This is a genomic window from Pseudomonas sp. FDAARGOS_380, assembly GCF_002591235.1.
Classification (GTDB): Bacteria; Pseudomonadota; Gammaproteobacteria; order Pseudomonadales; family Pseudomonadaceae; genus Aquipseudomonas; species Aquipseudomonas salmasensis.
This window is the reverse complement of record NZ_CP023969.1, coordinates 57672-115342: the sequence shown is the minus strand read 5'-3', so window position 1 is coordinate 115342 and position 57671 is coordinate 57672. Positions and strand designations below refer to the sequence as shown.

General features: G+C 52.0%; 50 protein-coding genes and 1 pseudogene (2 of these 51 cut by a window edge). 21 read left to right on the top strand and 30 right to left on the bottom strand.

The genetic code is table 11. The annotated features are described in order from the left end of the window. The 4 genes from CRN80_RS00540 to CRN80_RS00525 all read right to left on the bottom strand — a co-directional run. Positions 1-151, bottom strand: the beginning of a protein-coding gene (locus tag CRN80_RS00540) for a histidine phosphatase family protein (protein WP_098949305.1). The gene continues 470 nt to the left of window position 1, outside the view; only the first 151 of its 621 coding nucleotides appear in the window; the start codon lies at positions 149-151; its stop codon lies beyond the left edge, outside the window. Between the two features lie 158 nt (positions 152-309). Then, entirely contained in the window at positions 310-795 is a 486-nt protein-coding gene (locus CRN80_RS00535) for a hypothetical protein (RefSeq protein WP_098949304.1), read from the bottom strand. Positions 796-829: 34 nt separating this feature from the next. Further along, a complete protein-coding gene (locus CRN80_RS00530) occupies positions 830-1942 on the bottom strand; it encodes an XRE family transcriptional regulator (protein ID WP_098949303.1) in 1113 nt (370 codons plus the stop codon). Beyond that, positions 1935-2555 carry a hypothetical protein gene (locus tag CRN80_RS00525; protein WP_010218781.1) on the bottom strand — a complete coding sequence of 207 codons (621 nt, stop codon included), beginning with the start codon at positions 2553-2555 and terminating at the stop codon, positions 1935-1937. The genes CRN80_RS00530 and CRN80_RS00525 overlap by 8 nt, the downstream gene beginning before the upstream one ends. Before the next feature lie 265 nt (positions 2556-2820). On the opposite strand from CRN80_RS00525, the gene CRN80_RS00520 reads away from it, so the two are divergent. The 3 genes from CRN80_RS00520 to CRN80_RS00510 all read left to right on the top strand — a co-directional run bounded on the left by CRN80_RS00520 (position 2821) and on the right by CRN80_RS00510 (position 5248). Next, the gene (locus CRN80_RS00520; protein ID WP_098949302.1) at positions 2821-3987 is read left to right on the top strand and encodes a restriction endonuclease; all 1167 of its coding nucleotides are present in this window, start codon (positions 2821-2823) and stop codon (positions 3985-3987) included. Positions 3988-4067: 80 nt separating this feature from the next. Further along, on the top strand, positions 4068-4538 hold the full coding sequence (locus tag CRN80_RS00515; RefSeq protein ID WP_010218777.1) for a RusA family crossover junction endodeoxyribonuclease: 471 nt from the start codon (positions 4068-4070) through the stop codon (positions 4536-4538). Then, a complete protein-coding gene (locus CRN80_RS00510) occupies positions 4538-5248 on the top strand; it encodes a hypothetical protein (RefSeq protein WP_098949301.1) in 711 nt (236 codons plus the stop codon). Before CRN80_RS00515 ends, CRN80_RS00510 begins: the two co-directional genes overlap by 1 nt. A gap of 278 nt (positions 5249-5526) precedes the next feature. On the opposite strand, the gene mauJ is transcribed toward CRN80_RS00510, so the two are convergent. From mauJ to CRN80_RS00495, 3 genes are all read right to left on the bottom strand, one after another. Beyond that, positions 5527-6852, bottom strand: a complete 1326-nt coding sequence (mauJ, locus tag CRN80_RS00505) for a methylamine utilization protein MauJ (RefSeq protein ID WP_178081009.1) — start codon at positions 6850-6852, stop codon at positions 5527-5529. An 86-nt stretch (positions 6853-6938) separates the two neighbouring features. Beyond that, complete coding sequence (locus CRN80_RS00500) at positions 6939-8663, bottom strand: hypothetical protein (protein WP_138183476.1); 1725 nt, start codon at positions 8661-8663, stop codon at positions 6939-6941. A 517-nt stretch (positions 8664-9180) separates the two neighbouring features. After that, the gene (locus tag CRN80_RS00495) at positions 9181-9891 is read right to left on the bottom strand and encodes a hypothetical protein (RefSeq protein ID WP_098949299.1); all 711 of its coding nucleotides are present in this window, start codon (positions 9889-9891) and stop codon (positions 9181-9183) included. A gap of 524 nt (positions 9892-10415) precedes the next feature. Here CRN80_RS00495 and CRN80_RS00485 point away from each other — a divergent pair. The 4 genes from CRN80_RS00485 (at position 10416) to CRN80_RS00470 (ending at position 13499) form a co-directional block, all read left to right on the top strand. Beyond that, on the top strand, positions 10416-10949 hold the full coding sequence (locus CRN80_RS00485) for a 3'-5' exoribonuclease (RefSeq protein WP_138183475.1): 534 nt from the start codon (positions 10416-10418) through the stop codon (positions 10947-10949). Continuing rightward, positions 10942-11343: a hypothetical protein gene (locus CRN80_RS00480; RefSeq protein WP_098949297.1), complete on the top strand. Its 402-nt coding sequence runs from the start codon at positions 10942-10944 to the stop codon at positions 11341-11343. The genes CRN80_RS00485 and CRN80_RS00480 overlap by 8 nt, the downstream gene beginning before the upstream one ends. 76 nt (positions 11344-11419) lie before the next feature. Next, positions 11420-11788, top strand: coding sequence for a histone-like nucleoid-structuring protein, MvaT/MvaU family (locus tag CRN80_RS00475; protein WP_098949296.1), 369 nt, complete (start codon positions 11420-11422; stop codon positions 11786-11788). Positions 11789-12074: 286 nt separating this feature from the next. Further along, a complete protein-coding gene (locus CRN80_RS00470) occupies positions 12075-13499 on the top strand; it encodes a protein kinase (RefSeq protein ID WP_178081008.1) in 1425 nt (474 codons plus the stop codon). Between the two features lie 238 nt (positions 13500-13737). Here CRN80_RS00470 and CRN80_RS00465 read toward each other — a convergent pair whose 3' ends face one another. From CRN80_RS00465 to CRN80_RS31165, 3 genes are all read right to left on the bottom strand, one after another. After that, positions 13738-14556 (bottom strand): hypothetical protein, encoded by an 819-nt coding sequence (locus CRN80_RS00465; RefSeq protein WP_098949294.1) that lies wholly within the window; start codon positions 14554-14556, stop codon positions 13738-13740. A gap of 24 nt (positions 14557-14580) precedes the next feature. Then, entirely contained in the window at positions 14581-14877 is a 297-nt protein-coding gene (locus CRN80_RS30290) for a hypothetical protein (RefSeq protein ID WP_138183474.1), read from the bottom strand. Positions 14878-15147: 270 nt separating this feature from the next. After that, positions 15148-15417 (bottom strand): hypothetical protein, encoded by a 270-nt coding sequence (locus CRN80_RS31165; RefSeq protein WP_178081007.1) that lies wholly within the window; start codon positions 15415-15417, stop codon positions 15148-15150. A gap of 362 nt (positions 15418-15779) precedes the next feature. Here CRN80_RS31165 and CRN80_RS00455 point away from each other — a divergent pair, with 362 nt between their 5' ends. Further along, positions 15780-15962 (top strand): hypothetical protein, encoded by a 183-nt coding sequence (locus tag CRN80_RS00455; protein ID WP_098949293.1) that lies wholly within the window; start codon positions 15780-15782, stop codon positions 15960-15962. Positions 15963-16227: 265 nt separating this feature from the next. Here CRN80_RS00455 and istB read toward each other — a convergent pair whose 3' ends face one another. Both istB and istA read right to left on the bottom strand, forming a co-directional pair. Next, positions 16228-17031 (bottom strand): IS21-like element ISPsy20 family helper ATPase IstB, encoded by an 804-nt coding sequence (gene istB / locus CRN80_RS00450; RefSeq protein WP_029241171.1) that lies wholly within the window; start codon positions 17029-17031, stop codon positions 16228-16230. Next, positions 17024-18523, bottom strand: a complete 1500-nt coding sequence (gene istA, locus CRN80_RS00445) for an IS21 family transposase (protein ID WP_138183595.1) — start codon at positions 18521-18523, stop codon at positions 17024-17026. The genes istB and istA overlap by 8 nt, the downstream gene beginning before the upstream one ends. A 214-nt stretch (positions 18524-18737) precedes the next feature. Between istA and CRN80_RS00440 the strand changes: the two genes are divergently transcribed. Next, the gene (locus CRN80_RS00440) at positions 18738-19106 is read left to right on the top strand and encodes a histone-like nucleoid-structuring protein, MvaT/MvaU family (protein WP_098949292.1); all 369 of its coding nucleotides are present in this window, start codon (positions 18738-18740) and stop codon (positions 19104-19106) included. Positions 19107-19234: 128 nt separating this feature from the next. Here CRN80_RS00440 and CRN80_RS00435 read toward each other — a convergent pair whose 3' ends face one another. The 4 genes from CRN80_RS00435 to CRN80_RS00420 all read right to left on the bottom strand — a co-directional run bounded on the left by CRN80_RS00435 (position 19235) and on the right by CRN80_RS00420 (position 25698). Then, positions 19235-19987: an HNH endonuclease gene (locus tag CRN80_RS00435; RefSeq protein ID WP_098949291.1), complete on the bottom strand. Its 753-nt coding sequence runs from the start codon at positions 19985-19987 to the stop codon at positions 19235-19237. A 13-nt stretch (positions 19988-20000) separates the two neighbouring features. Then, positions 20001-21398, bottom strand: coding sequence for an AAA family ATPase (locus tag CRN80_RS00430; protein ID WP_178081006.1), 1398 nt, complete (start codon positions 21396-21398; stop codon positions 20001-20003). A gap of 244 nt (positions 21399-21642) precedes the next feature. After that, positions 21643-22614, bottom strand: a complete 972-nt coding sequence (locus CRN80_RS00425; protein WP_256588633.1) for a hypothetical protein — start codon at positions 22612-22614, stop codon at positions 21643-21645. A gap of 117 nt (positions 22615-22731) precedes the next feature. Continuing rightward, the gene (locus CRN80_RS00420) at positions 22732-25698 is read right to left on the bottom strand and encodes a TrlF family AAA-like ATPase (protein ID WP_098949289.1); all 2967 of its coding nucleotides are present in this window, start codon (positions 25696-25698) and stop codon (positions 22732-22734) included. A 235-nt stretch (positions 25699-25933) separates the two neighbouring features. On the opposite strand from CRN80_RS00420, the gene CRN80_RS00415 reads away from it, so the two are divergent. After that, positions 25934-26635 carry a DUF3223 domain-containing protein gene (locus CRN80_RS00415; protein ID WP_098949288.1) on the top strand — a complete coding sequence of 234 codons (702 nt, stop codon included), beginning with the start codon at positions 25934-25936 and terminating at the stop codon, positions 26633-26635. Positions 26636-26682: 47 nt separating this feature from the next. Here the strand turns inward: CRN80_RS00415 and CRN80_RS00410 are convergent, their stop codons facing one another. Next, complete coding sequence (locus tag CRN80_RS00410) at positions 26683-27537, bottom strand: hypothetical protein (RefSeq protein ID WP_098949287.1); 855 nt, start codon at positions 27535-27537, stop codon at positions 26683-26685. 75 nt (positions 27538-27612) lie between these two features. Beyond that, positions 27613-28038 (bottom strand): hypothetical protein, encoded by a 426-nt coding sequence (locus tag CRN80_RS00405; protein WP_138183473.1) that lies wholly within the window; start codon positions 28036-28038, stop codon positions 27613-27615. 229 nt (positions 28039-28267) lie between these two features. Between CRN80_RS00405 and CRN80_RS31375 the strand changes: the two genes are divergently transcribed. From CRN80_RS31375 to CRN80_RS00390, 3 genes are all read left to right on the top strand, one after another. Next, entirely contained in the window at positions 28268-28486 is a 219-nt protein-coding gene (locus tag CRN80_RS31375) for a hypothetical protein (protein ID WP_098949285.1), read from the top strand. A 275-nt stretch (positions 28487-28761) separates the two neighbouring features. Continuing rightward, positions 28762-29355, top strand: a complete 594-nt coding sequence (locus CRN80_RS00395; RefSeq protein ID WP_098949284.1) for a hypothetical protein — start codon at positions 28762-28764, stop codon at positions 29353-29355. After that, complete coding sequence (locus tag CRN80_RS00390) at positions 29352-29918, top strand: hypothetical protein (protein WP_098949283.1); 567 nt, start codon at positions 29352-29354, stop codon at positions 29916-29918. Before CRN80_RS00395 ends, CRN80_RS00390 begins: the two co-directional genes overlap by 4 nt. A 189-nt stretch (positions 29919-30107) precedes the next feature. Here CRN80_RS00390 and CRN80_RS00385 read toward each other — a convergent pair whose 3' ends face one another. From CRN80_RS00385 to CRN80_RS00355, 7 genes are all read right to left on the bottom strand, one after another. Continuing rightward, positions 30108-30299: a hypothetical protein gene (locus tag CRN80_RS00385; protein WP_098949282.1), complete on the bottom strand. Its 192-nt coding sequence runs from the start codon at positions 30297-30299 to the stop codon at positions 30108-30110. A 226-nt stretch (positions 30300-30525) separates the two neighbouring features. Beyond that, on the bottom strand, positions 30526-31128 hold the full coding sequence (locus tag CRN80_RS00380) for a DUF262 domain-containing protein (RefSeq protein WP_098949281.1): 603 nt from the start codon (positions 31126-31128) through the stop codon (positions 30526-30528). Continuing rightward, positions 31125-31442 carry a hypothetical protein gene (locus CRN80_RS00375; protein ID WP_256588632.1) on the bottom strand — a complete coding sequence of 106 codons (318 nt, stop codon included), beginning with the start codon at positions 31440-31442 and terminating at the stop codon, positions 31125-31127. Before CRN80_RS00375 ends, CRN80_RS00380 begins: the two co-directional genes overlap by 4 nt. Positions 31443-32663: 1221 nt before the next feature. Further along, positions 32664-33965, bottom strand: coding sequence for a tyrosine-type recombinase/integrase (locus tag CRN80_RS00365; RefSeq protein ID WP_178081005.1), 1302 nt, complete (start codon positions 33963-33965; stop codon positions 32664-32666). A gap of 1 nt (position 33966) precedes the next feature. Then, complete coding sequence (locus CRN80_RS30285; protein WP_138183472.1) at positions 33967-34935, bottom strand: hypothetical protein; 969 nt, start codon at positions 34933-34935, stop codon at positions 33967-33969. A gap of 1 nt (position 34936) precedes the next feature. Then, complete coding sequence (locus CRN80_RS00360; RefSeq protein ID WP_098949279.1) at positions 34937-37015, bottom strand: tyrosine-type recombinase/integrase; 2079 nt, start codon at positions 37013-37015, stop codon at positions 34937-34939. Continuing rightward, positions 37008-39374, bottom strand: coding sequence for a hypothetical protein (locus CRN80_RS00355; protein ID WP_138183471.1), 2367 nt, complete (start codon positions 39372-39374; stop codon positions 37008-37010). Before CRN80_RS00355 ends, CRN80_RS00360 begins: the two co-directional genes overlap by 8 nt. 239 nt (positions 39375-39613) lie before the next feature. Between CRN80_RS00355 and CRN80_RS00350 the strand changes: the two are divergent. Beyond that, a pseudogene (locus CRN80_RS00350) lies at positions 39614-40420 on the top strand (Na+/H+ antiporter); the annotation flags it as partial. A gap of 6 nt (positions 40421-40426) precedes the next feature. On the opposite strand, the gene CRN80_RS00345 reads toward CRN80_RS00350, so the two are convergent. Further along, positions 40427-41749 carry a lytic murein transglycosylase gene (locus tag CRN80_RS00345; RefSeq protein ID WP_098949277.1) on the bottom strand — a complete coding sequence of 441 codons (1323 nt, stop codon included), beginning with the start codon at positions 41747-41749 and terminating at the stop codon, positions 40427-40429. Between the two features lie 213 nt (positions 41750-41962). Between CRN80_RS00345 and CRN80_RS00340 the strand changes: the two genes are divergently transcribed. Further along, complete coding sequence (locus tag CRN80_RS00340; protein ID WP_098949276.1) at positions 41963-42337, top strand: hypothetical protein; 375 nt, start codon at positions 41963-41965, stop codon at positions 42335-42337. 72 nt (positions 42338-42409) lie between these two features. Next, complete coding sequence (locus tag CRN80_RS00335) at positions 42410-43033, top strand: response regulator transcription factor (protein WP_098949275.1); 624 nt, start codon at positions 42410-42412, stop codon at positions 43031-43033. An 11-nt stretch (positions 43034-43044) separates the two neighbouring features. Here the strand turns inward: CRN80_RS00335 and CRN80_RS00330 are convergent, their stop codons facing one another. Continuing rightward, positions 43045-43731 (bottom strand): response regulator transcription factor, encoded by a 687-nt coding sequence (locus CRN80_RS00330; RefSeq protein WP_032893196.1) that lies wholly within the window; start codon positions 43729-43731, stop codon positions 43045-43047. 566 nt (positions 43732-44297) lie between these two features. Between CRN80_RS00330 and CRN80_RS00325 the strand changes: the two genes are divergently transcribed. Then, positions 44298-47738: a transporter substrate-binding domain-containing protein gene (locus tag CRN80_RS00325; protein ID WP_169918671.1), complete on the top strand. Its 3441-nt coding sequence runs from the start codon at positions 44298-44300 to the stop codon at positions 47736-47738. Between the two features lie 153 nt (positions 47739-47891). Here the strand turns inward: CRN80_RS00325 and CRN80_RS00320 are convergent, their stop codons facing one another. Continuing rightward, a complete protein-coding gene (locus CRN80_RS00320) occupies positions 47892-49145 on the bottom strand; it encodes a PrpF domain-containing protein (RefSeq protein WP_098949273.1) in 1254 nt (417 codons plus the stop codon). Between the two features lie 507 nt (positions 49146-49652). Here CRN80_RS00320 and CRN80_RS00315 point away from each other — a divergent pair. The 4 genes from CRN80_RS00315 (at position 49653) to CRN80_RS00300 (ending at position 54793) form a co-directional block, all read left to right on the top strand. Next, positions 49653-50171 carry a fimbrial protein gene (locus CRN80_RS00315; protein ID WP_098949272.1) on the top strand — a complete coding sequence of 173 codons (519 nt, stop codon included), beginning with the start codon at positions 49653-49655 and terminating at the stop codon, positions 50169-50171. Positions 50172-50274: 103 nt separating this feature from the next. Then, positions 50275-50955, top strand: coding sequence for a molecular chaperone (locus tag CRN80_RS00310; protein WP_032893191.1), 681 nt, complete (start codon positions 50275-50277; stop codon positions 50953-50955). Between the two features lie 49 nt (positions 50956-51004). Continuing rightward, on the top strand, positions 51005-53641 hold the full coding sequence (locus CRN80_RS00305) for a fimbria/pilus outer membrane usher protein (protein ID WP_256588631.1): 2637 nt from the start codon (positions 51005-51007) through the stop codon (positions 53639-53641). A 132-nt stretch (positions 53642-53773) separates the two neighbouring features. After that, positions 53774-54793, top strand: coding sequence for a fimbrial protein (locus tag CRN80_RS00300; protein ID WP_169918670.1), 1020 nt, complete (start codon positions 53774-53776; stop codon positions 54791-54793). A gap of 159 nt (positions 54794-54952) precedes the next feature. On the opposite strand, the gene dapC is transcribed toward CRN80_RS00300, so the two are convergent. Both dapC and CRN80_RS00290 read right to left on the bottom strand, forming a co-directional pair. Next, positions 54953-56152, bottom strand: coding sequence for a succinyldiaminopimelate transaminase (dapC, locus tag CRN80_RS00295; protein WP_078802626.1), 1200 nt, complete (start codon positions 56150-56152; stop codon positions 54953-54955). A gap of 162 nt (positions 56153-56314) precedes the next feature. Continuing rightward, positions 56315-57671: the 3' portion of a [protein-PII] uridylyltransferase gene (locus tag CRN80_RS00290; RefSeq protein WP_098949270.1), read on the bottom strand. 1346 nt of this gene lie beyond the right edge of the window; only the last 1357 of its 2703 coding nucleotides appear in the window; the start codon falls outside the window, past its right edge — the gene reads right to left on this strand; its stop codon occupies positions 56315-56317.

The window sequence follows — 57671 nt, the reverse complement described above, 5'->3', positions numbered from 1 at the left end:
TGATCAGATCTGGGGCTTGGCTGAATGACGAGGCCACTAGATGCGCTTGCTCGACACCCTTAGACGTGAGCGGGATGCTCGCGTGATCTAGGCTGGCTTCACCGGCGTTCGCGGCACTCTCTCCGTGTCGGATTAACCTGACATGCTTCATCGAATACTCCCACTGACTGGGACGCACAGCGTTCCATCCGTTACTGAAATTCAGGGCTGACGGTGAGCTATGGATTGGTGTTCCAACGATACCAGAACGCTCTGGCTATTAATGGAGCACGGGCACATCCGGAAGGACTGGCGCGCAAGGCCGCTATCCTAGCTGAAGGTTTGCGCACTTAGCCACGCTTCCACTTTTTGCCATCGGCCCACCTCGGAAAGCTTTGACCTTCCTGTATCTAGAATCTCACGCAGTCGCTGTTTTTCAGCTCTAGAGGAGAACCAATCATCAACCTCGACACTGCAGTGGATGGACTCACTCAATGCCCATCTAACGATCATGTCCGCAGCGGCTCGGTAGTGATCGGCCATGAACAGCTGCCGTCCTTCAACAGACCATCCTCGCTTTGCTAGCTCATCGGTCACGTCAATAATGCCCTGGTCGCCAAAGTAGCCAGTGGTTTCAGGATAATGGATACCTGCTAACGACACCTTGACCACGCCGGACTCCCGATCAAAATAGGAAAGGAAATGCCATCCACCGGTGGTGCTTCCAGGATGAGGGAAGTTGATGGCGGCTTTCCCTGTTATGTAGTTTTTTCGGGAGACGCGTTTGAGGTCAAAGTCGAAGAGTGGCTTGTTCATGGCAAGCTTGCCTCCACGGTTAGCTTTGTTAAGCCTAGCGTTGGCAGCTGTTCACTAACCGTAAAGGGGCGATAGGTACGTTCAACATGAACTGAATCTTCACCATCTCCGTGCTCAAGCCGGCAGCAGCGAGCACGCGATTCCACGTCGCGTAGTCCAGTAAGTCGATTGCGCGCTGAACGAGGAGGGGGGACTCCATCGGAATCAAATCGTCAAACTCTTCGCTTTTTGTAAACCCTTTACGCGCTAGGTAGGTAAAGCCACTCTTCGCTTGATCGGCAGTTAGCAGATCCAATGCACGAGCCCGATAGATTAATGCCTTGAAGCTCACCTTCCAGCGAAGCTTTAGCTCCTTGAGCGCTGGCCAGTTCAGGTACTTCCCTCTCATGGTCGGAAACTCCGCAGCGAAGCTTGCTCGTGGCATCAGGAGTGCGCTGGCGAACTGGTTGGCTTGTTCCTCAGTCTCACGGCACCCTGTCTCGATCCCTTGATGCATGACTAGATGGCCGAGCTCATGGGCCAGGTCAAACCGTTGCCTTCCAGGGTTGGCCTTGGATGTATTGCGAACGATTAAAGGACGTTTGTTAAACAGAGAAAAAGCATCAATTCGGTCATCAGCGTCTGCAAGGTTGACCACCAAAACGCCAATCTTCTCTGCGAGCTTTGTCACACTTGATAGCGGCCCTAAGCCTAATCCTTGTTCCCTGCGAAATCGCTCCGCTACCAACTCAATCTTCCCAGCACCGGTGACAGGTTCATCAAGGGCAGCGAAGTCCACGACAGGAAATGCGACCTCCTTGTCCAGCTCATCAACCAGCAACTCGAACATCTCAACTTGAGCGGCGATGGTTTTTTTGAGAGTAAGAGTCGAAGTTCGGACGCTCCGGAAATGGCATTGCTCTAGCTCGACGCCACTTTTTCGGGGGGCAAAGAAAAAGCTTTCCCCAACCTTCAGGACTTCGCAAAGCCGCTCCAGTTGATTAGGGGAGGGTATCGCGTTGACCTCAAGCTTGTGCGCGTACTGCCTGGTAACGCCAAGTAGCTCACCAATCTCAGCAAGGGATCGCCCCGCCGCGCACCTAGCGAGGCGGAGCTTGTCGGGCGAAAACTCATCACCCAAAGGCAGGAAGCCTGTTGTGTTATTCATCTTTCGAGTCGGTATCTTTCATTTCTGTCTGTGCGGCGTCTTTCTCGCGACGGATCGGCAGCGAGTCAACAATCTCAACGACTGGCGAAAGCGCGGTCGTGCGAACCGAGACCAAAGGCTCATAGTTGTGAACCCATTTGCAGATAACGTTCCGGTTCGTGTCGAAACCCAAGATCGAGACCGTCAGGGTCGGCCCATCAGGGTTACGATCACTATCTACGTATACCCGCCAAGTGAGGTTGCCATCGTTGGCTGGCCCGAGAAGGCTGTCGTGATATCGCTCGACTTGGTTTTTTTGTAAACGATGCCCTTTCTTGCGTAGGTCAGGGTCATCAGTTACGAACTGCATCAAAACCCCGTTGACGCTGACTGTGTAATCCAGTGTTTTGTTGACGAGTCGGAACCAAGGAAGGTCACCCTCACGTTGAAGACGTATGAAGCGACCATGGATGCGCCCATACGGAAAAACCCCTCGTGTCCAATTGGTGTCATCGTCTGTCGAAGTAGCCTCTAGTGCCTTATACGCAGCGTCCAAGAGGTTATTGAAAACGACATCGAGATGGGCTCGGCTGAGCTTCGGCTCAATCTCGCTTGGATGCTGGAATTCTGGCATTTGACTCTCCGAAAAGCGTGCAAATTCTAAGTAGTGTCAACTGGCATTTTTGTGCATTTTCTAGTGATTGTCAACCAGGTAGATGCAGGTGTTATTGTGATCACTGTGTCCGTGATTGGGCGCTTTTATCAGTACCGTCAGGACTTGATCAAGCACGGTTCTGTCACTCTGGATAGTCCCGATGGACGAGCTGATGGCACTGAGCTATGTTCTCTTGCAAGATAAGCGCGAGACCGCGCGATGACTCAAGAAAGGAATCGACGCGATGATTTACCAATGCAATGGATGCAGCAGAACTACCTTCGAGATCGCATGCCCGTGGTGCATGGGCTCTCAGGTTTCGCCTTCATCAGAGCTCACGTTGCGACACCTCACGCCACTGGATCCTTCGTTTTATCCCGACTTTCAATACAGATCCAAAGGCTTGATTCAAGACTTTTTCGGGAAGAAGAAGGAGCAAGCCCAGCTCAACGATCTTCTGAACAACGTATTGAGAAAATACTCGGAGCTAAAGCAGCCGTACTTCACGAACTTCATTCACACCACCCGGGAGCGCGCAGGTAGCAGCGATGACGCAGGGGTACCCGGCCCACGGTTGGATGGTGTGTACAGCGAGAGAGAGCTGTTCAGGGAAGTCTTGATTCGCAAAGGCTTTGACGAACTTGAAGGTCTTCCATCCCTATTGGACAAGCTGCTACAGACCACCGCCTTCAACTCTGTCTATCTGGGCTTCTCCACAGAATTGACCCGCCACATTCGGACTGATCTTACCGACACCTTACGTTCTTGGATTGAAGAGGCAGGAACGACCTTCAGGTCTGACTTGGCCTTGTTCTATTACTACCTGTGGGAAAATGACGTTGCTTTCCCCAATGTGCAATTCAATCCCCAGGCGGCGTCGACATCTGGTGTGCCACTCCTCCCGATACAGGTTTTCCGGAATGGCCTGAGCCTCTGCGAAGAGATTTATTTCGATATTCTCGTCGAGCGTCTGGGATCTCAGCTGGAGCATTTTAATCCGAATCAGTTCATCACCATGTACCTGGTGGATGCTATGGATGGGTTTCAGTTTGAAGCCTTCCTGGTTGAGATCTTCCAGACCATTGGCTATGACGTCAAAGAGACCAAGAAGACGGCTGATCAAGGCGCCGACCTTTTCGTTACCCGGTTCGGTAAAAACATGGTCATCCAGGCTAAGAACTACTCTGGCTCTGTGGGCAATGCTGCTGTGCAGCAAGCCATCTCTGCTAAAGCGTTCTACGGGTGCGACGAGGCTATGGTAGTCACGAACTCCTATTACACAAAGTCTGCAAAAGAATTGGCCGTTACGGCGGGCGTGCGGTTAATTGATCGTGATGGACTCCAGATGTATCTCGATGACTATAACCAGAAGCTGATTGAGATTTTTCAGGCAGAGGCCGACGAAGCTTGAAATTTTTGTAAGTTCAAATGAAGTCGATAGTGAAGCTCACTGCTAAGGCTCCTTCAACGTATGTATGACCGGAATAGATTATGACGATCCCGATTGAGTTTACGGTTTTAGGTAACCCGTCTTCTGTTAATTCGACCTCCAACAAGAAGAACATATGGAAGGCACTGGTTGAGAATGTGGCTCGAGGAGCTGTAGCGATCAAGTACCCTGGGATAATTCCCTACGAGGGAGCGGTAACCGTAAAGGTGTTTTATTTTCCAATAAGTCAGCAATATATAGATGTTGATAATGGTTTGAAGCACACCATTGATGGTTTCGCTCCACATATCCTTAAGAACGATAAGACAGTAGCTCGGATCATCACTGAACGCTTTGCTCCAATACCCAGCGCAAGCCTGGTCGTCCCTATCGGTTTCGCGTCTGAAATCGCAGGGGCGCTGATGATTGCTAATGGGGCGGGGCTTACGCCTTCAGGTTCCGCTCTGCCTAAGCAACATGCGACCGCCGTTAAAGTTGAAGCTTATGCCGATAATAATGGGAGTTTTTGGTAATGGAAGAGTATGAAAGGTACCAGCTTGATTTGATAGTAAGTGAATACAGAAGTAAGGGATATGTTATTGAGGTAGAGTCACAGCTTCCGGGGATTAGTTCGAGATTTGACGCCGTCGCTCGAAAAGAATCTGAAGGTAAGATGGTTTTGGTAGAACTCGTAAATCCAAATCTTTCGGAGGGTCAGATAGCTGTTCGGCGACGCGCAATCGCGGAGACGGCTTCACTGTTTCCAAATGCATTGGTTGATTTTCGCTACATTGATACTAAGAATTCTGCGTTTTTGGAGTTCAACAAGAGAGATGACGATTTTAGGTATCAGCAATTCACTGATCTATTAAAAGCTAGATTTCCTGTATTCAACAAAAAACCGAAGTATGCATCTAGACAGATGCTGAGCCTATGGGTGGGCTACGCTTGCCTTCTTAGGGGGTTCGGACGTTTCTGTAACCACCCCGACAGTGAAACTGCCTCAATTTTAGATCTATACAACAGTTTTCTGAGGAAGGGAGGATTAGTGCCAGCGGAGCTGACTGATGATGCGGTGAATCATGACCTGTTTCAGATGTATGAGGTGGTTGTAGCTGCAACGCAAGGTGCCATTGTAGATGTGGAGTATGTGAAACAACTTAGGGGACATTATCAATCCCTTCGGAAGCAAGCAAAAAATTATAGCAAGAATGGTATGCCAGGAGATAAAATGCGCTGGTAGTCATCATCATTTTCTTGAAGGCCTTCATTTATCCAGAATAAAGCAAGTGCGAATGATCAAGTGTAGGGCTCCAGAAGTTATGGTTGAGCAAGAGTAAATTAAATGAATGCAGGATGCCGCTTAGGTTGGCACCCGTTTAATCACTATACAGAGTTGAACTTGGCTAAGTTTAGCCGGGAGACATCGAATCCTCCGCGAGAATTACTATTCTCGGGGGGGATCTGCTGCAACTGGTGATTACATTTAGGGAGTCGAATAACTTCAACGCCTCCACGGAGTTAGTCCTCTTCAGGGGGGATTCTCTCCAAGGCGGCCTTGAGCTCGTCGATGATCTGCCGATGCCCAGACAAGTCTGGCATGGCATTCTCCAGTATGAAAGGCTCTGATTTACCTAAGCGCTGTTGCAGGTTTGAAGACCAGATTTCCACCGACGCATAACAGTACAAGGCGAATTTAAACTCCTGTAGAGAGAGCTCCGACGGGATGTCACTTCTGCTATCACGCCGTTCATTTAGTAAGCCACAACCCGCTAGAGGATCAATTAGCAAACGTTCGTTTCTGAAATCCATCCAAAAAATAAACGCCACTCGACCGTTGGCCGACTCCAGACGAACACCTACCTTCCCGTCATCCATGCCAGCGGATATAAGGCGCATATTTCCAAGGGGAGCGCATGACTTTCCTTTGCGTGCGAGTACGTAAAAGTCATCAGGAATTTCGCATTGCCGGTTCGGAGCGAGCTCACCCTGCTTCAGGCTGTCCAACTGCTCCTGGTCAAACAGAGCACGAAATCCTTCGAGCTCATACAGGTGCTCCCGTTCATATGCCCACCGTGCTGGCACCCCAAGACGCTCCTCCATAGCGAGCTCAGCAAGATGTCTCATCAGTGGCTTGTCCATGTGAATCCGCTGGTGATCAGCCGGGTCATCAGGATCTACGATATCGTCGCGTTCGGCATGTGCGATAGCATGGCGGCCTTGTGTTGCTAGGTAGTCGGAAATGTCAGTCCCAAGAGCCTGCAACTCATCACGACGTGCGATTGAGTCTCTGTCCGTTAATACCGGGAGGGCCTGCTGGATCCACGGCCCTCGTTCTCGGCCAACAGGCAGAGAGCGGGCAAACGCTTTGTAGAATCCGAGAAACGAGTAGAAGGGATTGCCGAGTGACAGCCCTTCACGATAGTAGGCCATCGCTTTGCGGGCTTCATCGCTTTGAGGGGAGTGGAGGTTCTCGTCAGAAAAAAACTCGGTAAAGGCGTTGTTGCGAAGCATACCTACTCGATGTGGATGGCTACCACCACCCCACATGACTATCTCTACTTTCGCACCCTCACGCCAGGCCATTGCAGTCGCCAAGCGCATCACTGCCGCTCGCCCTTCATTGACAGTCATGTCTTGACCATTAACTCGAAGCGCGATTGCAGGGAGGCTCCGATGCTGCCCTTCGGATATAGCTGGTTGCAGCAAAAACTCTATCCCCTCAAAGGTTATCAGCTGAGCCCTATTTGGCCAGAAAACCTGGGTTTCCAGCCCGCCAACCACCCATTCGCCTCGTTGGGCCTGATATTGCTCTGCGCGTTCGAATGGATCATCGGTTGCAAGCATCGTGAAGCTCCTAGGATTGGCCGCTGCTGTATCGCCCCAGTTTATATTGGTTATCGATGTGAGCGACCTGATTGCGTGCCTATCTTCTAGAGCCCGCTTTCGTCCAAGGTGTTTTGTGAACGTAGTTTATTCAACGATGGATAAACGATTCTAAGCCAATTAATAGCTGAGTCTGAAGTGAAGGAGTCGCTAAAACTGTGTATCTCAATTAGCCCAGGACTATTAATTCTTGCGCAATTGAGCGTCTCAAACGCCTTATCGTGATCGCCTGATGCTCGCCATCGCTCAACCAGCGCGAGATCCATACATGCTTCTAATTTAGGAGGTACCTTGATTCCGGACGTCTTATGTCGTTTTTTGAAATAGGCATTATGCTGCCTTATATGTTCTTCAATAGGCCAGTCTGTTACTTCTCCCGTCGCAGTGTGAATTATTAATGACTCGATAGAAGGAAGGTTTATAGCTTCGTAATCAATGCTTTCAAGCTTGGTTTCAGGGTGAAGAGTCGGATGGGTGAAATAAGCAAAGGCAATATATAGGCCGACGAGGGCCCGATGATGCTCAGGCTTAAGTTGGCTGCGTTTGGCTAATCCTATTTCTAGAACCCTTCGAACGTCATACAATTGTCCATCTGGGTGGTTGGTGAAGAATTGGTCGAGAAGTGAGATGTATCCCTCAAAATACAGTCTAAAACTCTCATTCGAAAGGCCATCCGTTCTTGATATCCACGTGCTAGGACACATTTTTGCCTGAATTATATTGGGGCTTTCCCAAGTGTAATTGTAAGGTTCCTTCTCAATCTGTTCTTGGTTTTCTATAAAGGACTGAATTACTGACTTTGCTACCCTTCTTAAACCACGAAGAGTCAAGATTAGCTCGCCACCTATATGGACTGTCTCACTGGAGCCTGAAAAAGCTAAAAATTCGTTGGGAAGCGGCTTGAGAGTATGCACGTACTTAGAGCGTACATTGTAGATATTATTCAGAGCTTCCTCGAAATCCCTTTTACCTACCGGCGATGGCTCGCCAGAGAGCTCGACAGAGAAGTGGACATCTCTGATGTGGCTACGGATGAATGCCTTGAATCGTTTGTTAGCGGCCACGTGTTCAACTTTTATCAAGGTATCCTTGATGGCATCTGCATGAGCTTTTTCTATGCCCTCCATAGCTTTTTCAAGCGGTCGGCGCTTCCGATCCTCTATGTCTGACCAACTGCTTTCATATCCGTCGAAATCCTGAACCAAAGTCTCCATGGACATGACAAGGAGGGTATACGAGAGATTTACATCCTCTTCAAGGCGGTGAAGTGCTGCAACGTACGTCCGGATTGCCTTCATAACGCCTAGAAACTTAACGCGAGGTAGACCAATTATGCTTTTCAGTAAACTCTGAAAGTTAGGGAGATCCTCAGGTTTAATATATCTATCTTTATCAAATATTTTGGGTATTAGCTGTTGAGGTGTGTCGCGCCGATTAATTGCCCCGGCTCTAATAAGTCGATCAGCTACGGACGAGCTTGGCGTGCAAATACAATCTAGCGCGAAAGACAACACGCTTGCACAGTCATCAATATAGGCGTCAATACCATTAGAATGTAAAACGCCAGGGCCAAATTCGGTGCCCTCTACATGCTCTGTGAAATCCCAAAAAAGTGCATTACCGTATTGGGTGTGCGCAAGGGGGGTGAATGATCCTATTGCTGTATCAACAGTTGTGTCACTTGGTAGATGTACATTGGTGTATAGCACCCCTTTTAGGCGATTGGTGTGCGAAGGGTGGGTAAATAATTTAGCTGTCGCGACCTGAAGCATGGCTACTCCTTTAGGTATGTCCAGATGAAGGTAGGCAACTCGTATCGTGTTATTTATTAGCTGGCCTCATGGGTCGACTTTAACGCTGCAAGAGCCTAGTTCACAGCGTACCCGATGGACGATCAGGTAGCTCGCATTGGTGATCAGCGTCTTCAACCTATGACTGCCCTTCTGAACGTATGCCTTAGCAATGGGAGACCGACACCTATAGCGCTGTGGCTCACGCCTAAGATGGATGTTCCCGACCTATGAGGCGGATATGTCGCAATCGGCGGTTAGGGATTTTCATGAGCAGGCCCTCCTGGCGTTCGCAGTGGGTCGTGGGTATGCCGTTGAAGTGCGCCTGTGCTCCCGACTCGACGTCAGGCTGTTGAGAGTGGAGGTCACATTGTTGCTGGCGTGGAGCTTAGTAACCATCCGCAGGGGCAAGCGGAGCACGCAGTCCTTGGGCGGAACGCGTCAGACGGCGAGTGGCTTGGTACACGACGCAGGCGTGCAAGAAGCGCCAAGTTTTAGTTTAGTCAGCCACTGGGTGGGCCATCGGAGCGAATGTAAGCGCCTGATCGCCGGCCCTGACGGACATCGCAATCATCACCTTGTTACCTTCTACGAGAGCGATGTCACACGTGTTGGAGACTGTTTCGCTGGTGGCCGAAACTTCGCTAATCAACGTAAGCATGTACGAGGCCACCAGCTGTCTCACCTGATCAGTAGGATAAGAATCGAGTGCTGCAGTCACCACGCCCTGTAGCTTGGCCTGCAGCTCTTGCGCTTGCTCCAAGGAAAAACCGCCAGGGAAGCACATCACTCTTCCCTCGGTTAGCCCGCATAAGGATTCGGCGCTGTGATGCTGGTGGAAGTAGACGAACCGTGTAATCGCTTGATCATTTACCACAGTCGGATATGTGAACATCCATGAGGTCTCGGCTAGATCTGCTTGAAGACGAGGGTTTTCGGCATGGAATTCTGAGAACGAGTGGCGGGTACGCAGGATCAAGTCCAAGACATCATCAGGGCTGTTGAAACCGTGATCTCGAACAAACGATTTAACTGGATCTAGCATCGCCAATGAGCCCGCCCCGGTGATGACGCCAAATTTTGTCCTAACGATCTTTTCCTCATTGTCACCGCAAGGGATTTTCAGGCCGTCCTGGGTGATTTGGGTGACACGCTTGTCGGCGGCGATGATGACCTCATCACCTAGATGAGCAACCAAAATACAAGTCATGACTTCTCTCTCTATGAACATCGGCCAAGCCGGCAGGGTAAAGGCGCGATTGTGGAACCCCTTCGGCTCAAGACATGGCCTAGCCCTGGCTCACTGCAGCCGATCCATCAAGGCGCCCACTATTGAATATGGTTTGCAGAGCGCCTTCAGCAGGTTTTCAAGCATCTGATGCTCTCACGTGCTAAGTAGAGCTACCGGCTCAGTCCCATATCGATCCCCTGAGTCGAAAGACCAGCGCCGTCCATCCGAACTCACGCACGCTTCGCAGTAAACAAGCTCATCACAGTCGTTGAAGATCGTAATGCTCAATCCCTCGATCTCGACCAAGAACATGCCGGCATAGAGTTCGTCCCAAGTCTGAGCGCATACTCTGACCATCACGCGTCGCCCAAAGATCACATCGCGCAATACCTGGCAAACCTCTCTCGCTGTGAGCGCAGGCGTAGGTTCTTCAGGACAATCGGTTAAAGTCATAAAAGAAACCAGCCGGCTTTGATCGTTTTGCCAAAGGTACACTGGCACGCATGAACCAGATACTCACAGGGGAGGAGGGGATGAAGGTATTTTTGGACTGCGAATTCACTCAGCTTAACCGCGACACGAAGTTGATTTCGCTGGCACTCGTGTCCGAGGCCGGCCACGAATTTTACGTCGAGCTCACAGATACCTACCAAGTGGCAGACTGCAGCGACTTCGTGATCCAGAACGTCCTGCCTCAGCTCAACCTCCCTCAACATGGGCAACCCTTGGTCGAAGCTCAAACCTCACTGCTCGCTTTCTTGAGCACCCTTGAAGGCCCGCTCGAGATTTGCTCGGACGCGCCGGATTGGGACTGGGATCTCTTCTGCCTATTGGCCTACGTAAATCATCGTTGGCCTGCCAACGTTGCCAATAGTCCAACCAACCTGATCCTGCTATTCAGGCATCTCGAAGCGGATGATATCGGCGACGTGACGCTCCCGGAACTTCCCCATCACGCGCTGCTGGATGCTCGCCTCTTAGCCGACCTTTATCGCCGACTGACTGCCGGTTCCAATCGAGGCACTGAACATGGCTGATGATCTTCGTACGCGTGAGTCTGTTAGGCGCAAAGCCCTCTGGACACTTTCGCACCTGGTGCCGGGCGACCCACAAGCTGCCGCTATTTTGAATGTGCTTGACGACATTGAAGACCAGGAGCGCGTGGACTTAAACCAGAGTCATCCACATCTCGATATTGATGCTGTCCGCAAAGCAGTCCTGATTGAGCGCCACAGTTCCGGTATCAACATCGTTGACGAGGCCAGTATTCCCCAGCCATGGCGTGAACGCTTTCTGCAAGCGAGCATCGGATCGACGCGTCTAGTCGATGGCCCGTACGCCCATGACTGGGACAAATTTCTGACTCAATGGCAGGCTGAGATGAAGCACTTGGATGCTCACATGTCTGCAAGGCGTGAGCATCAGCGTTAGGCGTCTGAGGGCCCTTCGATTGTCTACTTTGGATAGTGCTGACTATGCTGGCAACACTAAATATCTGAGGTGTTACATGTCCCGTCTCGCTGAATTCCGCGCGCTTGAACAACAGCTTGCTGCCCAATTGGCAGAGCTTGAAACACTGAGAAACGATGATAGTCTGAAGCGCGAAATTGAATTCGAAACGAAACTACGTGACCTGCTAGGTGAGTATGGTTACAGCTTGCGCAACATCATCGCCATCCTGGATCCTCAGTCCAATAGCCGCCGCGCTCCAGCTGCTGCTGAAACTAAAAGCAGCCGCAAAGCTCGCGCAGTCAAGGTCTACAAGAATCCTCACTCGGGCGAAGTTGTCGAGACGAAAGGGGGCAATCATAAAATTCTGAAGGAATGGAAGGCCAAGTTCGGTTCCGACACAGTCGAGAACTGGCTGGCCCAGTAACATCTGTTGAGTACAAATGGAGGGCCCTGCGGGGCCCTTCTTTATGGGGATAGGAAATGCTTCGTTCAGTAGCGCTTGAGTTGGCAACCAGGTTCGGCATTGCCCGTCAGAGCAAGCTCTTTTGTCTGCGTTTTATCAGATATCTGAATGTGCTCGAGAACGCATGATCTAGCCTAGACTTCGCTTCACCGAACCGCCACCTCGATAGGTAGGGGGTCGTAGCATCCCACTGTAAGGCGCCTTGCTTTTTGAAGGCATTTGAATAACACCTAAACGAGAGCATGTTTTGAGCAGGATTGAGCAAGGTGCAGTTTTTGGTCAGTGGACATTGGGTCAGCTCCTCGGCAAGGGCGGCAATGGCGAGGTATGGGAAGCCACAAATGAAGGTGGAGAACACCGAGCGATAAAAGTCCTCATACGCGGCGGCACTGATGAGCCATATCAGCGTTTTTGTCGAGAGATAGAGGTGTTGAAGGGGCTTGGCATCCCAGAGGGAATCGTGCCTCTACTGGACAGCTATATTCCGGCGAATCCTAAGAGGGAGAGACCTTGGTACGTCATGCCGTTAGCTGTGCCTTACTTGGACACCATAGAGCACAAGAACCCATTCGAGATTGCCACCGACTTTCAGACTCTAGCAAAGACTCTGAGTCGGCTGCATGGCGGAGGTATCTCTCACCGAGATATCAAGCCTGCTAACTTCTTGGTTCTGGACGGTCAGATTTGCCTCTCAGACTTTGGTCTGGTGAAGCTCCCAAACGCAGAAGGGTTGACACCCGAGCGCCGGGACGTCGGTGCGAAATTCACTATGGCACCAGAAATGAGGAGAGCACCAATTGAGGCCGATGGACAACTGGCAGACATTTATTCGTTAGCAAAATCGCTCTGGATGGTTCTGACCCGTAGACCGTTAGGGTTCGATGGGCAGTATGACCCGCGTACTTCAGTAGGGCTACGCCACTACTTTCCCGAACTCTACCTGACGCCACTTGATGAGCTTTTAGCTACCTCTACCGACCACGAACCCAGACAGAGACCTCCTCTTGAGCATTTCATAGAGATGTTGGAGCAATGGAAGGGCATCAATGACGATTTCGATACCAGAAATGGGCATGAGTGGCGAGAGGTCGCGGATAAAATATTCCCGTTAGGGACGCCAGCTAGAGCTCAGTGGGAAGACCGGCTACAAATCTGCGCTGTGCTGAATACCGCCGCATCGAGTTCCGGGTTGAATCATATGTTCTATCCGACAGGAGGGGGAATGACGCTGATAGCGGCAGACCTTGCTCCGGAAAACGACATGATTGAGCTGCAGGTCAGTGATCGTATGTTTGAAATTTGCTGTCCAGAGCGCCTCTATTTTGAGTCATGTGCCGGGAAGCCAGAGTGGAATTATTTCAGGCTTGAACTCAAGCCTATCTATCCTGCGCTAGATAATGATGCTTTCGTATACCTTGAACACTCTGAGGAGCTTACTGAGATCGCACCTGGTGTTTATGCACCTCTAAATGCCTGGTTCGAAAATGAGTATCGAGGCAGACCTCTGAGTGAGGAGGCAAGGCGTGTCACGCGATTGTCACGCGGCAGCTTCGTGATCTTCAGCAGTTCTTCTGTCTACAATCGCGTACCAGATACCTACGACGCCCGGCATAACACCATGTCCGCTGACGAATTTAGGGCCTATATTCAGCGGAGCGCTAGTAGGAGCTAGCTGGTAAGGATGAACCAAAACCCTTTCCAGCCTAACCCAATTGCGCCGATGGGAAATTCGAGAGTCGGCGCGGCTGGGGCGGTCACTTGGGGTGCAGGCGGGGGGTGCCGAAGAGCGCTCGACGTATCCCATCATAACGTTAATTACAGGTTGTCCATTAGGTTTGCACGTTGTCCGTGCGTTCGTCCTGAGTGTCTATAGTTAGATTAATATCTGCATTGCACTTGAGCGCTTCTGATCATATGGTAGGTAAGGTTGAAGTTAGAGATCGACGTAGGTCTGGTTTCAGATAATCGGAAATTATGATTGGAGTGAGAATTTTGCTCATGTCGCTGGCGAAGTGTGCCCCAATTTTGAAAATTGGCTCGTTTGGCTTGAAATAGTCATCCATTGTTCTGTCGCGAACTCTATCCAGTATTAGAGTCGTTACAGTGGCTAGTGAGCGCAAAGAGTTGTATAAATGACTGCCGCTTGAGAAAGTTGAAATAAGTTGCCAGTGTCTATATTTGTCTGCCATGATGAATGAATACTCTGACTGGAAACCATCTAGGCATAAATAGTGGCAAAGTCGTTCGTGAGTGAAGTTTAAATCCCGGTACCACTCCATGAGCTCTTTTTGATAAAGAGAATAATCTGAATTCGGTTCGGGTTTTTTTATTATTTTCTTACAAATCCCTTCAATGTCAGTCCATTCTTTTTGTATAGTGTCAAGAAATTGCGAGGAGACTTGAAGTGTTGAGCCGCTAGTGGAAGACGCTTGAGTAAATGTTTTCCCATAAAGTTCTATTGGCTTGATTATTGTTATTTGGGATTGTATGTCGCAAATCTTTTCTTCGATTTCTTTTTTGTTTGCTATGTGGTCTGCAATTTTAAATTGAAATTTATGACTTATCTCGCGCCCTTTTATTTTGTCAAATTGGTCGACGATAAACTTTACGTGACCATAGTAAATGTCATTTCGATTTTTTAATTCGCTCTGACTGATTTGTTTCTCGGTTTGGATTGTCCGGTGTACATTGTTGACTATGGCGCCAAGGGGGACTGAAGTCGCCAGCATAATTAGTGGTAGTTTGCTAATTGCCTAGAATTGTGCGTAACCATCAGCGGATAATTCTAGTGTGTGATCTTTCCAAGCCCAGAAGCCAAATATTAAAAATAGATAAGCTGGATAAGTTGTGGCGATAATGAAAAGTGGCTGTTTAAAGAGTTGTCGATCATCTAGGGTAAGCCAGCCATTGAAGTGGAAAATTATGGCCAGGCCAAGTGAGCTTGCAAGTGCTGAATATAGAAATTGCATGTCCTGGTCTTGAGTGATGCTGACAATTGACGTTGCTGTGCCTAATATGAGTAGTGTGAGTAGTGGAATAAAGTTTTTCATAAATAGTAGGTCGTTTTTGTTGATGAGGTAAGTTTTATGTAGAGGTTGAGGTTTATCGAGCAAACCTATATCCCACGATTGCAATGATGGCTTTTTCGGAGGCACGAAGACTGTATAGTTTGCAGGGTATTCGCAAGCTTAAGCAAGGGCGAGAAGGCTACATCCAGTAGCTAGGCAGATAGTACCAAACCTCGCTGGGGACTTGGAGTTTCGCAAGCGGAGCGTGAAGCCCAAGATGGGCTATAGATCGAGGACGACAGCTTCTAGGACTTAGTTTACGTTGACACCAATGGTTTGCCTGAGCCTCCTACTGTTCGCGCGGATTGAAAACTGCCCTAGGGCAGATTGCCGATTTGTCAGCAGCAATTGTGGATTGGCGTAAAGCATATCTTCAGCGGCGCGGAAATGTTCTGCCATGTAGATCGCGGAATCGAAACGCCACCCACGTCTGGCGGGATCCTCGCTGGCGTCAAACGCACCAGTAGCACCAAAAAGAAACGAAATATCGGGGTAGTGGATACCCGCTAATGAGACTTTCACTTGCCCAGCGTCCCTGTCGCAGTAGCCAAGGAAATGCCATCCTCAGGTAGTCGATCCCGACCAAGGAAAATTAATCGCTGCTTTCCCGGTGATGTAGTGAGTTTCAGTGACCCGAGCAAGGTCGAGATCGAAGTCTACCAACAGCTTGTCCTCGAATTATTGGGGCTCAAGGTAGTGCTGAATCGGGCAAGCGGAGCGCGCAGGCGCGAGGATGTCCGCCCGCAGGGCCAAGACGCCTAGGCGGCTTGGTTTACGACAGCCGTGCTCGAAGAGCCGCGCCCGCATCACTCTTTGGCATAAGCCTCCAACCGCTATCACTCTGTTCTTACATGAGTTGGTATCCGTACGAGTAAGGCGAGGGGATGACTGTTGTAAAGGTGCTTGCCGAGTTTGATGAGTGGCTGGCCAGGTTTGGCAAACGCTACCTGCACCTGAATACCGGCGGTGATGAGTATGTAGGATTTATCGTGGATGCCGACCGCCTCGACATCATGATCGCGATGGCCAAAAAGGCCGGCATTGAGGCGAGGCTTGAAACTTTCTAAAGGGCAAAAGCCTCAAGCAGGTTGCCTGCTTGCTACCGTTATTTTTGAACTAAGTCTTTGTATAACTCTCGGGCCTCAATGATCTGATCCCTGAGCTCCTGGGGTGTTGGCGCTGATTAAAAACTGACCCACCCTGCCGATTGAAAATTGACCCAGGACGGATTGCTGATTTTTGCCCCAGCAATTGTGGATAAGCTTAGCAGCAGTGTTCCGATTCAAGACGCATCAAGCCCCACCGCATGCAGCAGGGCATTTATGGTGCGGATCAAAATGGCTCATCGTCCTCGACATCATCTCCGTCCTTGCGCTTTCGTTCCCGTGACTTGATCTTTGTCTGGGCGGCCAAGGTGCTGTGTTGTAGGCGGTAGGACTCGTTGCCCGTTTCGACGATGTGGCAGTGGTGTGTCAGCCGATCCAACAACGCGGTGGTCATCTTGGCGTCGCCAAACACACTCGACCATTCCGAGAAGCTTAGGTTGGTGGTGATGACCACGCTGGTGTGTTCGTACAGTTTGGACAGCAGGTGAAATAACAGGGCACCGCCGCTTTGGCTAAAGGGCAAATATCCCAGCTCATCCAGTATCACCAGGTCTGTGCGCAGCAGTCCCTGGGCGATTCGGCCTGCCTTGCCATCGTACTTTTCACGCTCCAGCAGATTGACCAGATCCACCGTGGAAAAGAAGCGCACGCGTTTGTTGTGGGCCGTGATTCCGGATACAGCCAAGGCACTGGCCAGGTGTGTTTTCCCGGTTCCAGGGCCGCCGATGAACACGACATTCTGCGCGGTTTCAGTGAACGCCAAGCTTGATAGATCGCTGACCAGCCGGGCATCAGCGCTGGAAGCGCTGAAGTCAAAGCCAGCTAAATCACGGTGCATGGGGAGTTTTGCCATGTTCATCTGATGATTCACCGAGCGCACCGCGCGATCCGCATGTTCCTGCTGAAGCAGATGTTCCAGCAGCCATTTCGATGAAGCCGTCGACGCTGTTCCTTGAGAAACCAGTTCTTCCCAAGCACTGGCCATGCCGTGCAGGCGCAGTTCTTTGAGTTCAGTCATTAGGTCACGCATTGCGATTCTCCTCATCGGTCGCACGGAGCCGGTCGTAGCGTGCCGTATTGGCAACAGGCGCGACCTTGAGTTGCAGGCTGGTTTCTATACAGGGAGGTGGTGCGGTGGAGGTCAGGCGGGCAACGACATTGAGGATGTGATCGGCGCTCAGACTTCCCGATTCAAGTACCAGCTCCACCGCCACCAGCACTGGTTCGAGACCCGCAATTGGCACAGCAGCCAGTACCTGCATCATGATTCGATCACCGTTGGTGTGACGCCTCAGTCCTCGTTTGAGAAGCCGTAACGGTTTTGGCAGATCAGCAAATGGCGCGCCGTTGCGCAATGCACCAGGCTTGCGTTCGATAAGTGGGATGTAGTGCTGCCAGTCAAAACTGACCTGATCTCGATCAAAGAGGCGCTCGTGACTGGCGATCACCGTTTCGTCAGCAATGACCACGATCCGCGAAGGGTACAAACGGCTGCTGACCCACTGACCGACTCGCTCACATGGCACTGAATAGCGATTTCGCGCCACGCTGATCAGGCAGGTGCTGGAGACCCGCACGGTACGCTCGACGTAGCCATCAAATGCCGTCGGCATTGGCATCATTTCGACCTGCTCCAGCTGCAAGACCTCGGCCACCGTCAGTCCGTTGTACTGCGGATGCACCAGTTCGCTCCAGAGCGACCGGCAACGTTGGCCGAGCCAGACATTCAGTTCCTCAAAGGTATGGAACATGCAATTTTGAGCATCGAGCCAGATTCGTCTGCGGCTGTCCTGCACGTTCTTTTCGACGATACCTTTCTCCCAGCCAGAGGCCACGTTGCAGAAGTCCGGATCGAACAGATAGTGCGCGCACATCACGGAAAACCGGGCGTTGACCGTGCGGCCTTTGCCTTTGTTAACCTTGTCGACAGCCGTTTTCATGTTGTCGTAGATGCCGCGACGCGGCACACCACCCAACGCTCCAAACGAACGGGTATGGGCATCAAACAGCATCTCGTGGCCTTGGCTGGGGTACGCAACCAACCAGAATGCGCGGCTGGCGCACAGCTTCATGTGGGAGACCTGGATACGTCGAAAAATACCACCGATCAGCAGACCTTCTTCGCTCCAGTCAAATTGAAAGGCCTCACCGAGCGCAAACGTCAGCGGTACAAAAGCGCGTAAAGACTTGCCTTGCTCGCCTCGCCAAGAGCGGACAAACGCCGTGAGCTGGCTGTAACCGCCGTCATAACCCTCGGCCTTGATCTGCTCAAAAAGTGCTTTGGCGCTCCTGCGGTTGTGTTTTGGCCGGAACGAATCGGCCTTGAGCGCCTGTTCCAGCGTCTCGTGGAAAGGGCTGAGTTTGTTGAAGGTTGCGCACCGTTGGTACGCCGGCTGAGTGGCTTCGGGTGCTCTGACCCATTTTCGGATGGTGTTTCTAGAAAGCCCGGTACGCTTGGCTATCTGATGCAGCGAGAGCTTGTCGCGGAAGTACATCCGCCGGATTTTCCCCAACATTTCCATGCTGATCACCCTGTGTTCTCCTGCTCAAAAAGTGAGCAGAAGCAGTTGAACACCTGGGTCAGTTTTCAGTCGGCAGAACAGCCTCTACTGGGTCAGTTTTCGGTCAGCGGCAACACGAATAGCCTCATGAAGGGCCAGATTCATAACGCCCCCCGACCTTTTCACCTAAGGTGCTGCTGACTATACTGCCATCACTAATTATCTGAGGTGTTACATGTCCCGCCTTGCTGAATTTCGCGCCCTTGAGCAACAGCTTGCTGCCCAACTGGCAGAGCTTGAATCCTTGAAAAACGATGATGGTCTAAAACGTGAGATCGAGTTCGAGCAGAAGCTCCGCACTCTGTTAGGCGAGTACGGTTACAGCCTTCGCAATATCGTCGCCATCCTCGACCCTCAGTCCGCTAGCCGCCGTGTTCCAGCCGCTGCTGAGACCAAAGGCATCCGGAAAGCTCGATCCGTTAAGGTGTACAAAAATCCGCATTCCGGTGAAGTCGTCGAAACCAAAGGCGGTAACCATAAAGTTCTAAAAGAATGGAAAGCTGAATACGGCTCTGACAAAGTTGAGAGTTGGCTCTCGAAGTAAAGTACGGGGAGCGCAAGAGAAGGGCCAGCAGGGCCCTTCTTTTTTAGTGATTCAACTATTCGCTCGCTACGCGCACGCCTATGCTGCTCATTTGAATCTAGCGACTCAATTTGCGTAGCAGGTGCAGCTCAAATTCGGACTAGCTGTTCACTTTCCTCACGAATTCTCAAGACCTCCTCTTCGACAGCCCCTACAACCGCCTTGGCTTGAGGCAAGTTGTATTGGTCAGCAAGCTTGCGGAGCAAGGATAGTGCGGCCTCCTTCTTACTGATGCTTTTCTCTGCATAAATTTGGCGAAGGTAGTTCTCTGCTTCTTTACGGTCGGTGGCGAAACGATCGGCCAGGCGAGCAGTATTTAAATTGTGAATTTTGCAGACATCAATAGTGTGTGTTCCTTTTGAGCTGTTTGCTTTGGGGTGTATTCGGTTCCATCGATCGAACTCTAAATGATCATGCCACTCATCCAAGTGAGGGTGCACGATTGTATAATCGTGTGATAGCGAAGGTGGGGTGGATGTGGCCACCTGGTCTACAGTAATTTCAGTAGTCCATTTTCCTCGATTGCAAACTTTGCATGCAACTGCCAGGTTTGCATATTCAAACATGAATTGAGGGTGGCCGGACTTGTCTATTATGTGTTCTGCATCATAAGTTGCTTTATGGTTTTGGAGTTCCGAACTGCAGTAGCAGCAACGCCTAAGTTGACCATTCCAGTAGTGGTCTTTTATTTCATTCTTGAACTTTGTAATCACAGCTTTGTCGGCAGGTACTTTTGTGTCCCAAAAGTGCTTGTCAGCTGCTCCTTTATTCTTGAGTAATTGGTGCTCAATATCTGTGAAAGATTTTGGGGTGGTAAAAATAGGTGGCTTAGCTCTAATCATTGCGCACCTCCAATCAATTTTCTGAAAGCATTCTGTAAGCATCATTTATCATCGCAAGATCTTTATCATCTCGCGTAGACCCCTTGGAATAAATATGCCTAAGCCTTTTGAGCTTCTCCAGGGCCTGCTTACGCTCTGCTTTAGTGCCGCCTTCTGCTTGAGTTACAGCATCAAATATTTTACTAGCCATCTCTACGCTATCAGTGATTGGAGTTTCAAAAATATCCAGCAAAGCATCCTCAACGGAAGCTTTTTCATCTTTCAAATCGACCTCTTGGGTGGTAGTCCCCATTCGTATCACGCCTGCGCCAGCGTTCTGTGCACGCTGTACAATTAGTGGTGAATGGGTTGCTACGATTACGTGGCAATCTTTGAACGGGGCGATCGAAGCCAGAAGAATGTCGAAATAGAGTTGCTGCCAAGTGGGATGAAGGCTTAATTCAGGTTCGTCAATTAACACCACTGCGCCATCGGATAGCGAAGAAACCAGACTAAGCAGTGAGCAAAGTATCTGCTGCTGACCAGAGCTTGAGTAGGAAATGTCCGAGCCCGGGTGTTGCTCGGATCCTATGAAGCAATTGACAATTTTTAGGAATCCGAGTTTTCTTAAAAACGCTAGAGACTGAAGTGTCGCAAAGTCAAGCAGATGCCGATTGTTAAAGTCAAAGCTCAGTTTGAAATTTCGGTAGTCGACTGTTGTTCGCTCTAGTTGCTCCATTGCACTTTCAATTAGACTGGCTAAAGCTAGATGGTCTGACAGTGATGCTTCAACCGCTAGTGGCGAGCGAGCCAATGTGCCAATGGGAACAGCGTTGATCGCTTCCGTGATCATGTTTCGAACGGCAGTTCTCCGATCTCGTGCGGAAAAGAGGTCTGCTAAATTCTTTTTTGATGAATATTTAAAGCTGAGTTTGCTACTGAATTTGAGGATTGATAATGCGTGAGCCAAGGCTCCGGCATACTCAGATGACTCACTCAGCCTGAATATCGAATTTTCTAAAACTGATTTGGAAAGATTGGGGCCGATTGACCTAGTCCCACGATGAATTCCTGCACAGATATATTCATCTATTTTGGATAGCGGTTCAGTTGTGTAGCTTTCGAGTAATGACTTTTGAATTGATTTGGGAGAAGGGAATCTACTGAATGGGCTGAATGTTTGAGCAACGAGTTTAAGAGGCTTTGCCTCTTCAGGGTCTCTATAATTAGTGTTGTCAATGGTGTAAATAACAGAGGGGGTAAAGGATGTGGATTTCGGTTTTTCTCTGAAGAATTGCAGTATTGAGTTTAGAAGTACGGTCTTTCCAGATCCATTTGCCCCTGTAATAATGTCAATTCTGTTAGTGTTGAAATCATGTTTGCCGAGTCCATTTGTAAATCCAACGGAGGTATGTATTTCGCGGATCCGCATTGTAAGAGTCCTTTCTAACTCATGAAGCATTCAAGAAAGCAGCGATGCACGGATGATAGCGACCTTGATAGCGTTTTGCCATGCTGTAAGCTCGCATATTTCACCTACTGCAAAGGTTCATCTTAACCAGTCGCTTGCTTGGATACCGAGGCACGGCAATCAAAAAGGTAAGACCTTTCAGCGAGCATCACCCGAACAGTTCGCCTGCGGCCTCGTTGTGCCAGCTGATCTTTAGGCGGTTTCTTTAATCCATTTCTAGTATGTAGCGACAATGGTCGCACAGTGCATCCGAATGAATTTCCTCAATGTCCGCATCGTCATCAAGTATTGTCCCGCATTGCCTACATTCGGAGGCCTTTGGGCCATCCCCGCAAATCGCGCACTGGCTTTCCTCGATAACATATGAATCACGTTCACAGCGTGCGCAGACATCTAGCGGGCCGTCCCCACCTTGAGTGGCCGCAATGTATAGGTCTTTGAAATATTTCCCTGTGAGCATGGAATCGACCACATCATCAAACTGCGATGTGGCTTCGCATCGAGTACAGTGAAACGTTGTTATCGAATGTTTGTCGACGTCGCCTGAGGCTTTCATGAGCTTGGCCCTGCATTTAGGACAATGCAGGTGCTCTGTGGCGCTTGCAAGAATTTTCGAGTGCCAAGAGACGCTACTGAGTGACTCTAGACACGCTTTTCGCTCTCGCTCGTAGAAAGCTTCCTGCTCAGTTAGAAACGTCCAGATGTCTTTTCCAAGCAGGCTTACTGGACTAATACCTAAATGGACGGGAACGAACTGCTGTATCAAGTGAAAGCAGTTTGCAACGGTTTCTAGCAGCACCGATGTCGGACGGGTGCTGTAATAGTGTTCAATATCATTTCTTGTGTTGGTGAGAGCTTCAAGAAGCTTCCACTCGACTCCATCGACTCCCAGTCCATCGAGTCGAGAAATTATCGTCCGTACATCTGCCGTCTTTTTCCCGCTGCCCACCCAAATGGGCTGACCATCTGGCCCCATGATGGGAGTCACCTTTTCCTTGAGCAATGCCTCGCTTGAGTCAGGTGTGCTCATGGCCTGCAACTTGACCTTGAAAAGCAACAGTAGTCCCGCGGTCAGATTTCGAATGGAGGAAAGGGCTCGAGCTTCATCGTGTTCTGCAGCTCTGAAATCCTCCACCCCAAGCCGGATGGAAGCTACAGCGTTATCTCGCATTGACATCCCTTTGTCCTTACCAAAATTCCTGTTTATGAGATCCAGAGGGGCCGCTCATCATTGAAAACGCTTCCAATCCGCCGCTCGATGGTAGAACACCATATCAAGCGGCGATCCTAGAAATTACCGTGAAAGCCGGACTCGCAGTCGACGAGCACGCTCCTTAAACGCGGTCTCACCACCTTCGAGAATCTCGCATACCCGCTCACGGATCAACCTGTCCTCCAGTCCGCCCGATAAGTAGGTGATAGGAGGCAACTGCCCGTTACCATGAGGGCCGCATTCGGCGATGATGATTTGGTCGGCATCCGTGTTCACGACGAGGTTGGCATTGTGGGTCACCATAATGACTTGTCGAGTCGACTTGGCGGCCATGAACAGTGGGACGAGATCATTGTAAATTGACTTGGGGTCGAGGTTTTCTTCTGGCTGATCAATGATCAGTGGCCGGCTGTCTTTCGCATCAAGCGAAAGGTAAAGAAGCAACAGCACAATTCCTCTGGTGCCAGGAGAGAGCTTCTGGATTTCGACGCCGTCGTAATTTATGGCGTAACGTACAGAAATATGGTCGGTGCCGTAGAGCCATTGAGCCAAGCGTTTAGTCCACCGTCGATACTCCGCAATATCCGATGTGGCTACCGGCGCGTGCTCAACTAGCTGCTCCTGATAGTTTTTAATAAAATCTCTCAGCGCGAGAAGCACGCACTCGTCATCTCCATAGAGCCAAGGAGTATTCAAAGACTCGAGCACTTTCTCGCGCAAGCTTCCCCGGCCTCTGAAAGGGCCCTTTTTCGATAGGTTGAGCAACGACTCGCCCTCGGCTGCCCAAGCTTCAATGTCGACAGTTCTGGCTATTGAAAACGAAAGTTTATTGAGAGTCCCTTGGGCACTTTCCAATCGCTGTTTGATGGGTGAGTAGAGCTCCTGAAGGACTTGCTCCTCAGCTATCAGGGCAGAGAAAACCCGCTTGTATGACTCACAACGTTCACCTACCAGAACTTCGAGACGCTGGGAGGCCCCCACATGGTCGTTTAGCTTCTCCCTGCTTGCCCGCAATAGCTCAGTTTCCGTTGTGATTTTTATTGAAAGCTCTTTGAATCGCTTTGCGGTGTCTTTGTCGATGCTGACCAACTGCTGGAGTCGATCAATTTCTGCCAGCAGCAACGAGAGATTGCATTCTTCAAGCTTGGCGCCTTCAGCGATAAGCGGCTGTTGAGCGTCTTCGTTCGGAGCCGGTGGGGTTCCTATCCATGCGTCTCTGCTCTTTTGAGCCTTGAGTAGCATCTTTGATAGGATGGCTCCGACGTCGCCTTCGTAGTCCCTGAAAAAAGCACTCCACTCATCATTCCCCAGACCACTTTTGGTATGGCGTGCTTGGATGTCTCTAAGATCACTGGGCGCCACGACTTGGCGAACATTGTTGACCTCATCCTGCATCAGAAGAATCTGCTGCTCTTGGGCTTTGTAATACCTCACATAGCCGGCAACCTTTTCTGAGGCGGCGGTCAGCAACTGCAGTCTGGACAGCCTGACCTCTGAGCCCTTCGCGACAAGCTTACTTCTGTCTTCGGTTAGCCGTTTGACCAGCGAATCTTTTTCCAGCACCTGCGTAGTCAGCTGGGGCACGAGGCTGCGTTTTTCGAGTTCGGTGTTGATTCTCTCTGACAGACTGCCGAGTGATTCTTCCTCCCGCCGCCTAGCCTCTCGATATCGCTCAGAACGGATGTCTCTCAGGTCATTGAAGCTGATGGCACCCTCACGCTCGGTGGGGGAGTGCGACTCGTAAATTACCCGCTCGACCTCTGCCAGGAGGCCGTCCGTCATACCATCAGCTGAGCAAAGCTCTTCCACGAACTGCTGCGACAGATACCGAGCTCTTGGGTACACGAACTCATCGTCAGTCGTCTGGTTGAGCGGGCTGGCCTGCGTGTCACCGTTGCACCAGGTGATATTCACTTCAGCATTTTGTAGGTGGTCTTGGGCTCTCACCAAGAACGAGTGCCCTGTAATTGCGTTGCCCCTTGCGTCACAGCCTGCCGCCAAGATGTCAGCCAGAGCGGTCTTTCCTGAGCCTCTTGCGCCTACCACGGCAATCAGGCCCGGGTTCAGAGCCAGGGATGGTGTCTTGAGCCATGGTGCATTGGTTATATCGACTTGGGAGATGACCTCGGAAGCATTTCCGTAAGGCGGTGGTTCCTCTCCAATGAAAGCCCTGCCTGCCGGGTCGATACAAGCCTGACGAAGCGTATCGAAGGTAGGGCTTCCCTTGAGCCAGCTAAATCTCTTCCCATCAGGCGCCCCAGTCTTGGCAGTTTGATGGGCATCGCTGCCATGCAAGCACGGCTTCAGGCCGTTGTACCGCTCAACCAAGCTCTCCGCGGATAAAGCTTTTCTACCAAGCCAAAAATCCCTTTGGTTCGGATTGGAGGCAAAAATGACATGCGCGAACCGCTCAATTTCCTGCCGCAACACTTCATCTGCACCTTCTTTCAGTGCGGAGGTACCGTCATTCTCTTTTGCCGCGACTGCGATGATGAGGTTGGTTTGTGCCCACTGGCTGTTTTTATGCTTATCCTTCAGCTCCTGAAACGAAACCTTGAAGCGCTCAGCACCATGGCGCAGGGCCGCTTGGTCATCTTGGATGTCAGGGTTCGCTCGCCTTCCAAGCCTTCTCAAATCGCTTGGGGTGCACCTGAACTCGTCGTCGAAAGCCTTGAAAGTAAGCGAGGCAAGAAAGCGCTCAAGCTCTTCTAGGTGATTTTCTTCATCGGGACACACCAATAGGTGGGCGTTGATCCAGGATTTTGCAGTTCCTACATCGAAGCGAATTTCGACATTAGGAAAGAGAAGTTCGCAGCTTGCAAGCCTACCCGCTTGCTTGTGCTCAACTAGCTGTCTGTAGGTATCAAGCAGGTAATAATCCGTCACCGCGATCGCGCTGATGGCGGGAAGGGCGTCTTCTAGGGCTTTTAGATATCCGTCCCAATCACCTCTGAACTGATCGTTGAACAACGTGCCTGGTGCGTGTACGTGGGGATCCCATCGAAGCCAGCGAGATCCAGAGGAAAGAGGCGTTGGTTCAGTCTGCATATTTACATCCTAGTAGGCAGATGGGAGACACATTGCGGTCACGACGCCCGAGCAGGCGGAGCGCGAGCATGAGCTGTCATCGTGCCACTATTTTGGATTCGGTCAGCTGTGTCAATCTGCTCCCGATGGGGCGAGTGCCCTTACCTAGTGGCGGACAAATCGCCAACGATCCAGCTGCGGTGTAGATGGAGATGGGCTGGAATAACTTGCGAGAGACATTACCTGAGGGCAGACGGTGCCATATCTGATCAATGATGAATGGTTTGCAACGAAGGACGGAGTCAAAGATCGCTGCCGAGAGATTCTGGCTAGGACGCCTGACAGCACGTTGGTGAGTGACACTGATTCTGATTTTCTGTACGGACTTTTCCAGCACCACGATGAATGGGCGGAGAAAGCCGGAGAGGGCGTCAAGTGCATCACCACCCAGATGACATCTCACGGTACTCGCTGCTTTATGCTCCGCCGGCATTGCGATACGGAAATTGACATTGGCTTCACGCACGCGGTGAAGCTCATCCCTAGCACTCGAGCAAAAGAGCGTCAGCCCCAAAAGCTTCTCGACTTTCGCGCAGGAGCTCGCACAGCAATCACAGAACAGATCCGACTTTTCCGAGACCAAGGGTTGGTCGGTGCTACTTCGTGTCCGGTGACAGGAGAATCACTGGGGCGACATAACGTGGCCGTAGATCACCTCGCCCCCAACACTTTTGATCAGCTGCTCTTCAGTTTTTGTCAGGCAAACCAAATCAATCCGCTTGGCGTGGTCGTGGGATCGCGTGATGGTGTGGTCGCCTTTCTGGAGGACGCGAACCTGCGCATATCCTGGGAAAATTATCACCTGAAGCACGCACAGCTGAGGATCCTCTCGAAGACCGGTAACCTCAAGCTATCCAAACCTTCCATACCTTGGGCTCAGCTATACACCCCCCTGTGAGGAACTGGCGGCATGCGGGCGCGAGCCTCTTGAATTGCAAGGTGAGCTCATCGATAGGGAATCCGAGTGGGCGTAGTGGGAGAGCAGGGTGGGGCATCCTCCTGCCGAGGCTGCGCAAGTTCCAACCAGGTGCCTGCACAGAAGCGTTCAGGCTGAGTTAATTCTCGACCGCTATGCGGGGCCACCTCGGCGGATGAGTGCTGCGCTGGCGCGATGCTTGTGTTAGCCCCAGAGCCCGTAGTGGAGGGGAATATCACCCAAATACATGCTGCTGCGCCCGCAGCCATGAGAAGTCGTTCTAGCGTTTTGACGAACCCTTCGTGTTTTTTCGTCCTGGCATCTTTGTAAATCAGCCACAGCCTCCAGCCGTAATCCATCACGCTCTGCTGGTGGTGAGCGCTCGTAATGGAGAGATACCTGAAGAACGTGGAGAACAGCTCCCGGATCAGCTTGTCGGTCAGCTTCTCAGGGCCCGCGTACAGCCCCAGAATGATGTTCTCTTCGTTCATTTTCAGCACTGCTGAACGATAGGGTGCCATGAAAACCGTGACAGCTCCCGAGGGAGATTGGTTGAACCACATGGCAGCGTCTTTTTCGAGGAGCGTTTTGGCGACGCCTTGGGGGTGCTCGTCGCCTTTTTCCAGCGTATCGAGGCCTAACAGCCGGAACCCACACGTCAACTGCAATTGGGCAAGATATCGGCCTTCAGGCAGATGCCGGTAAGCGTCTGGAACGACTGGGTGCAGGAAGAAAGAGCCGAAATGACTGGCAAGCGGTGAGTTTTCAATCTCATCAAAGACTGCTTGGATCCGCTTCACCATGGCCGGCCACATCTGCCGACGCGCCACAGAGTTCACGTCATTGAGCTTCATACGCTCAGCGTACTTCTCAAAATTTTTCATACCAGGATGCTGACGGTGATGAGTGCGAGTCGGACGCGAAGCGTCAGCTTGTGAATTCATTGGTTAACGCGCTCGTTATTCAACTTCGGCGGTGTAGGGATCGTAATGGCGATGTGCGTACTCGCCTCCTTTTTTCCAGACGATCCGGCCGATCGCAGCCTCGTTTGAAATCTGTGCGACGTACTTAACCTGCTCAACTTTGCCTACTGCTGCAGCATCCTTCACTGCCCGCGCAATGTGGTTACGAACCTCCTTGATCCCATCCGCATTGTTAGCAATTTGGCCAAATCGGCCACACCATACAGTATCGACACCGCTTAGTTTGACCCATCCCCGTTCCTTGAGTCTGGCGTCGAAGTCATTCCGCTCGGCTGTCGAGGCATTCTTTAAGTCGAGGGACATCATTGCTCTGATCACTGTGCAGACCTTGCGTAAACAGTTGGATTTACCAAGGAATGCCTCTTGCGATCCCAATGGCGTAAGGCCATCTTCCATCGTCAAGGGTCTCTAAGTCCAGCGTTACAAGCTCATCAGCAACGGTGGTGTGGTATCTGATCCAATCGGCAAGCGGAGCGCGCAGGCATAGCCGTAGAGGCGAGGATGGAAACCCGCAGGGCCGAGACGCCGTCAGGCGGCTTGGTGCATGACAGCCGTACCTTGGGCGCCCCAGTCCCCACGAATACGACTTCCCATTACGGTGAGCTATCATCGGGAGCAAACAGGAGGCTCTATGACTCGAGACACCAAGGACACCGTCTACTGTAATGTCCAGATGCCTATGGCCATGGGGCGAGAGCTTTCTCGGTTGGTGGCTGAGCTACGCGCATCAGGCAGTCATCCTGGACTCGACTCAGTCTTCGAAGAGATACAGTGCGAGCTGGATTCGTCGATCGAGTTCGTAGAAGAGCAGCTCCGTGGTGAAGGCGGATTCGGCCGGCGGCCACACTGATTCTTCTAAGTTGAAACTTTCCTACACCGGAGTCAGATGCAACTGGCAAGCGAAGCGCGCACGCCCCTCAGGCCGAGGCGCGAGGATGGAAGCCCCCGGGCTGAGACGCGGCGAGCGGCTCGGTTCACGACAGCCGTCCCGAAGGGCGCGCACAGACAACTCCACGAACATTCATGTCATCGCGGCAAAGTTGTCATAATTAATTTTCATGTCCGCTAAAGTTTTTTGAACGACAAACCGTTTATGTTTGTATTTAGCTGCAATGGTGAAGGTATATGGTTAAGACAGTTGATTTGTCGATGAGTACGCTCTTTAAAGCTGAGCGTTTGATGATATGTCGTGCCTTCATCGAGGAAAGGCCGTTTACTGCCTCGGTTGAACTAACGAACAATGTTGTGACGTGCACTCTCGATGGCTCTGATTACTGCTTCACAGCGCAGCAATGTGGGGAGCTGGCGGACAGCCTCGCAACCTTGGTGCAAGCCAGCTATGAGCAGGTGGGTAACAAACCTAAAGTGGGGCGAGCGCTGAAGGTGAATTATTGCAAGATTTTTTACCAAATGATTTTATCAACTACCCCAGCCGCCCCGTGCGACCAACTGCACGGCTATGGCTACAACTCGGACAATATGCACCTTGGTGCGTCTGGATCTTTCCGATATCCCGGTACGCGTGATTCCTACAAGCTATTCGTAGGGTTCAATGATGAGCTTTGCCTTCCATTTTTGGGTATCGAGGACTGGGTGTACACCTTCAGCTTTGACGAAGCATCCTGGCTAATCGAGCATTTATGCGTTGGAGGCTATTTGCTCGCACGGATAGAACGACTAGAAGCAGAATCTAAGAAGAACGTAAGGAGTTATCAATGAGTGCATCAAATGCAGATCACGCTGTCGTAGTGGAATTCAAGCGAGACTTCCTGTGCTGGCGAGGTCGGGAGTTCCATGAGCGATATGAATGCCGTGTCGCAAGCACTGACAGGAGAGGCGCGAGAATTGAGTTTGAATTCGAAGGGATCAATGTCGGCGCGGAAGTAGCGGCAGATATTGCCTTTTGCCTTTCCGAAGCTCTGGCAATCTCAGAGCAAACGGATGTGGAGCACACGACGGCTGCAGTAAGTAACGAAGGCTTACTTACTAGGAAGTATCTGTTGTCGTGTGGCGCTTGGCAGTTCAGCGCAACGGGTGTTTTACATATTGAGAATGCAAGCCCTGAGCTTCTTGGCGATGCGATCGACGCAGGTGCCTTCGTTGCTGTTCGAACCATAGAGGAAGGGGGCTTCGAGCTAGAGTTCGGAGCGATGGGCTACTCGTTTTCTGCCCAGGATGCATCCTGGTTGCAAGAGAAGCTCCTTGAAGTTAGCCAGCAGCTTCCAAAGCTGCACTCTCGAGTAGTCTTACTCGACGCAGGATATGGTGCTTGGAAACCCTAAGTATTTACGACGTACTAGACTGATGAGGGCATTCAGCCGTTTAAGCATAGCGAGCGTTCAGTAGTGAAGCAGGTGCCCGGTGTCGAAAACGTAACCTTTCGATTACTGCCGTATCTCGTTCGTTAGGTTAGCGCGTGTCTCGTGAAACGGGGCAGATTCAGCCACAAGTCAGTAGGACATTCAGCATCACTATTTCTCAACCAAATCTTTGTACAGTTCTCGTGCGGCGAGGATTTGATCTCTGATTTCTTCAGGATCAATCCTCATTCCGCCACGAGGAGTTACCTGCAATGTTTTCAGGGCGTTGGCTGCCTTTATGAACGCTCGCTCTTCCGCCTGAATCCACTCAGGGCGTTTGTCCTTCCAAAATGACCATGCCATTTCGCCTAGCCTCACTCCACGATGGATGGAAGCTAGTATGTGGTAGCCGCAGGGAATGTCCAAGCTAGGTGGTGACTTTGATCATTATGCAAGCGGAGCGCGCAGATCAGGAGGGTCGAAGGGCATGAGGATGGAAGCCCGAAGGGCCACGACCTGTCGTAGACAGGGCTTGGTTAACGACAGCCGTCCCTGCTAGGGCATGCCACGACAACTGCAGCGTCGAAGACTACCGCAAGGCGCGCTGTTCAAATGACCGAGGCACAACGCCCAGCGCGCAAAGGTCGTATGTCTCGCGCAATGCCACCTCGTCACCAGACGACACCCTGACATGGGTAAAGATCGTCGACAGAAACCGTCTCCTTTCGCCGTTGCCAAGCTCAGACCAGATCCTCGCTTGCCCTTGTGCATCAGGAACAGCCAGCCGGTCGAAGAGATACTCCTCCAGGCTGTTCAGACGTTGCTGGCCATCAATCAATATTTCACTGTTTTCGGCCAATGCCTTGCCACCGCTTTCTGATTCGTACCAGTCATTCGTGAGGTAGCTTCCCAGATCCCCACCCGACCATACTGCAGAGATGAAGCGAGACTTCTGACCGAGGTTCCACTCCAACCCACGCGCCCACGATGGAACAGGCATGCCCATAACGAATCGCGCCGCCCACGGAAACTGCTCACGCACGGAGGAGGGGTCTACCAGATACTTTTCCCAATGGCCGACTAAGACCTCGAGGGGGCAATGACTGACGGTTGTAGCCAGAAGACGCTGCGGCATATGGATGTGCAGGTCTGATGCTCCGCCGTCGGCGTAGCGTTTAAAAATGGAAGTCATGGTTTTCCTGGTAGGCTCAGGTTGGTCGAAATATTCGGGTAAGTACGGGCGCATCGCCAGGCGTCGACCGTAGCAATGATCAGCAGATCCCGATCTGTGGAGATATTGATCTGGCCGCTGTCGGCCAAGGCTTGTGCATAGCCCTCGGCGTAGGCTGCCGCTTTGTCGAATTCGGATGTGCAGGTTGACGATTTGATGTGGCTGATCAGCCGCTCCCATGTGCGCCGCTGGCGGTTGCCGAGAATCGTGCAGGGGAACGAAAAGGCGCCGCTCAGGCGCTGTGCGAAGTCATGTGTAGAGAGGGTCAAAGCCATCGCTCAAAAAAGGTACTTATCCATCACAAACGGTTGGTTTCGGAAAACCTTGAGCCTGAAGCGATTTTTTTTTGAAGAAAAAACATGTTTGCCCAAATGCGGCAGCTTGGACTGATGTGTTATTGGACTGTCACGTCAGGCAAGCGGAGCGCGCAGACACGAAGATGGAAGCCCGGAGGGGCAAGAGAGCCATTGAAAATGGCTGGCTTGATTCACGACAGCTGGCCCGAAGGGCGTGCCAAAGCGGGTTTGTATGAATAAGCCGTCTGACTGAATTTTGCATGCAGTCAGCATTACTCAAACACCTTGCTCCAGTCCCGTTTATTGAGCTCGCTGCATGCATCTGGTGCGCCACCGAATACACGTCCAGATACCTTCGCCATGGTCGCCTCTGTCGTGTATTGAATCGGTGCCCCATCCTCGCCAATCAGCACCCCCTTGGCACCACTCAACAGAGCATGACCAGCTACGACATCAGGAGCGCTAACAGGGTAACGCGAGATACCGAAAACACCGTCTCCAGCAGCAACTTTAGCGAGTCGATATGCTATAGACGGCATCGCGTCAAACTCACCGGCGCGCATAACTGGTTATTGATTTCGGGCTTTCCCGTAGCTGCTGCGCTAACCATCACGGGCAGTCTCGGAAAGTTTATGATCTGAGAGGTCAACAACGATGCGATTGTTTTTTCTGACCAGCTGATCCATCCCCTTGGCCCAGGTAATGCAGTCAGAGATTCCGGACGGAGTAACAGGTACGTGCACTAAGCACCACGCTCTTGCATTCACGTTTGCGGGAAAGCATAAATCCATTCGGCATACGATGATCTAGACGTCAAGGTCATCCATCTGCCAAATTGGTATAGATATCTCACCGTTTACATACTGCTGAAAACGGTGCTTTTTGGCAAAGCTTGAGCTGGATGGAGCGATTTTTCTCTCGAGGCTCCGCAAGAGCTGATAGCTTTCTCGGAGGTGAAATGCATGGGTGACGTGTTGACTGCGGACAACCTTATGATTATTGATCACGTGACGCGCCGCACATTGTTCACGCGGAGTAGCTATTTGCCATGTGCAACTGACGTTCCCGCGCTAGCAACGCTAGCTAACAGTTGGTGAAGCTGGAACCATCAAAACCGAAGACGGCCTAGAGCGCGAGATTAAATTAAGGCAGCCAGCGAATTGAATTCAACCTCACGCCCAAGGTTGGGACAGCCGAAATTCACGTATCGAGCCCTTTGCCTTTGAATGCGCTCATAAACGCTGTAGCGGAGAAATCAGAGGCGTTGAAGATCTCCATCTTACGTCCTTGATGCATCGATAGGATGACTCGTGCCATACCTATGTAGTGATCAAATGTTGTCTTCAAAAAAGTGTGTCCCATTTGCCTTTGCAGAACTTGAGCGACAGCATAGTTAAACAGTATTTCATTGGATTTCAATAAATCGTCTCCGAATGATCTAATAATATATTGGGTCGGCCACCAGTTTCGGCTGTCGTAGAATCGAATGTTCTTTCTTAGGTTGCTATTGTTAGCCATCGCTTTTTTCTTGGCCGCAACTGTACGACCTGAAATAGTATCGGGTGTGACAGGACGACCATCCTTGTTGAGAAATAAAACCGAAAGCGGAGGTTTGGTGCCGTAGCGCTTACGATATTTTTTGGCACGCTCTGCATAGTAGGGTTTGATATAGTTTTCTTCCAATGCCTGCAGGGCGTCTCTGTGAATGAGAATGTCTCTGGATTTGTTGCCTTTGCTATTGCTTACTGCGTAGTTAACGGTCGATTCCTCAAATGTCATTGAGGAATACGGCATGATATGACTGTTGTCACCATTGCCGAAGTAGGGGAAGCGACATAAGTCCATGGGGCGCATTGCGGTATCTAATGCAAAATGAAATAGCGCCGCGTAAACCGGATCTGAGTAGTTCTCCATCAGTTGTTTGATTTCATATGGAGTGATCAGTTGGTCACTTATCGACGCTTGGCGGTTTTCTTTGTCCAAGACGCGAATGCTGGTTGAATCGAATACTCTGATCGCTTTGTAGGAGACATATTCCTGGTATCTCGCACTCTTGAACGGAGGGATCCAGTTCTTCAATAGAACGTTGACGCCAGTGTAAAAGTTGTTTTCAGTCAGCCAGCGAAAATAATTCATCAATAGCTTAGCTTCATCAAAAATAGTCTTGGAGGACGGTCGTATAGACTCTTTAGACTTACGCTTGATCTCACGGAAAGTCTGCCACCGCTTCACATTTTTATTTTGCACGTGGAAATGGTACTCACTAGGGGGGAAGCCTTGGAATTCCTCAAGAGTAGAAAGATACCTATAAAACATCGAGATAATGCTAGCGTACCTGGATGAAGTTTTTTTAGATTGCCTAGTTTGAGATTGTAAGAATAGATTTGCATGGCTCAATAAAGTGCTGTGCTTTGTGGTCTCGTGAATTAGAATAAAGTGTGATGCTTCTCTGTTGGAATCTGGATTAACATAGGAAACATATTTTTTTGTGATGATGATCATGCTATTTTCCATTATCCACGCTGAAGTAAATGACACGATCCACACCCTTGGAGAGGTGCACGTAATCAGCTTTTTCAGCATGTTCAAGCTCTTCTAAAGGAGTGCTCGATGCTCGAAACTTTCGCTGCGCAACGGCATCGGCAATCGTCCTGCATTCAGGAACATATATAGATGTTCGAAAACTTTTTGGTATCTTTCGAAGGTGGTTCTTGAGGTCTGCAGTATCGAATATTGGAAGTCTCAAGACTATTTCGTCTGATGAGTTTGGAGGAAGTCTTTCTAAAAAGTAAGGAAGGTCACACAAAAATTTATCAATGAATATAATTAGGTGAGTGCTTCTGCCGGCAAGGTCGTTGAGCTTAACAAACTGACTCTGAATTTTTTCGTGCTTGGATTCCGAATAGGATCTGTAGTCTTTGTTTTTTTTGTAGGTGGCGTACGCTGATTTTAGATCAAGGTCGAGTATGATCCTGGATCCATTTAATAATTTTAAATCGTATTCGGTTCTTTTAATTGTAGAATTAGTTAGCTGTGCTTTGAGCTCATTTATCTGTGCTGTATAGCTGCTGATAAGACTGCTTTGTTTTTCAAGGGTGATGTTAATATTGCTGTTGTCAAAGCTAATAAGATCACTCTGCATTAGCGAGGTTATGTGGTGTTCGCGGACGGCAATTAGTTCGGCTTCATGTTTTTTTTGAATATTTTGCAGGCTTAACTCTAGGTCGGTGGCGCGTTTCTGAGCGTTTAGAAGAAGTTGCGTCACAGCACTAGGTTCGTGGCCAAGCAACAGGTCATTGATATTTCTATTGCCTTTTATATATTCTACTAAGTCGCTGTAGTATCTTTGTAACGATTGACGGCTTATTCCTGCTTCATCTGCGATTTTTCCAACGTGCAATTTTTTTCCTGCAGCCGAATAGTAATGATCTACTATGATTTTAATCAGGCGGTTGCGGGTTTCTGAGCTCATATCAAACCTCAGCTAGCGAAATGAGAGTACCCTGTTTTTCCATGCGCTGTTGTTGCGTATCATCAAAATCAGGGTGGTGGGTATGGAAAGTGCTCAGCGTCAGATTGTCCAGGTGAAAACGGTATGATTTGATCTTGCGAATAATTTCATTCCTGGTGCGATCAGGCAATGTGACAGCATCGTTGTCCAGAATCCTTTGGTAGAATTTGATATTGTCCGTTAGTGCAGTTCGCGCCTTGCCTACAACTACGATTTTTCTGCATTCATAATGGCAGTTTGATGGATCAGGCTTCGGGATAGCGTCGCCGAAATCACGACCTTTGATGCATGGAGGGAGGTTGTCTTGACGAAACTGCTCAGCAGTCACGCAATAGGTACCGACAGCCGTCCGTTTGATGAATAGTGGCTTTCCACCCGCCAAGAGGTTGGACACGTAATCGAAAACTGACAGCGGGATACGTCGGCCTTCAAAATCGTCGGGCTTCGCCGCCATTTGCTCTGATATTCGAATCGCTGTTTGACCGGAATATGAACCCTCACGGATGGCGGTAATAATTTCTTTGAGCTCTTCGGTAAACGAGTGTTCTATAGTCATCGCCACTGTCCGAACCATGGCCGGATTGCGGGCAATATATTGCATCGTCATCTTGAAGGTTTTATGGCCGAAAAGCGCTCGGATTAAGTCGATATTGCGTTCGTCCTGATTGATCAAAATTTCCGCAATGGTTTTCCTGAACCTGTGAACGTGCAAGCGCTCAATGGGTAGCAGTTCGCTAAGCTGAGTAATAACGTGTTTAAGGATCTGCGGGGTAAACTGCTGAATTTCATTTGGCATTTTCGTACTTGCATTACTGCGAAACAACCAGTGTCGCTGACTCTTCCGGCCTATGTTGCGAAGCTTGCTGTACGCTATAGCGCTTTGTGCAACAAATTCTGGTAAAGGCAAATGCTCGATTTCACCGTTGTAGTTAGGGTCATTTGCGGTTTTAAAACGTACAATACGTAGCCAGAAATTCCCTGTGCCTTCTGCATTATCGTTGGTGATGTCGTTAATGCTTAATGGGGCAAGCTCGGAAGCCCGTGCCCCACTAATCAAGGCAATCATTATGAATACGGCATTTCTGACATGATCCAGTGCGGTGTACCAGTTGGTTTTCCACGAATAAAACCAGTTGTTTCCTGCCCGCTGATGGCTCGTTTTTGTACGATTAAGCTCCATAATCGTACGGCCTTCCACCACAACGCGAAACTTCTTCTCAAGCTCTTCGTCGACTTTTGATCGAGTTATCTTTCCTTTCAGATTTGCTTTAAGGACTGCATCAATGTGTGGTTCCAGTAGTGCAAGTTCTGGTGCCGCTTTTTCAATCCAAAAAAGGGCATATTCCATCAGGTGTGCCAGTTCGTTCTCTGAAAAAGAAACCCAGGTCTGATATGTTCCCTTAAAGACATTCATCATGTCCGCTTTGCGCTCAGGGCTTTCCATCTTGTTCAATGGAACATTTATTCGGAGCTCTTCGGGGATTAGCCCATTTTCAGAAACAATTATCCAAAGTTTCAGGATTCGATACAGTCCGAAATATTGATATGGGATGTTTGAGTTCTTTGCCCTGTCAAGCGCTTCGTTGATGAGCTTGGAGCTTATAAGTTCAAGGTGCGCTGTATTCACCTCAAGATGAGTATCTATGAACAGGTGTTTCTCAAGAGCACTGAAGTCGTTGCAGTACGTGAGCGTTGACTTGTTGCTGTTTATGCCATGCATCAGGGAATTTTCAGGGAGCAGATAGAATGATAGCGCCCTTTTGAGTTCGTTCGCACCGGGAACCACGTGCTCGAAACGGATGGAGATTACGTCAGAGAAGCGATGAGTATCAAGCTTCCAAGCTGTATCCAGATAGAAGGATGACGGGGTAACAGGAAAGTTTCCCCCACTTGAGGAAAGCTTGTCGAGCAGCTCACTTCGATGCACCTGGGAGCTATGTTCTGTCTCAAGTAGAAGACTTTCTAGCTCTTGTTCAGCAGCATCAAGTAAGTCAAGTTCAAACTCATCCACGAGAGACTGTGCGTATTCTACGTCATTCATTCAAGTCACCGGTTTTAAAGATCAGTTTTAGATCACGCATTTCTCGGGGCAAAAGAGGAGAGTTTGCTGCACGATAACGTATTGCTTCTTGAATCGCATATTCATCGTTCCAGTTCTCTAGGATGACCTCAATCTCTTCCTGCTCTGCCTCGAGTTGTGATCCAAACTCGGTATATGCCCTGTCCCGAAGAAGTTCGCCAATATGGGAAAGTCGCTCGATCAAAAAGGGAAGGGAGTCTTCCAAGATCCTTAGTCTACTGCAAAAAATACAGTGTTCCAGTGCTACGCATTTAACACCCTCATCTAACTTAACTGCTCCAGGCCAATCTGGTTTATGACGATCACTACAAGCCCACAGCGCCTTTTCAAAATAAGGGAGGTGGATTATGCTCAAGTCCGAGTTGGCTATCTGGCTTGCCTGCTTACACAGCAAACCTTGGAATTTTCTGGCTCGAAGTAATTCTACTATCCGTTCCAGTGCTGATCGAAGGCGCTTTGTACGTTTGGCACGTGCGACTGGAGAGTTATCATAAGACTCATCCGTAGTATCACGTGATTCGTGCCCCATCATTTGTGATAGAAATGCGTATGGGGTATGTTCCGCGTTATAGTACAGCCATGTCGCCCTAAGCCTGCCTGTTAGATTGCTCGCGCTGGTAATTCTAGCGCCATTTTCAATGACTTCGTGTAACGACAAAAGTTGATTGACTGCATAAGCAAAATCCCCGCCGTAATCTATCGCGCCTGCTGCTTGGCCCTCTGCGCGAGCCCAAGCATTCAAGGGCCTTAGAAACGCATACATACTGTTAACTGGCTTGTTTCTTAGAGGATCTATTAAATGCTCGACATAGGCGGCAAGCGGAGCTGAAATTTCCTTGGATAACAATATCAAGTTATATGTTGAGTACGGGTTATCACTGTCTGACGTTGATAGCATCTGTTTGGGAGCAAAATAAGGTAATTTTGCGCCTTGGCCTCTGTTCTTCTCTGCAAAAATCAATTTAATATTTTCTTCAATGGCAGAGGTGAGACCGTGTAGGAAGTTGTTTTTGTCGATGTCAACTACAGTCTCTTTGTTCCAGCCAGCTTGAAGCATCATGAATAATACTAGGCCGGCTATGTCTTTGGAGTTTGGGTAGTAAAGCTCCATGTGTTCATCCATGGAGAGCATCATTCCTTCCGTGTCGCCCCATTTTTTGTTAAAAATTGAGCGAACATATGATAATTTGTGAATTATCATTTTTACAGCGTCATCAAGATTGTCATAATTAAATAGTGTGGCGCTGCTGTAATCAATCGCAAGACATTCTCGGCTGAATTTTAGCGGATAGCCGTGTCCGATTAACGTTTTGACCACACGATGCGGATCTAGTTTGGTGTTCCACCATCCCTTGCCGCTGGTGGGGTGCGGATCGTAATCAGGGGGAACAACGACCTCTTCTCCTGAACTCTTGTATAATTCTGCAAATAGCGCTAAAAAATCAGGGTTTTTAGAAAGTGTGGATATTTCGGGATCCGCGCATTTATCTAGTCGCGCCATTAGCTGAGCTTTTACGATAGGCATGTTGCTCAACAGCCGATGTTTATACCAGGTAAATATGTCTAGCTTGGTTAGACGTACTATCCAGTGATCTTGTAGCTCTTCGAGCGTGTAAGGAACAGCATTATCAATTTCGTATCTTCTCGAGACCATTTCACGAAGAGACTCGACGATCTCCTGTGTTGCTTTGGTTAGCGTTGCTACCCCATCTTCGGATAAAGGTTCGGTGTCGGAATTACGATTGATTTTCAGATTTGGTAAATTGAGGCTTGGGATGACACCGGTTTCTCTAGCTGCGATTAGGATGCAAGACTTTAATTTTGAGGCGTGAACGGCCCCTTTTCCGATCTTATTCAGGTGCTGTGCAAATTTTTTAAATAGACTAGGTGTAATGTCTTTGATATGGTGGATTTGCAGTGGTAGAGCATGTTTTGCGTTGTATAGAGACATGAAGTCAAGGAAGTAAACGATTGCCAGGCGCAGTTGATACGCCCATGCTGAAACTCTGCTAGGTGCACACTTCACCATGATGTAGTGAAAGCTGAGGCATATGTTTGTCGTTGGATCCCAGCTCGGATGATTCATGTAGCTGCAGAATACAGATACGCCGTTGGAAGCATTCACTGCTCTGATCGGCAGTTCCGATATAACGCTCGCTTCGTCTTGGCCGCCTTCTTCCGGGCGCGCTCCTGCCTCTACTGCAAGGCCTCCGGTCATTTCCTTGTCGGTCGCACCGCCGCTGTATTCAGTTGTTAGCGAGGAGGTTCTCTGACTGCCCATCTCGGTGGTTTTTAGCTGGTCATCGAAAGGCTCAGTCAAGGTAAGCCTCGCCCGACGGCAGCCCACTGAGATCCTCTAACCAAGCATTTGAACCGCTCGCATGGGATGGATTTGGTCGCACCGCTCCACCAAAAGCCAAGGCCCAACCTAAGTCCTTTGGGCTTGAATCCCGCCACCGCGCTCTAACCAAATCTTTCATACCTCACTCCCCATGCGTTTACATTTTTTGGATAGTAAACTAAATCCTTTGGTTTACAAGCTGTTGGAAAGCAAACTAAGGCTTGATCTTCCTGCTGCTCGGCCTGCAACTGCCAGACATCATCAAGGCCGTGGTCAGCCATGAAACTACGCTGTGGCCCACCTTGATGTATCGCTGCCTGGATGTGGTGGCGATCTTCCTGGTGCTGGTGGTATTGCGCTTTATCTGGGTGCAAAGCATCTGGCGGCTGTCGGGGTTGCTGCGCCGTCTGCGAGGCAAAAGCGCATTGACCCTGGTGCCGACGGCCCGCTCCTGCTGGTTGTTGACCGTCGGCGGTGTGCGCGGTGCGGTGACGTTGGCGGGCGTCATGTCGGTGCCCTTGTTGCTGGCGCCGGGCCAGGATTTTCCTGAGCGTGACTTGCTGATCTTTATCGCTGCCGGGGTGATCCTGCTGTCGCTGGTCGCGGCCTGCATCGCGCTGCCGTTACTGCTGCGTGGCGTCGAAAAAGGCCCGGATGAAAAACGCCACAACGAAGTGCGCGAGGCCTGGAAAAAGACTGCCGTAGCGGCGATCCATGCGTTGGAGGCCCAGGAGCCCGCCGAAGCCGAAACCCCGGATGCCGCTCAAGCGGCACTGGCCACCGAGCTCAAGGCGCGGCTGATGGCGGAGTATCGTCACCAGTTGGACGTGTTCAATGACTCGGCCGAAGCCCAGGCGCTGGCGCTGCAGATGGACCAGTTGGAGCGCAAGCTGAGGCTCAAGGCCCTGCGTGCGCAGCGGTTGGAGTTGTATAGCCTGAGCCGTCATCACCAGATTGGTGATGACGTGTTGAGGGAGGTGTTGGCGGAGTTGGATATGAGCGAGGCGAGCCTGAGAGTGGTCTGAATGGCTTCAACGGTTGCGCAACGTTTCCAACAACTGCAGCGTCGGGTAGCCGTCTGCTGGCCAGCCGAATGACTGCTGCGCTGCACGGATCGCCTTGCGGGTGGCGGTGCCGATTATGCCGTCGGCGTTGCCCACGGCGAAGTTGTGTTGGCTCAGTAGGTTTTGCAACTCCACTCGCTCGGAGCGCTTGAGCGGCACCTCATCCTTAGGCCAGTCGCGAATGATCAATCCTGCACCGGCAAAGCGCTCCGACAGCAAGTTCGCCGCCAATGCATAGGACGACGAATTGTTATACCGGACGGCGGCCTGAAAGTTATCAAGCACCAGGAAGCCTGGGCCGCGATGACCCGCTGGCAGCAGCAATGCGGCTGACAGGGGGTCGGTACCTGGCGCCACGCTCGTGCCATTGGGCAGCTTGACCCCAAGTTGTCTCCACTCGGCAACGCTTTTACGCACCGTGCCGTCGGCCAGCAAATAGTCGAAGTTGTCCGGCAGTTCCACTTCAAAGCCCCACGGCTGGTCTTTACGCCAGCCCGAGATCTGCAAGTAGTGTGCGATGGATGCCAGTGCGTCGGCTGGAGTACCCCAGATATCACGACGACCGTCGCCATCGAAGTCCACCGCTAGCGTGTTGTAGGTGGTTGGGATGAATTGGGTCTGGCCCATCGCACCTGCCCATGAGCCGAGCATCTTCTCGGGGGTGATATCACCTTGTTGCAGGATTCGCAGCGCGGCCAGCAGTTGTTCGTTGGCAAAGCGTTCGCGCCGACCTTCATAGCCCAGGGTTGCCAATGAACGAATCACCGATTTATTACCCTGGAAACTGCCGAAGTTGCTTTCCAGGCCCCAGAACGCCACGACTGCTCGGCGGTCAACGCCATAACGTTGTTCGATGGCAGTCAGGGTGTCGGCATATTGGCTCAGCAGCACCTGCCCACGGCGAACGCGCAGTTCAGACAGTGCGCCATCGAGGTATTCCCACACCGGGCGGGAGAACTCCGGCTGGCTGCGGTCGGCGCGAAGCACATTCATGTCCGGGCTGATATCGGCAAAAACCCGGTCGAACAGGTCCGGCTCGATGCCAGCCGCAAGGGCCTGCTTGCGAAAGTCTGCACGCCATTGCTCGAAGGTTCGCACCGGTTGGGCATCAAGGTGCTCAGCGATGGGCACGGCAGGCGCAACCTTCGCGGGGGTGGTGTTGGCAGGCAGTGTCTGGAGCGATTGGGCGTCACTAGCGGTTGGCTCTACTACGCAGGCGACAAGCAGTACGAAGCAGGGGGCGGCATACAGTTGACGCAGGTACTTTCGATGGGAAATACAAAAGGGCATGCGTAGGTCCAGAGAACACTAATCGGGTGTTGACCGTAACATGTCACGCAGCCGTAATATTTGAGACTTGTCCCAAAAAAGCGTCGCTGTCGCTCATCTCTAGTTGGTTTTGAGACCGGTCTTATAGGAATTCGTCAGAGGGAGAGCTACCGTTGTTATCTCTTCATTCAGCGAGTACTTAAGATGGTTTTCCCTCTTGTGTCAGGTAGAAAGATGAGGACGTTGGTAGCTGATCAAGACAGTGAGCAGCGGCTCTTTGTCGAGCGGTCATTGACCGCTTTAGGGTACTACCGCACGACGAGCGCCAGTTGTTTTGAGGAGTTGATTGCACTGACGCATTACTCTCCTAGTCTTTCTGAACGTTTCGATTTATTGATCGTCAGCGCCAGCATTTTTACCAAACGCAATATGTATTGGTTTGATTTTTGTCTTGGCAATGCTCGTTTGAAACATGTCCTGGTTGCCGACTCAGATAAACGTTCGAACGAGATTGAGCGTTTTACCGACCGTGCGGATCAACACGTGTGGCGAGTTCAGGGTGTGAATACTGTTGTGCTGCGCGCAGTTATTCCGTGCATCGACTTTTGAACGTGGGTGGGCAGTATCAACCGACCTCCCAAACAAGCAATTTGAAGGATCTGCCAAGGACGGAGAAACAGTATGAATAATCGGGTAATCATTGTTGATGATCATCCGCCCATCCGGATGGCCCTGCGGTTGCTGCTCTCCAGTGAGGGCTATAACGTGGTGGCGGAAGTGGGGGATGGTGCGCAGATCATAGCGCTGGTTCAGAAGCATGAGCCGGCGATCGTTATTTTGGACCTCGGCCTACCGGACATTGGCGGCCTCACGGTATTGCAGCAGTTAGCAGCTCAACCCTGCCCGGTCAAAATTGTGGTATTCACTGGCCAAGTTTCAGACGAATTGATTGAGCGCTGTCGACAAATGGGCGCGCATGGCTTCCTCAGTAAAACGGCTGAATTATCGGAAATGGTGTATGCACTTAAAACTGTGCGCGCTCATGATAAGCGTTTTGTTGCGTTGGCTGATGCATCTACCACCGATGACGTGGCACGCAAGCAAGCGCAGATAGCACGGTTGTCCTCGCGTGAATACAAGGTCATGGAGCATCTGTTACAGGGCATGAAGGGGCGAGATATCGCTGATTGCATGGGGTTGGATCAGCGTACCGTCAGTACTTACAAGCGACGTATGTTTACCAAGCTGAACGTCAAAGGAATGCCGGATTTATACGGTATGGCTAAACGCAGCGGCATACTTTGACCTCACGTTACTCAGCTCTCTTTCAACTTATGCTGGATCTTGAATAACTCAATGTCTGTGCGTATGCCTAGCTTTCTGAAGGCCGACTGCTTTTGCCCACTGATGGTTTTACGGCTGCGTGAGAACTTTGTGGCCACTTGAGTCACCGACAGGCCTTCCAGGCAGCAACGCAGCACCTCGCGCTCTTTCGGAGAGAGCTCGGGGAAATCCATAAGGGTGGTGTCGCCGCTGTCGAAGTGCTCTTCACTGGCGTGCTGTGATGGTTGTTTTTCCAGTTCTGTCGACATGATGGGGGCCAGGTAGATGCGGTCCATGGCTGCCATTCGTACGGCTTTCAACAGATGTTCGGTCTGCTGTGTCTTCCCCACAAAGCCGTTGACCCCGGCGCGAATGCACAGGTTGACCGTGGCGGGCCCTTCGACCGAGGAGTAAATGACGATTTTGAGCTCAGGGTGGCGGGCGCGTACAGACTGAATCAGGCGCAGACCATCCACCTCGCCATCAGCCAATTGGTAATCGAGAATGAGCAGGTCCGGCATGTGCTGGTGCAAGCCTTCAAGCAGATCGCGGCTGGTAGTATAGACACCGGTCACTTTGAAGTCGGCTTCCATCGAAAGGCGGATTTTCAGCGCCTCACGAATCAACGCGTGGTCGTCGAGCATTGCAATTTTCAAGGGTGAAATAATCGACCATCTCATAGCGGCCCTCCAGGGCTGAATGAATAGGATTCTACTTACGTCGTCTTGGACTGTGGGAGTTCGATCAGGTTAGCTTCACCCTTTTAGAAGTCCACCGTTTTCAGGGGCCTAGCTTAAACGTTCGGCCTATTGCCTGCCCTTGAGTGTCGGGGTTTATTACCCACTTTGAGACAAGTCTCATATTTGCGCTGTGGTGCTGTCGTCTGAAATAGCTCCCGCGCCCAGAGGAGGGTGCCGATAGGCGCTTTACTCTTTGGGTAAATTCGGACCGGCTCCGCAAAGCGTGTTATTTACAACGGTATCACTCGGTCAAGCCTACGCTGCTTGATGTGTTCAAGGCCGATAAAGGCCCTGTGTGATTGCCAATCAGGATAGAGAAACTTTTGAAAAAGATGTCTGTGGTCAGTAGGTGCTTGTGTGCCTGCCTGCTGTGTTTTCTAGCGTTGGGGCAATGGGCTGTCGCCGCCGACGACGCGCGGCTGGTGATACGTACGCCGGAGATTGCGCCTACCATTACGTTTCCCCCTGAGACGCAGGCGTGGCTCACGTCCAGGACGTCGCTGCGCGTGGCCTTTTGGGCGCGGGCTCAGCCGCCGCTGCATATGGAGTTCGAACCCAACGTGTTCGAGGGTGTGACGGCCGATACCCTGGGCGTGTTGCAGCAGATGTTGGGGCTACCGGTGCAGATGCTTCACTATCACAACCGCGAAGAAGCCTTGCGGGACATGGCCAACGGCAAGCTGGACATGTTGGCCTCCAGCTCTGTCGATGATGACCCGACCCCGCTGTTCGAGCTTTCCAAGCCTTACCTGCTCAACCACAAGGTGTTTGTCCGGCGAGTCAATCAATCCCATTTGTCCAGCGCCGACCTCACTGGCGAGCGCGTCGCCTACATCTCCCAGAATGAGGCACAGGTTCGGGAGCTGAAGGCGAAATACCCACAAAGCACGCTGATCCCCTACACCGATTACCTGACGGCGATTGCGGCGGTGGTTTATGACCAGGCGGATGTCTTTTACACGGACGCGGTGGTCGCCGAATTCCTGATTGCGCGGTTTTACCGCAATGACGTTTACATCGCCAGCGATGTCCAGACACCGGTCGCGGATATCAACTTCGCCGTCAGCACGCGTCGCCCGCAGCTGTTGAAGGCCATTAACCAGGCGCTGGGGCAAATTCCAGTCGAGAGCATGTCGCGCATCACCACCCGCTGGGGCTTGAACAACAACTTTGTGGTGTCTCGTCCGTCGCTGAATCTGACCCAGGAGCAATCCGATTGGATCGCCGCGCACAAGCATCTGAGGGTGGCGGTCAGCCACTCCGACGCGCCGGTGACCTTCTTTGACGAGCGCAACCAGTTCAAGGGCCTGGGCGCCGATATTCTGGCTAAAGTCGAGCAGTTGACGGGGCTGACGTTCGACATCGTACGCGCCGACAATGCCAACGAAATGGTCGAGGAACTGGACGACAAGCGGGTCGACCTGATTGCCGCACTGAGCATTGGCGAATACTCGATCAACCCAAGTCGCGTCACCCGTGCCTATCTGATCAGCCCCTTTGTGGTGGTTACCCGGCGCAGCGAAGCGGAAATACGTAGCCTGGACGAACTCAACGGCATGACGTTGGCCCTGGCCCGGGACAACCCGGTCTCCTCGTGGCTGGCCCAGCACTACCCGAAAATCGATCAGGTCATCGTTCCCAATACCACCGAGGGCATCGAGATGCTCGCGGATACAAAGGTCGACGGTACCGTGGGGCCTCGGTTCAGCGCGGACTATTTTGTCACCCAGCACTTTAATGCCGATTTGCATGTGTCAGCGGTGATCGGGCCCAAACCTGCGAGGATCGCGATGGTGGTCGCGCCGGGCAACGAAATGCTCAAGGGCATCATCGATGCCGCGCTGCTCGCCATTCCTCCAGAAGAAATGAAGGACATGAGCTACCGCTGGCGCAACAACGTCGCACCGGCGGTGGCCAGCCCATGGAACACCTACAAGGAGGGTGTCATCCAGATAATTATCGGCGCCGTCCTGCTGGTGCTGGTCTTCCTGGCGTGGAACTACTACCTGCGCATTCAGATCCACAAACGCCAGAAAGCAGAGCGAGACCTGGAGGATCAGCTGCAATTTAGCCGCACCCTTATCGATGGTGCGCCGGTAGCGCTGTATGTGCGCGATGGGCAAGGGCGTCTGGCTCAGTGCAACCAGGCCTATCTGGACTTTTTCAAGATGTCCCGCGAGCAGGTACTCGGTAAAACCCTGATCGAAGCCCAGTTGTTCAATGACGAATTCAACGTCAAACACCATCGGATGTACCTGGACATCCTGGAGCACGGTCAACCCACGCTCAGGGACATCGATGTTGAAGTGCAGGGCCAGCAGTACCGCATCTATCACTGGGCGCTGCCGTTCCATAACAGCAACGGCCAATACGTCGGGCTGATCGGCGGCTGGCTCGACATTACCGAGCGCGAGCATTTGATCGAGCAGTTGAGCCTGGCCAAGGAAACGGCCATGAGCGCCAACCGCTCCAAGTCGGTGTTCCTGGCCAGCATGAGCCACGAGATTCGCACCCCCGTCAGCGCCCTGGTGGGGCTGATTGAATTGCTGCACCTCAAAGGGCCTGGTGCCGATGACATCGAAGAGAGCCTGGAGGTCGCGCACCAATCGGCCAAGACCTTGCTCTCATTGATCGGCGATGTGCTCGACCTGTCGAAAATCGAAGCCGGCGAGATGACGCCTGCGCCACGCCCCACCCATGTGGGCGAGATGGTCCAGTCCATCTACCGCTTGTTCGAGCCCAATGCGCACAAGAAAAACCTGGATTACCGGCTGGTGACCGAAGTCCAGCATAGCGGCATCCTGATCGATGCCTTGATGCTCAACCAGATTGTCGCGAACCTGTTGAGCAATGCGATCAAGTTCACCGACCAGGGCAGTGTGCAATTACTGCTGCGTGAAGTGCCCGGAGAGCCGCGACCGGGGTGGGCCCGTTATGCCATCCAGGTCAATGATACCGGCAAAGGCCTGAGCGAGACCCAGCGCGAAGAAATTTTCGAGCCGTTCGTGCAAGCCGATCCCCAGGCGAACCGGCCTGTAGGGACAGGGTTGGGCTTGAGCATCTGTGCCAGCCTGGCGAAGCTATTGAACGCGCAGCTCAACGTTGACAGCCAATTGGGGCTGGGTTCGAGTTTTACCCTGATTTTCGAAGCGGAAACGGTGGCGGTTGAAGACAGCTTGTTGTTGCCTGCGTTGGAATCCTCCAGCACTCACAAGCTCAAGATTCTGGTGGTTGAGGATCATGCCCCCAACCGCTTGTTGCTGTGCCGCCAGATGGAGTACCTGGGGCATGAAGTCTGGCCCTGCGACGAAGGTGAAGCGGCGCTGGCGCAATGGAAAAGCGCGCAGCCACCGTTTGATCTCACCATCACCGACTGCAACATGCCTCGGGTTGACGGCTATCAACTGACCCGCTGGATACGTGAGGACGAGCAACAACGCGCGGTACGCATGCACCCCATTTTCGGCCTGACGGCCAATGCGCAGTCGGAAATCATCGGACGCTGCCTGGAAGCCGGCATGACCCGGTGCCTGTTCAAACCGGTGGGCATGGAGACCCTGGCGCTGCTGGTGGGCGAAGTGGAGCAAACCAGCAAACGCCGGGCCCAGGCTGCGGTCGCAGCAGACAGTGAGCTGGATAAAATCAAGTTGCTCAGCCCCGAGTCCTATGGGCCGCTAGTCAATGAAATCCTGCTGACGCATCGCGTGGACGGCTATGAGTTGCAACGGTTGGTGCGCGAGGGGACGCGTGAGGACCTGGCCAGGGTCGCGCATAAAATCCGAGGGGGCGCGCACCTGGCGGGTGACCGTGCGCTGAACGATGCGTGCCTTGCGCTGGAGCGATTGGTGGCCGATGAGAGCGAGCCGTCGCTTTATCATCAGCAAGTGGAGGTGGTGGTGGCGTGTCTTGAGGCCCTTGAGGTGCGGTTGCTGCAGACGTTGCAGTGAATACGAGCGCGCGTCATCTGCGCCTTAGTGGATGGTAAATATCAGCTCCCAAGCATCCATAGATGGGAGCCGATTGGCGACTGCTTTTGCGAGCCATCGGCATGAGTGCCTTAGATAACCGGCTGCCGCGATCAGGTGTTATCCGTCGAGTGCTCAAGCGCCCACCGACTCCGCAGCAGCGACTGCCATGGCAGCGGCTAGCTGCGCAGATGCCCTGGGGATGGGAACATAGCCACGCATCAGAATTTGTGCGCTCCTTCTGTATGCAGCTGCCCGAATATCAAGCGTGTTGTCATTGACCTTTGCACTGACGGTGGTATCCAACTTGCCAGCAGGGTTCTCGATACTCACGTCGATGTCTGAATAGGAAGCTGTTGGGTTGCTTATACCAACGGCCACCTCATGCGCGGTCGACCCTGGAAGCAAGCAGGCGGCAGCAAGACAGCAGCCACCGGAAACAGCCATCGAAGCGTGGGCTGTCTGAGGTGTGAAATACCGCACCGCTATATGGCCACCATGACGCGGGGCTCCCACGATGCAAACTTTGGGAATGGTTTCGCTACGTTCCATCTGCGCAACGCTCATGAGTTCACCCTCTGGGCCACGAAGCTGCATCTTGATGCCAGCCTCAATCCAGACTTGCCGTAGCGTGGTCATGAACACGGTGTCGGCCTCAAGTTCTGAAATCGTTTCATGGCCCGTTTTGCCAAAGCTGGCGGCATCGGCTATCACCATAGGCACCGCGACATCCACGCACGAGACCTTGTGCCCTGCGATAGTGTCGACGACTTGGCCTGTGGGCAGCAGCGTGCCCGTCTTGTTGCCCACCGGAGACTGAAGAAACAAATCAACGCGGGGAAACGCGCCTGCTACCCCTGGTATTTCGGCGTTCACGAATCGGCCTGAGGCATCGCGTGACATCCGTGCAACAGTGAGGACGCCTGTATTGGTGTTCTTTATTTCGACCTCAATGTTTCCAGTGGCGGGCGCCTGGATCAGTCCAGTGTCGATAGCCCATAGCAGCAGAGAAGAAGACATATTGCCGCAGTTCACGCTCCAGTCTATATCGCTATGGTCACTGGCCAACTGGGCGAGGGTGCTGACGATCTGCCGTCCAGTCGGAGCGTCCTCAATGCGTGCCAAAAACACTTTGTTACTGGTGGCTGGTCCCCTTCCGAGCCCGGTTATCTGACGATTTCCGGGCTGATCTCCTGCAAGAGGGACTCCCATGAGGTGGCGTAACAGCTCTTCTCGCAACAATTTGTCGTTTGGTAGCAAAGGCTCCCATATCACTACGCCTGTTGACGTGCCGCCCCTCATGTAATGCACGGGTAATTCCATCACACCTGAGTGGATACGGGTATGAAACCCACCTTGATTGACGGGTAGCGTTGGGGATTTGAGCATCGAGAACTCCATGACTATTACGGCGTGCGTGATTGACCGGTTGCCATCCGAGGGCCCATGGTCAGATCGGTTCCCCCGTCCATTATCCTCAATAGGTACGCCAACCTCACCAAGGTTGCAGCGAGAGCGCTGCCCTGTCATCCAGTCGTTGGCACGAGATCAGGTAGGGCGATGGTTCAGGCCTGCAGCCTATCCTTAAATCAAAATTCGAGGCGGCAAATAGGTAAGCGTTGTCGGTTTTTATTTGTTTTTGAGACAAGTCTTGTTTTCGACGCAATGCTGCGAGCCTACTCTAGAACTACATTAGCTCATCGCGTACTTGTCTTGATAAATGTGTTTGTTCGTTACGGTGATCCTGGAACGGACCGTCAAGTAGTAAGTGAGAGCTAATGTAAGTCAATATCGTGTGCTCCTCCATATTAAGAGCCAGGAATGTATAGGCCAAAAAAGGGTGCCTGTCTCCTGAGCTAAGCAAGCCATCTATAAAGTCTATAAAGGGATATCGCAATGAAAAAAAGTTTAATTGCTGGGGTGTTTGTTGCAAGTTCGGCATTTGTAGGTGCAGCCAATGCTTTTGACGGTACCATCAACTTTACCGGTACGATAACTGGAGCCTCCTGCAACGTCACGGCGGACGGTGGTACTACAACACCAGTCGATTTAGGTACCGTTAGTTCAAAAGCCCTTTCGACAATTGGGGAGACGGCTTCGCGCGCTCCACTCCAAATAGTGCTCAGCGCATGCCCTGCCGCGTTGACTAGCGCTGTGGTGAAATTCGACGGAAAGTCCGACGCCGCCGATAATACTTTGTTGGCTTTGACAACTGGCGGTGCAACGGGTGTCGCGGTCGGGTTGTATGAAGAAGATGGCAATACGAAAATCCCGCTGGGGAGTGATTCGATCAGCAAGCCGCTTGTGGCTGACGCTGAGACTGAGTTCAACTTCGTTGCCAAATACGTTGCTACGGGGCCAGTGGTTGAGGGGGCCGCGAACGCTGTCGCTCAATTCACGGTTGTTTACAACTAAGTCAAAGATAGGGCATTAAGCCAGCTTAATGCCCTGCGTGGCTGTTTGATCCATTTATCCCCTAGTCATGTGGATAGTTAATGCCATCAAGGATACCTCATCAATGCATTGGCTGAAGTCTGTGTGTGTCGCTAGCTGCTTGCTGGTTGTTAGCCAAGTTTCCTGGGCGGGCGTCGTGGTAGGCGGAACACGTGTCGTCTATGACGGTTCGAAAAAAGAAGCGTCTATTTCCGTCAATAATGCGGAAGCCACCAAGCCTTACCTCATTCAATCCTGGGTAGAGGAAGTATCGTCCACGGGGACCCGCAAGGCACCTTTCATCATTACGCCGCCGCTGTTTCGTCTGGATGCTGGACAGGAAAATGTGCTGCGTATTATCCGCGCAGGTGGCCAGTTCCCTGAAAACAAGGAGTCGGTGTTCTGGATTAATATAAAGTCGATTCCCTCTTCGGATAAAAGTGTAACTAACCAATTGCAAATTGCCGTGAAAACTCGGATTAAATTGTTTTATCGTCCAGCGGGCTTGTCGGGCAATGCCGCTGATGCCTATAAAATGTTGAAGTTTACTCGCAGCGGCAACCAGTTACTGGTTGGAAATCCAACGCCTTACCATGTTTCTTTTTATAAGGTAAGCGTGGGAGGGCAGGAAATTAAAAACCCTGGCATGATTGCCCCGCAAAGTTCACTGAACCTCACGTTACCAGCGGGCGCCATCGGTGCAGCAAGTTGGCAAGCTATTAATGACTTCGGTGGCATCTCTCTACCCGCTACCTCACCTCTTTGAGTAAGTCATTCGCGCTGCCCGCCATTTAATTTGACTATCGATCTGCTGAATGAACGACCCGGCAATCAGTGAAGAGCTGTGCGTGCTTGAGTGTTGGGAGGAGATGACTATGAAAAAATATCATCGGAACAGGACGATGACGCAGAATAAAAGTGATCATTTCCGTATTTTCACACCCACCCGCCTGGCAATGTCGATAGTGACCGCTTTGTTCATTGGCATGGTGCTACGGCCGGCCTCGACAATGGCGCAGGACTACTTCGACCCTCAAGCCCTGGAACTGAATACGCTCGATCAAGATGCCATCGATCTTGAGCGCTTTTCTAGCCAAGGCGGCCAGTTACCCGGCACGTATCGTGTAGATATCTACCTTAACGACACGCGTATCACACAGCGAGATGTGAACTTTGTCGAGGTTGATGGTGCCTTGCAACCCGAAGTGACACCACAGCAACTGCAAGAGATGGGTGTGAAACTGGATGCTTTTCCGACCTTGGAACAATTGCCAGCCTCGCAGTCGATCAGCCGCCTGAACGACTATATTCCAGATGCCAGTAGCCGATTCACCTTTGCCCAACAACGGGTGGACATCAGCATTCCTCAGGCAGCACTCACCAGCGAGGCCCGGGGTTACGTAGACCCGCGTTCCTGGGACCAAGGGCTGACTGCCGGGCTGTTGAATTACAGTTTCACAGGCGCCAATACTGCACGCGACAACCACTCGGGTACCGACGACAGCTATTACTTGAACTTGCGAAGCGGTGTGAATTTCGGCGAGTGGCGGCTACGCAATTATTCTGCCTATAACGAAAGTAATGGCGACAGTAACTGGGAGAACGTCAATACCTATGCGCAGAGGGATATTCAGTCGCTAAAAGGCCAACTGACGCTGGGCGACAGCTCCACTCCCGGCGATGTTTTTAACAGTGTGCAATATCGCGGGGCGCAGCTGGCATCGGATGACAACATGTTTCCCGATAGTCTTAAAGGCTTTGCGCCGGTCGTGCGAGGGATTGCACAAAGTAATGCTCAAATCACTGTAAGACAGAACGGCTATATCATTTACCAGACGTATGTACCTCCGGGGGCGTTCACCATTACCGATCTGTACCCCACCTCGTCCAGCGGTGATATGGAAGTCATCATCCGTGAAGCCGATGGTACCGAACGTCGCTCTGTCCAGCCTTTCTCCGCAGTACCGGTCATGTTGCGTGAGGGGCGGCTGAAGTACTCAGCGACATTAGGCCAATACCGTTCGACTGCCGACCAAAGTAGCAAACCGGTGTTTGCTCAGGGTACGTTGATTTATGGTTTGCCCTACGCAATCACGCTGTACGGCGGTCTGTTGGGTTCCGCAGACTATGCAGCCACAAGCTTGGGTGTCGGCCATGGGTTTGGGGATTGGGGTTCGATTTCTGTCGATGTCACCCAGGCCAAGACTCAACTGCGCAACGGCTCGCGCGATAGCGGCCAATCCTACCGCTTTCAATATTCCAAGGATATTGCGACCACGGGCACCAGTTTTACGCTGGCGGGGTATCGTTACTCCACCAGCGGTTACTATGACTTCCAGGAAGCCAATGAAATTGATCCTGACAATTTCAATAACTGGCGAGGAACCTATAACAAGCGCAGTAAGGCACAGGTCAATATTTCCCAGTCACTGGGTGACTACGGTAATTTTTACGTCAATGGTTATCAGCAGGACTTCTGGGGGCATAAGGGGTACGAACGCACTGTGAGCGCAGGTTATAACACCAGTTATAACGGCGTGACCTATGGGCTGGATTACTCCTTCACTCAGGCACCTGTGTATGAAGGGCGTGACAGCAAGGACCAACAATTGTCGTTCTATATTCAGGTGCCATTGGACGAGGTGATGCCCAATAGTTGGGCGCGCTACAACGTCAATACCAGTAAACAGGGTAACACCGTACAGGATGTCAGCCTGAGCGGCACCGCGCTGGCGGACAATAACCTGAGCTACAACGTGCAGCAGGGTTATGCAACCCAGGGCGCCGGCGCGAGCGGCAGCGCCGACGCCAACTATAAGGGCACCTACGGTGAAGCCAAGGCAGGCTTCAACTACGACCGCACCTCGCAACAGGTGAATTATGGGGTGGAGGGTGGGGTTGTGGTTCATCCGTATGGCGTTACGTTCTCCCAACAGCAAGGAGAGACGATGGCCCTTGTTCGTGCACCGGGTGCCTCGGATGTCAAAGTTCAGAACAACACGGGGGTGAGCACCGACTGGCGTGGTTATGCAGTAGTGCCGTATATCAGCACTTATCGCAAGAATCGGATCGCCCTCGACAGCCAAACGTTGCCTGACGATATCGACTTGCAAACCAATACCAAAACAGTCATCCCGACAAAAGGGGCGATTGTATTGGCTGATTTCCAGACTCGAGTGGGTAGCCGAGTGCTGCTCACCCTTACTTACCTTGGCAAGCCGGTACCCTTCGGTGCCAGTGCCACAGTGGTGGAAAACACCACGACTTCGCCCAATACCGGCATCGTTGGCCTTGAGGGTGAGTTATATCTGAGTGGAGTACCGGAGAAGGGCGAGTTGCAAGTGCAGTGGGGCGAGGACGCCATCCAGCAATGCAAGGTCAATTTCAACTTGCCCGTCGCACCACCGGATACAATCACAACAGTACGAATTTTGAAAGGTGCTTGCACATAAAGTGAGTTGTTTATTTGGATAATGACGCTAAATGTAAGCACTGACACTGTATAAATTATCTTGTATGCCATGGAAACTTGCGATCCTGCATTCCGTTTATTTCCATTAGGCATCTGCGCTGGGGTAGAGAAAATGAGCCTGAGTTTTAATGATAAAATCTTGACGCGTAAGCCAGTGCAAGTAATGGGTCTTCGCGTGCTTTTAACGCTGGCTGTTTTTAGTGTTTTTAGCACAGAGAAGTCTTGGGCGACGTGCTCGGCCCCTTCCGGGACTTTAAACTTTCCAAACCCTCTCGCGGTTCAACGTGACGCGCCGGTGGGGGCTGTCATAGCTACCGCAACATTAAAAACAACGATAACATGCAATGCGAGCGGCAATGATCCTGGCTGGGCGTGGAACGTTTATCCATCCTCTAGAAATGTCGATTACGGTGCCTCATCAATAACGAATGTACGGCTTACCAACGTACCTGGTATAGGTATTCGCTGGAGTAACCATAGCGATAACACTGGAACTACGTCGATCTGGTCAAGAAAGAGCCTGAATGATGGCACCGGTCATCGTGGTATTCCCTCTATAGGTAATTCCGTTTTTACAGATACTTTTGAATTGATTAAGCTCGGCGCGGTATCCTCGACCAAATCCCCCAGCTGGGTGCTAGATTACGACTACAAAAATAGGAGCAACGTTGGAAAGGGGAAACTTTACAGCACTACAGCGACGAGTCGGGATATGCAGGTTGTCGCCTGCTCCGTCATGCAGGCCTCAATTCCTATTAACATGGGAGCCGTCAAAATCGCTGAGTTTTCGGGAGTGGGCAGCACAGTGAGGGAAAAGCCTATTGAAATTCCACTCGACTGCGACGCTAAGACCAAAGTAAACGTGACGTTGGACGGCGTTCGGCATAGTTCCGGAGCGGCCGGTGTCTTGGCGCTGAGCCCATCTGCTTCTCAAGTAGTCGCGACCGGCGTGGGGTTGCAATTGCTCTATAACAATAAGGCGGTCATTTTCGGTACACCTATTGCGGCAGGCGTTGCGAGTAACGACGGCGCATACACCATTCCTTTGGTTGCACGTTATTATCAAACCGCCAATACCATCACCGAAGGCCAAGCCAACAGTACCGCAACATTCACGATGAGTTATCAATAGTTGTGCTTGGTAGACGCTCGGGTGGCCGTGTCAGGTAGACGGTCGAGTTGGAGTGCTCAGAGAGCAGCTGGTTTGGCGGTAGTGGGATTTGTTCTCGCTCAATGGTAGGCAGAGTACGTCAGTCATGGCCGCTCCCACCGTCTGGGAGCGGCCTGACCCTTAACGGCGACGCTGGATAAAGTCGCGAATCCTTTCCGCCGCTTCCACACATTCCGCCAACGGCGCCACCAACGCCAGGCGCACACGCCCCGCGCCAGGGTTGAAGCCGTCCACTTCCCGCGACAGGTAAGAGCCCGGCACCACTGTCACATGTTCTTCCACGAACAAATCCCGGCAAAAAGCAGCGTCGTCACCTTGCACATTCGGCCACAGGTAAAAGCCGCCATCGGGGCTTTGCACGTCCAGCACCGGCTTGAGGATCGCCAGCACGGCGTCGAACTTTTCACGGTACAGGTCACGGTTGGCCAGTACGTGGGCCTCGTCCTGCCAGGCGGCGATGCTTGCAAGCTGGGTTTGCACGGGCATCGCGCAGCCGTGGTAGGTGCGGTACAGCAAAAAGGCCTTGAGGATCTCGGCGTCGCCGGCCACAAAGCCTGAGCGCAGGCCTGGCAGGTTGGAGCGCTTGGACAGGCTGTGGAACACCACGCAACGCTTGAAGTCCTGGCGGCCCAGCTCGACGCAGGCGCTGAGCAGGCCCGGCGGCGGGGTTTGCTCGTCGAAGTACAGCTCGCTGTAGCACTCGTCGGCGGCGATGACGAAGTCGTATTCATCGGCCAGGGCGATGAGTTTTTTCAGGGTGTCCACCGGGATCAGCGCGCCGGTCGGGTTGCCGGGGGAGCACAGGAACAGGATCTGGCAACGTTTCCAGATATCCGGGGAGACGGCATCGAAGTCCGGGTTGAAGCCATTACTGTCCAGGCACGGCAGGTAATGCGGCTTGGCCCCGGCCAGGAACGCAGCGCCTTCATAGATCTGGTAGAACGGGTTGGGGCTCACCACCAGCGCGTCGTCGCCACGGTTGACCACGGTCTGGGTGAAGGCAAACAGCGCCTCGCGCGTACCGTTGACCGGCAGGATGTTGCGCGCCGGGTCCAGCCAGCCCTTGGGCACGTTGAAGCGGCGCTCGCACCAGGCGCCGATGGCTTCGCGCAGTGCCGCAATACCCAAGGTGGTGGGGTACACCGCCATTTGATCGAGGTTATTGCTCAAGGCCTCGGCAACGAAGGCCGGCGACTTGTGCTTGGGCTCGCCGATGGACAGGGCGATGGGGCGCTTGTCCGGGTTCGGCGTCACGCTGCCGAGCAGGGCGCGCAGTTTCTCGAAGGGGTAGGGCTGCAACTGGTTAAGGGCGTTGTTCATTGCAAATCTCGTTCAATTCGTATGTGGGCATGCGGCCTGCCGGGCAAAGCAGAGCCAAGTGTGGGAGCGGGCTTGCTCGCGAAAGCGGCGTGTCAGTCGATGCAGCTGCAGCAGGTACACCGCTTTCGCGAGCAAGCCCGCTCCCACAGGTAATCGGTATTTTCAGATTGTTAGCCGCGTCAGCTCGACGCCGGGTTCCTGGCTCACGCTCAATTGCTCCACGATCGCCGCTTGTAAACGCAGGCACAGCTCTGGGTCGGACAGTGGCTGGTTGTCGGCGTCGGTGATAAAGAACACGTCTTCCACGCGCTCGCCCAGGGTCGCAATTTTGGCGTTCTGCAACGACAGATCGAACTCCAGGAAAATCCCGCCGATGCGTGCCAGCAGGCCCGGGCGATCCGGTGCGCTGAGTTCCAGCACCGTCACTGGTCGCTGGGCGTCGTTGGAAATGGTCACCTGGGGCGCAAAGGCAAAGTGCTTGAGCTGGCGCGGCACCCGGCGCTGGATGATGGTGGGGTAGTCGTCGGGGTTGCGCAGGGCTTCGGTGAGGCCCTCGCGGATCTTTTTCACCCGCGCCGGGTTGTCGCCAATCGAGTCACCGTCGGTGTCGAGCACGATGTAGGTGTCGAGGGTGAACTGGCTGCTGGAGGTGATGACCCGGGCGTCATGGATGTTCAGGTTGAGCTGGTCCATGGCCGCCACGGTCACGGCGAAGAAGTCGTGCTGGTCGGGCGCGTAGATGAAGATCTGCGTGCCGCCTTCGAATTCGCGCTGGGTGGTTTCCTTGATCAAGACCAGTGGGCCGCCATCGGCGGGCTGCTGCAGGATCGCGTCACTGTGCCAGGCCACGTCGCCGGCGGTGTGGCGCAGGAAGTAATCGTCACCCAGTTGTGACCACAGTTGCTCGACGTCGTCCGGGTCATTACCGCCGCGCACCAAGATATCCAGGGCTGCGCTTTGGGTGCGGCGGATCTGTTCTTCGCGGTCCACCGGGTTCTCCAGGCCACGGCGCAGGGCGCGCTTGGTCTCGGTGTACAGTTGGCGCAACAGGCTGGCGCGCCAGGAGTTCCACAGCGTCGGGTTGGTGGCGTTGATGTCGGAAACAGTCAGCACATACAGGTAATCCAGACGGGTCTCGTCGCCGACGATGCCGGCAAAGTCGTGGATTACCTGCGGGTCGGACAAGTCTTTGCGCTGGGCCGTGGTCGACATCACCAGGTGGTTCTGCACCAGCCAGACAATCAGGCGGCTGTCCCACAGCGGCAACTGGTGGCGCTGGCAGAAGGCTTCGGCATCCACCGCGCCGATCTCCGAGTGGTCGCCATGCCGGCCCTTGCCGATGTCGTGATACAGGCCGGCCAGGTAAATCAGCTCGGGCTTGGGCAGCTTGGCCATCAGCTTACTGGCCAGCGGGAATTTCTCTGACACCTGGGTGTACTGCAACTTACGCAGGTGTTTGATCAGGTTCAGGGTGTGGGCATCGACGGTGTAGATGTGGAACAGGTCGTGCTGCATCTGC

Bases quoted from the DNA above. Each gene is read 5' to 3' on its own strand.
- CRN80_RS00515 (WP_010218777.1), top strand. From the start codon at position 4,068: ATGACGATCCCGATTGAGTTTACGGTTTTAGGTAACCCGTCTTCTGTT.
- CRN80_RS00465 (WP_098949294.1), bottom strand. From the start codon at position 14,556: ATGCTGGCGACTTCAGTCCCCCTTGGCGCCATAGTCAACAATGTACAC.
- mauJ (WP_178081009.1), bottom strand. From the start codon at position 6,852: ATGCTTGCAACCGATGATCCATTCGAACGCGCAGAGCAATATCAGGCC.
- CRN80_RS00310 (WP_032893191.1), top strand. From the start codon at position 50,275: ATGCATTGGCTGAAGTCTGTGTGTGTCGCTAGCTGCTTGCTGGTTGTT.
- CRN80_RS00340 (WP_098949276.1), top strand. From the start codon at position 41,963: ATGAGGACGTTGGTAGCTGATCAAGACAGTGAGCAGCGGCTCTTTGTC.
- CRN80_RS00425 (WP_256588633.1), bottom strand. From the start codon at position 22,614: ATGTCAATGCGAGATAACGCTGTAGCTTCCATCCGGCTTGGGGTGGAG.
- CRN80_RS00365 (WP_178081005.1), bottom strand. From the start codon at position 33,965: ATGATCATCATCACAAAAAAATATGTTTCCTATGTTAATCCAGATTCC.
- CRN80_RS00380 (WP_098949281.1), bottom strand. From the start codon at position 31,128: ATGACTTCCATTTTTAAACGCTACGCCGACGGCGGAGCATCAGACCTG.
- CRN80_RS00530 (WP_098949303.1), bottom strand. From the start codon at position 1,942: ATGAATAACACAACAGGCTTCCTGCCTTTGGGTGATGAGTTTTCGCCC.
- CRN80_RS00480 (WP_098949297.1), top strand. From the start codon at position 10,942: ATGGCTGATGATCTTCGTACGCGTGAGTCTGTTAGGCGCAAAGCCCTC.
- CRN80_RS00330 (WP_032893196.1), bottom strand. From the start codon at position 43,731: ATGAGATGGTCGATTATTTCACCCTTGAAAATTGCAATGCTCGACGAC.
- CRN80_RS00430 (WP_178081006.1), bottom strand. From the start codon at position 21,398: ATGCGGATCCGCGAAATACATACCTCCGTTGGATTTACAAATGGACTC.
- CRN80_RS00520 (WP_098949302.1), top strand. From the start codon at position 2,821: ATGATTTACCAATGCAATGGATGCAGCAGAACTACCTTCGAGATCGCA.
- CRN80_RS00375 (WP_256588632.1), bottom strand. From the start codon at position 31,442: ATGGCTTTGACCCTCTCTACACATGACTTCGCACAGCGCCTGAGCGGC.
- CRN80_RS00315 (WP_098949272.1), top strand. From the start codon at position 49,653: ATGAAAAAAAGTTTAATTGCTGGGGTGTTTGTTGCAAGTTCGGCATTT.
- CRN80_RS00440 (WP_098949292.1), top strand. From the start codon at position 18,738: ATGTCCCGCCTTGCTGAATTTCGCGCCCTTGAGCAACAGCTTGCTGCC.
- CRN80_RS31375 (WP_098949285.1), top strand. From the start codon at position 28,268: ATGACTCGAGACACCAAGGACACCGTCTACTGTAATGTCCAGATGCCT.
- CRN80_RS00360 (WP_098949279.1), bottom strand. From the start codon at position 37,015: ATGAATGACGTAGAATACGCACAGTCTCTCGTGGATGAGTTTGAACTT.
- CRN80_RS00410 (WP_098949287.1), bottom strand. From the start codon at position 27,537: ATGAAAAATTTTGAGAAGTACGCTGAGCGTATGAAGCTCAATGACGTG.
- CRN80_RS00395 (WP_098949284.1), top strand. From the start codon at position 28,762: ATGGTTAAGACAGTTGATTTGTCGATGAGTACGCTCTTTAAAGCTGAG.
- CRN80_RS00420 (WP_098949289.1), bottom strand. From the start codon at position 25,698: ATGCAGACTGAACCAACGCCTCTTTCCTCTGGATCTCGCTGGCTTCGA.
- CRN80_RS00335 (WP_098949275.1), top strand. From the start codon at position 42,410: ATGAATAATCGGGTAATCATTGTTGATGATCATCCGCCCATCCGGATG.
- istA (WP_138183595.1), bottom strand. From the start codon at position 18,523: ATGGAAATGTTGGGGAAAATCCGGCGGATGTACTTCCGCGACAAGCTC.
- dapC (WP_078802626.1), bottom strand. From the start codon at position 56,152: ATGAACAACGCCCTTAACCAGTTGCAGCCCTACCCCTTCGAGAAACTG.
- CRN80_RS30285 (WP_138183472.1), bottom strand. From the start codon at position 34,935: ATGAGCTCAGAAACCCGCAACCGCCTGATTAAAATCATAGTAGATCAT.
- CRN80_RS00385 (WP_098949282.1), bottom strand. From the start codon at position 30,299: ATGGCATGGTCATTTTGGAAGGACAAACGCCCTGAGTGGATTCAGGCG.
- CRN80_RS00495 (WP_098949299.1), bottom strand. From the start codon at position 9,891: ATGACTTGTATTTTGGTTGCTCATCTAGGTGATGAGGTCATCATCGCC.
- CRN80_RS00500 (WP_138183476.1), bottom strand. From the start codon at position 8,663: ATGCTTCAGGTCGCGACAGCTAAATTATTTACCCACCCTTCGCACACC.
- CRN80_RS00300 (WP_169918670.1), top strand. From the start codon at position 53,774: ATGAGCCTGAGTTTTAATGATAAAATCTTGACGCGTAAGCCAGTGCAA.
- CRN80_RS00525 (WP_010218781.1), bottom strand. From the start codon at position 2,555: ATGCCAGAATTCCAGCATCCAAGCGAGATTGAGCCGAAGCTCAGCCGA.
- CRN80_RS00390 (WP_098949283.1), top strand. From the start codon at position 29,352: ATGAGTGCATCAAATGCAGATCACGCTGTCGTAGTGGAATTCAAGCGA.
- CRN80_RS00475 (WP_098949296.1), top strand. From the start codon at position 11,420: ATGTCCCGTCTCGCTGAATTCCGCGCGCTTGAACAACAGCTTGCTGCC.
- CRN80_RS00535 (WP_098949304.1), bottom strand. From the start codon at position 795: ATGAACAAGCCACTCTTCGACTTTGACCTCAAACGCGTCTCCCGAAAA.
- CRN80_RS00510 (WP_098949301.1), top strand. From the start codon at position 4,538: ATGGAAGAGTATGAAAGGTACCAGCTTGATTTGATAGTAAGTGAATAC.
- CRN80_RS00485 (WP_138183475.1), top strand. From the start codon at position 10,416: ATGAACCAGATACTCACAGGGGAGGAGGGGATGAAGGTATTTTTGGAC.
- CRN80_RS00345 (WP_098949277.1), bottom strand. From the start codon at position 41,749: ATGCCCTTTTGTATTTCCCATCGAAAGTACCTGCGTCAACTGTATGCC.
- istB (WP_029241171.1), bottom strand. From the start codon at position 17,031: ATGCGTGACCTAATGACTGAACTCAAAGAACTGCGCCTGCACGGCATG.
- CRN80_RS00455 (WP_098949293.1), top strand. From the start codon at position 15,780: ATGACTGTTGTAAAGGTGCTTGCCGAGTTTGATGAGTGGCTGGCCAGG.
- CRN80_RS30290 (WP_138183474.1), bottom strand. From the start codon at position 14,877: ATGAAAAACTTTATTCCACTACTCACACTACTCATATTAGGCACAGCA.
- CRN80_RS00320 (WP_098949273.1), bottom strand. From the start codon at position 49,145: ATGCTCAAATCCCCAACGCTACCCGTCAATCAAGGTGGGTTTCATACC.
- CRN80_RS00305 (WP_256588631.1), top strand. From the start codon at position 51,005: ATGAACGACCCGGCAATCAGTGAAGAGCTGTGCGTGCTTGAGTGTTGG.
- CRN80_RS00435 (WP_098949291.1), bottom strand. From the start codon at position 19,987: ATGATTAGAGCTAAGCCACCTATTTTTACCACCCCAAAATCTTTCACA.